This is a genomic window from Budvicia aquatica DSM 5075 = ATCC 35567 (genome assembly GCF_000427805.1).
Classification (GTDB): Bacteria; Pseudomonadota; Gammaproteobacteria; order Enterobacterales; family Enterobacteriaceae; genus Budvicia; species Budvicia aquatica.
In genome coordinates, this window is the sequence record NZ_KE386586.1 from 7882 (window position 1) to 61072 (window position 53191).

39 protein-coding genes and 6 pseudogenes are annotated in these 53191 nt (G+C 42.3%); 34 read left to right on the forward strand and 11 right to left on the reverse strand.

Annotated features, from left to right (window positions below):
* From YWE_RS0123420 to hha, 3 genes are all read left to right on the forward strand, one after another.
* Positions 1 to 564 (forward strand): autotransporter outer membrane beta-barrel domain-containing protein (locus YWE_RS0123420; RefSeq protein WP_029096635.1); only part of this gene is annotated, 564 nt, incomplete at its 5' end.
* Between the two features lie 284 nt (positions 565 to 848).
* Positions 849 to 1184, forward strand: coding sequence for a TrfB-related DNA-binding protein (locus YWE_RS28520; RefSeq protein WP_051323543.1), 336 nt, complete (start codon positions 849 to 851; stop codon positions 1182 to 1184).
* A 36-nt stretch (positions 1185 to 1220) separates the two neighbouring features.
* Complete coding sequence (gene hha / locus YWE_RS0123430) at positions 1221 to 1424, forward strand: hemolysin expression modulator Hha (RefSeq protein ID WP_029096125.1); 204 nt, start codon at positions 1221 to 1223, stop codon at positions 1422 to 1424.
* Positions 1425 to 1488: 64 nt separating this feature from the next.
* Here hha and YWE_RS31780 read toward each other — a convergent pair.
* The 6 genes and pseudogenes from YWE_RS31780 to tnpB all read right to left on the reverse strand — a co-directional run.
* A pseudogene (locus YWE_RS31780) lies at positions 1489 to 1638 on the reverse strand (IS256 family transposase); the annotation flags it as partial.
* A gap of 64 nt (positions 1639 to 1702) precedes the next feature.
* Positions 1703 to 1957, reverse strand: a complete 255-nt coding sequence (locus YWE_RS30825; protein ID WP_029096636.1) for a hypothetical protein — start codon at positions 1955 to 1957, stop codon at positions 1703 to 1705.
* Complete coding sequence (locus YWE_RS32190) at positions 1890 to 2054, reverse strand: IS66 family transposase (protein WP_368658445.1); 165 nt, start codon at positions 2052 to 2054, stop codon at positions 1890 to 1892. The genes YWE_RS30825 and YWE_RS32190 overlap by 68 nt, the downstream gene beginning before the upstream one ends.
* 121 nt (positions 2055 to 2175) lie before the next feature.
* Complete coding sequence (locus YWE_RS30835; RefSeq protein WP_099044159.1) at positions 2176 to 2367, reverse strand: IS66 family transposase; 192 nt, start codon at positions 2365 to 2367, stop codon at positions 2176 to 2178.
* Positions 2368 to 2386: 19 nt separating this feature from the next.
* Positions 2387 to 2863, reverse strand: coding sequence for an IS66 family transposase (locus YWE_RS30840; RefSeq protein ID WP_099044160.1), 477 nt, complete (start codon positions 2861 to 2863; stop codon positions 2387 to 2389).
* 30 nt (positions 2864 to 2893) lie between these two features.
* A pseudogene (gene tnpB, locus YWE_RS29965) lies at positions 2894 to 3241 on the reverse strand (IS66 family insertion sequence element accessory protein TnpB).
* Between the two features lie 332 nt (positions 3242 to 3573).
* Here tnpB and YWE_RS28530 point away from each other — a divergent pair.
* From YWE_RS28530 to YWE_RS0123470, 6 genes and pseudogenes are all read left to right on the forward strand, one after another.
* Complete coding sequence (locus tag YWE_RS28530; RefSeq protein ID WP_227659938.1) at positions 3574 to 6264, forward strand: ZirU family protein; 2691 nt, start codon at positions 3574 to 3576, stop codon at positions 6262 to 6264.
* Positions 6265 to 6346: 82 nt separating this feature from the next.
* Complete coding sequence (locus YWE_RS0123450; protein ID WP_029096637.1) at positions 6347 to 7033, forward strand: ZirU family protein; 687 nt, start codon at positions 6347 to 6349, stop codon at positions 7031 to 7033.
* Between the two features lie 94 nt (positions 7034 to 7127).
* Entirely contained in the window at positions 7128 to 8741 is a 1614-nt protein-coding gene (locus YWE_RS0123455) for an Ig-like domain-containing protein (RefSeq protein WP_029096638.1), read from the forward strand.
* A gap of 391 nt (positions 8742 to 9132) precedes the next feature.
* The gene (locus tag YWE_RS31600) at positions 9133 to 9381 is read left to right on the forward strand and encodes a nuclear transport factor 2 family protein (protein ID WP_227659939.1); all 249 of its coding nucleotides are present in this window, start codon (positions 9133 to 9135) and stop codon (positions 9379 to 9381) included.
* Between the two features lie 188 nt (positions 9382 to 9569).
* Positions 9570 to 9902: pseudogene (locus YWE_RS28540) on the forward strand (SDR family NAD(P)-dependent oxidoreductase); the annotation flags it as partial.
* Between the two features lie 507 nt (positions 9903 to 10409).
* On the forward strand, positions 10410 to 10775 hold the full coding sequence (locus YWE_RS0123470) for a hypothetical protein (RefSeq protein ID WP_029096639.1): 366 nt from the start codon (positions 10410 to 10412) through the stop codon (positions 10773 to 10775).
* 325 nt (positions 10776 to 11100) lie between these two features.
* Here YWE_RS0123470 and YWE_RS30845 read toward each other — a convergent pair whose 3' ends face one another.
* Together YWE_RS30845 and YWE_RS0123485 are read right to left on the reverse strand one after the other, a co-directional pair.
* Positions 11101 to 11310, reverse strand: coding sequence for a DUF2913 family protein (locus tag YWE_RS30845; RefSeq protein ID WP_029096641.1), 210 nt, complete (start codon positions 11308 to 11310; stop codon positions 11101 to 11103).
* 165 nt (positions 11311 to 11475) lie between these two features.
* A pseudogene (locus YWE_RS0123485) lies at positions 11476 to 11868 on the reverse strand (transposase); the annotation flags it as partial.
* A 7-nt stretch (positions 11869 to 11875) separates the two neighbouring features.
* Here YWE_RS0123485 and YWE_RS0123490 point away from each other — a divergent pair.
* A pseudogene (locus YWE_RS0123490) lies at positions 11876 to 12241 on the forward strand (autotransporter outer membrane beta-barrel domain-containing protein); the annotation flags it as partial.
* A gap of 252 nt (positions 12242 to 12493) precedes the next feature.
* A pseudogene (locus tag YWE_RS28545) lies at positions 12494 to 12740 on the forward strand (IS66 family transposase); the annotation flags it as partial.
* Positions 12741 to 13321: 581 nt separating this feature from the next.
* Here the strand turns inward: YWE_RS28545 and YWE_RS29285 are convergent.
* Complete coding sequence (locus tag YWE_RS29285) at positions 13322 to 14389, reverse strand: GGDEF domain-containing protein (RefSeq protein WP_051323544.1); 1068 nt, start codon at positions 14387 to 14389, stop codon at positions 13322 to 13324.
* Between the two features lie 598 nt (positions 14390 to 14987).
* Between YWE_RS29285 and lpxA the strand changes: the two genes are divergently transcribed.
* From lpxA to YWE_RS0123585, 17 genes are all read left to right on the forward strand, one after another.
* Positions 14988 to 15779, forward strand: coding sequence for an acyl-ACP--UDP-N-acetylglucosamine O-acyltransferase (lpxA, locus tag YWE_RS0123505; RefSeq protein ID WP_029096644.1), 792 nt, complete (start codon positions 14988 to 14990; stop codon positions 15777 to 15779).
* Positions 15780 to 16407: 628 nt separating this feature from the next.
* The gene (locus tag YWE_RS0123510) at positions 16408 to 16701 is read left to right on the forward strand and encodes a DUF1883 domain-containing protein (protein ID WP_029096645.1); all 294 of its coding nucleotides are present in this window, start codon (positions 16408 to 16410) and stop codon (positions 16699 to 16701) included.
* Between the two features lie 1088 nt (positions 16702 to 17789).
* Positions 17790 to 18944 (forward strand): OpgC domain-containing protein, encoded by a 1155-nt coding sequence (gene opgC / locus YWE_RS0123515; protein ID WP_036017040.1) that lies wholly within the window; start codon positions 17790 to 17792, stop codon positions 18942 to 18944.
* Positions 18945 to 18984: 40 nt separating this feature from the next.
* Entirely contained in the window at positions 18985 to 21435 is a 2451-nt protein-coding gene (locus YWE_RS0123520) for a glycogen/starch/alpha-glucan phosphorylase (RefSeq protein ID WP_029096647.1), read from the forward strand.
* A gap of 20 nt (positions 21436 to 21455) precedes the next feature.
* A complete protein-coding gene (locus tag YWE_RS0123525; RefSeq protein WP_084167188.1) occupies positions 21456 to 22313 on the forward strand; it encodes a hypothetical protein in 858 nt (285 codons plus the stop codon).
* 162 nt (positions 22314 to 22475) lie between these two features.
* The gene (locus YWE_RS0123530; protein WP_051323545.1) at positions 22476 to 23753 is read left to right on the forward strand and encodes a PP2C family protein-serine/threonine phosphatase; all 1278 of its coding nucleotides are present in this window, start codon (positions 22476 to 22478) and stop codon (positions 23751 to 23753) included.
* 23 nt (positions 23754 to 23776) lie between these two features.
* Positions 23777 to 24124, forward strand: a complete 348-nt coding sequence (locus tag YWE_RS0123535) for an STAS domain-containing protein (RefSeq protein WP_029096650.1) — start codon at positions 23777 to 23779, stop codon at positions 24122 to 24124.
* 20 nt (positions 24125 to 24144) lie between these two features.
* Entirely contained in the window at positions 24145 to 25308 is a 1164-nt protein-coding gene (locus tag YWE_RS0123540; RefSeq protein WP_029096651.1) for a nucleotidyltransferase family protein, read from the forward strand.
* On the forward strand, positions 25305 to 25772 hold the full coding sequence (locus tag YWE_RS0123545) for an ATP-binding protein (protein ID WP_051323546.1): 468 nt from the start codon (positions 25305 to 25307) through the stop codon (positions 25770 to 25772). Before YWE_RS0123540 ends, YWE_RS0123545 begins: the two co-directional genes overlap by 4 nt.
* Before the next feature lie 71 nt (positions 25773 to 25843).
* On the forward strand, positions 25844 to 27670 hold the full coding sequence (locus YWE_RS0123550; RefSeq protein WP_029096653.1) for a glycosyltransferase: 1827 nt from the start codon (positions 25844 to 25846) through the stop codon (positions 27668 to 27670).
* Complete coding sequence (locus YWE_RS0123555) at positions 27670 to 29022, forward strand: DUF3131 domain-containing protein (RefSeq protein ID WP_029096654.1); 1353 nt, start codon at positions 27670 to 27672, stop codon at positions 29020 to 29022. Before YWE_RS0123550 ends, YWE_RS0123555 begins: the two co-directional genes overlap by 1 nt.
* An 84-nt stretch (positions 29023 to 29106) precedes the next feature.
* The gene (locus YWE_RS0123560) at positions 29107 to 30630 is read left to right on the forward strand and encodes a DUF3131 domain-containing protein (protein ID WP_051323551.1); all 1524 of its coding nucleotides are present in this window, start codon (positions 29107 to 29109) and stop codon (positions 30628 to 30630) included.
* Entirely contained in the window at positions 30630 to 32000 is a 1371-nt protein-coding gene (locus YWE_RS28555; RefSeq protein ID WP_227659918.1) for a DUF3131 domain-containing protein, read from the forward strand. The genes YWE_RS0123560 and YWE_RS28555 overlap by 1 nt, the downstream gene beginning before the upstream one ends.
* Complete coding sequence (locus tag YWE_RS0123570; RefSeq protein ID WP_051323547.1) at positions 31990 to 34212, forward strand: glycoside hydrolase family 2 protein; 2223 nt, start codon at positions 31990 to 31992, stop codon at positions 34210 to 34212. Before YWE_RS28555 ends, YWE_RS0123570 begins: the two co-directional genes overlap by 11 nt.
* Before the next feature lie 134 nt (positions 34213 to 34346).
* The gene (locus tag YWE_RS0123575) at positions 34347 to 38912 is read left to right on the forward strand and encodes a response regulator (RefSeq protein WP_029096657.1); all 4566 of its coding nucleotides are present in this window, start codon (positions 34347 to 34349) and stop codon (positions 38910 to 38912) included.
* Positions 38909 to 39877 (forward strand): diguanylate cyclase, encoded by a 969-nt coding sequence (locus YWE_RS28560; protein WP_036017029.1) that lies wholly within the window; start codon positions 38909 to 38911, stop codon positions 39875 to 39877. The genes YWE_RS0123575 and YWE_RS28560 overlap by 4 nt, the downstream gene beginning before the upstream one ends.
* Positions 39878 to 39969: 92 nt before the next feature.
* Positions 39970 to 40512, forward strand: a complete 543-nt coding sequence (locus tag YWE_RS0123585; RefSeq protein ID WP_211231057.1) for a TspO/MBR family protein — start codon at positions 39970 to 39972, stop codon at positions 40510 to 40512.
* A gap of 491 nt (positions 40513 to 41003) precedes the next feature.
* Here the strand turns inward: YWE_RS0123585 and YWE_RS0123590 are convergent, their stop codons facing one another.
* A complete protein-coding gene (locus YWE_RS0123590; protein ID WP_051323548.1) occupies positions 41004 to 42344 on the reverse strand; it encodes an MFS transporter in 1341 nt (446 codons plus the stop codon).
* A gap of 978 nt (positions 42345 to 43322) precedes the next feature.
* Between YWE_RS0123590 and YWE_RS28565 the strand changes: the two genes are divergently transcribed.
* From YWE_RS28565 to YWE_RS0123605, 3 genes are all read left to right on the forward strand, one after another.
* Entirely contained in the window at positions 43323 to 46019 is a 2697-nt protein-coding gene (locus YWE_RS28565) for a ZirU family protein (RefSeq protein WP_127526403.1), read from the forward strand.
* A gap of 81 nt (positions 46020 to 46100) precedes the next feature.
* Positions 46101 to 46796 carry a ZirU family protein gene (locus YWE_RS0123600; protein WP_071605928.1) on the forward strand — a complete coding sequence of 232 codons (696 nt, stop codon included), beginning with the start codon at positions 46101 to 46103 and terminating at the stop codon, positions 46794 to 46796.
* Positions 46797 to 46881: 85 nt separating this feature from the next.
* The gene (locus tag YWE_RS0123605; RefSeq protein ID WP_029096661.1) at positions 46882 to 48498 is read left to right on the forward strand and encodes an Ig-like domain-containing protein; all 1617 of its coding nucleotides are present in this window, start codon (positions 46882 to 46884) and stop codon (positions 48496 to 48498) included.
* A gap of 352 nt (positions 48499 to 48850) precedes the next feature.
* Here YWE_RS0123605 and YWE_RS0123610 read toward each other — a convergent pair whose 3' ends face one another.
* A complete protein-coding gene (locus YWE_RS0123610) occupies positions 48851 to 49891 on the reverse strand; it encodes an IS630 family transposase (RefSeq protein ID WP_029096662.1) in 1041 nt (346 codons plus the stop codon).
* A gap of 167 nt (positions 49892 to 50058) precedes the next feature.
* Here YWE_RS0123610 and YWE_RS29290 point away from each other — a divergent pair, with 167 nt between their 5' ends.
* From YWE_RS29290 to YWE_RS32195, 3 genes are all read left to right on the forward strand, one after another.
* A complete protein-coding gene (locus YWE_RS29290) occupies positions 50059 to 50808 on the forward strand; it encodes a winged helix-turn-helix domain-containing protein (protein WP_051323549.1) in 750 nt (249 codons plus the stop codon).
* Positions 50805 to 51293: a hypothetical protein gene (locus YWE_RS0123620; protein ID WP_029096663.1), complete on the forward strand. Its 489-nt coding sequence runs from the start codon at positions 50805 to 50807 to the stop codon at positions 51291 to 51293. Before YWE_RS29290 ends, YWE_RS0123620 begins: the two co-directional genes overlap by 4 nt.
* A gap of 1591 nt (positions 51294 to 52884) precedes the next feature.
* Positions 52885 to 53076 (forward strand): IS1/IS1595 family N-terminal zinc-binding domain-containing protein, encoded by a 192-nt coding sequence (locus YWE_RS32195; RefSeq protein ID WP_428829306.1) that lies wholly within the window; start codon positions 52885 to 52887, stop codon positions 53074 to 53076.
* Positions 53077 to 53191: the final 115 nt, after the last annotated feature.

The window sequence follows — 53191 nt, forward strand, 5'->3', positions numbered from 1 at the left end:
TATCTTGATGGTCAGTTACAGACAATGTGGTTTGACAGTGGCCTGAGCTCTGACACGCTGGGTCAGAGTTTGGTGTCGGATAATCACGGTCGGGGATATGCCTCGTCAATAGAGACGGGTAAGCGTTATGCGTTAGGNGCGGGGCTGTCATTGACACCGCAGACNCAGCTTACCTATTCGCGGGTAGACTTCGATGATTTCCGTGACCCTTTTGGTAGTGAAGTCTCCCTGCAAGAGGGCGATAGCCTACGAGGCCGGTTGGGCGTGTCATTGGATAAGGACATTGTCTGGCGAGCTGAAGATGGCACNACNCGCCGGTCACATGTTTACGGTAATGTCGATGTGTACAACGAGTTTATGAACGGGACTAAAACTCACGTTTCCGGTGTGGATTTTAGTAGCCGAGATAAACGCCAGTCGGTCGGCGTGGGCGTTGGTGGGACCCATGAATGGCAGAACGGGCGCTATGCGGTATACGGCAATGTTAACTTAATCAGTGCAACCCATAACGTCAGCGATAACTATTCGATTGGCGGCACGGTGAGGGTGCGTGTCGGTTGGTAATCATGATGAAAATAGCGACAATATCACAGCACGGGCATTAGACACAAAACCGCTCAAAACAGCGGTATTCAGAAGATAGCCTCACCATCATGCAGTGGATGGAATAGGGGGCAACAGACCTGTTACTGATGGACATAAGGTTGCTTACCTCTCCGCTGTTGGGTCATTTGGAAAAATTCCGCCTGATCCCTGATTGGGGTTAAACGATTACTCAGGAATATTCGTGAATTTTACATTATAATAACATCTCTGAATCTATTCCGATTTTTTGAGGGATTAACATCATGACTCAGGATGAATTTAATGTGATGAAAACAAAGTTAAGCCAGTTTTCCTTGCGTACGGTAGCGATAGCGGAAGCCGTACTGGTGGAGGGACTGACGCAATCAGAAGCGGCAATAAAGTATCAAGCGTCAAAACAGAGCGTGTGCGGGATAATGAAACGGGTAGCCTCAGCGATAGAGGATGTCCCGAATGACTGGAAAAAAGTGGAAGTCTGGTTGCCCGCAGCACTTGCGGTACATGTACTGGCTCTGGCTGACGAGGCTAAGCGATTACATTTAGAGATAAAGACCGATACGATGTCCCTAATCAGCCATTGTGGGTCTGACATTACGTAGCGGCAGTTTATTACCCTTATTTTGGAGAAGTTCCCTATGAACAAGCAGGATTGGCTGATGTGTTTACGCCGTTGTACATCAATTGAAACCCTCGAACGTATTATCGATAAGAATAGATACTCACTGAATGAGCACAACATGGAAAGTTTTAATTCGGCCGCCGACCACCGATTGGCTGAGTTAATTATGGGAAAACTGTATGATAAAGTGCCTGCTTCAGTTTGGCAGTATGTGAAATAAAGCGATTATTGTTAAGGTAGTAAGTACTATTAATCAAAGATAGGGTTCAGTATTCAGTGTCACGTTAAAAAATCATTACAACGTTATCATTACGACCTTCAAAATGAATTGCTAACTGGGACAATGTCAAATTCTAACTTTAAACTGGCATCGCGCATTTTTCTTGAACATTGATTAATCCCAAACAGAGCAGCTTCAATAAGCTGTTTTCATTAGTAAGCGGCTCGTGTGAACTGTATTGACTATTTTACTGGGAGTTTGAGATTCCAGTGCAGCCGTTACCGCAGTAAAGGTCCAGCGCCGACCAGTGATTCACTAAGTAGCCGAACGCCTTTGCTGTATCTGACTAACGTGACAGCGTCTGAAGTTTCTTCTGCATCCACGACCATAACGCATCCATCAGCGGCACTGAGCGCTCCTGCCGTTCGGTGCGCTGCTGGACTGTGGAGAATTTCCGATTCGATGTCATACAGCTCGCCGATGAGCTCCAACGCACCTTGTGTTGTGAGTGAAGGGGAGCGAACGATGCACATCGTAGATTTTACGCCGTGCATGTGCCATACAGGCTGCCTCTTCGATTACACCATTTTCGTTTAAAATATTGAACCCGGCATTGCGGCCATCACGCACATAGACTCACAACCGCGCTGTGCGGGTTACCGCTCCCTGGAGGGAGTGTCATCAGAATGAAGTTTACCTGGCATCACCACATAACGGTTTATTTCATCGTACAACGGACGTACCCGATTGCTCACTGCACCAACCCAACGACCAACGTCGCCCGGCTAAACTCTACGCCCTGACGTGCATAGATTTCAGACTGACGATACAATGGCGAGTGCTCACCGTACTTCGCCATTACGACACGTGCCAGCAACCCGGCTCCGGCATAACTGCATTCGATGGGTTTAGAGGGAATCTGCGGCTGAACAATTCCGGTCACAGCGGCAGCAGGCTTTTTTCTAGCGTTTAGTTTGGATGACTTTGAACGCAGTATTAATAAGTTCCAGTTGCTCGAAGATATCTTCGTCTAGGTGTTTCAGTCCACCACCACATTCAGGGCAGACGCTTTTTGCGGGTTCGAGAGTATGAACTTCACGGGGCAGTGACGCCGGTAAGGGTTTTCGGGCACACGACTGGCGTAACGCTGGAGGCACATACGGATCAGTCACTGCCGCAGCCTGCACAGTGGCCTCTGACTGTAACTCCTGGAGACGTTTTTCCACTTTCTGGATTTTGCGATTGACCTTTTCAGTGCTTTGGCCGAACGTCAGCCGTTTGAGCTTATCCAACAGCGCAGTCAGGCGGGCGATTTCAGTGGTATAGTCAGCATTCAGTACGGCGAGTTGTTTATTCTGGATTTCTAACTGTGCGAGAGTCTTGTTCTGCTCGAACAATAATGCCTTAAGTTGGTTAATATCATTGGGGAGAGTATCCATTTCATTGATAATAAAATGGATTTAATTTAGTTACAATACGGTTGTTGCTCTATTTATTCGTTTTGGATGACGCCAATCTATTCCCTCAAGCAGCATAGATAACTGCGCATGGCTTAAGTGAACACGCCCGTCCCAGGCAACTGGCCAGATAAATGCCCCGGTTCTAAGCGCTTTGATAACAGACACAAGCCGTCACCAGTGGACCAGAGTACCTTGAGCATATTGCCGCGCTTACCCCGAAATACGAAGATGTGGCCAGAATAAGGGGCATCTTTGATGCGTTGATTCTATTTTGGCTCCCAGTCCCTGGAATCCATTACGCATGTCCGTATGTCCAGCAACCAACCAGACTCGGGTACCGGCGGGAAGTCCGATCATCCTCGGCCTCCCTTCATTTTCTGAAGTAGAACGCGTAAAAGCGTGGGTGAAAGTTTACCGGCTAACCGTAATGTTGCACCTGATAAAGTAAGTTCGCAGCATATCCCATCATTTACAACTGCAGCGATACTGGTCTTATTGTGTAGTCAAAATCAAATATGTAACCACGCGATTAATGCGATGTCTGTGAGGAAAACATCCGGACAAATTCACAATATGCGCACCCACGTTAGAATACGTCTTTGAAACCCTAGGGCCATGGTATTAAAGATAATTTGAGTAAACCACAATACACGGCTACTCTGATTAATATTCAGATGGAGTTATTATCAATGGCATCTAAATCTATTGTCGTGTGGATAACTATAGCCTTTCAACTGTTATTGCCGTTGACGCTATCCTTTTACCCCGCAATAGCCAAAATGGTCTCTCCTATTCCGCAGACTATTTCGGGCACGTTGTATGAAACTGTACCGTACACATTAGCACCGAGTGAAACAGTTTATGTGATTGCTAAAAAACATCATATTACGTTAGGTGAACTGGAAAAATTAAACCAGTTTCGCCTATTTTCAAAACCCTTCACTCAACTTGGCGTTGGTGATGAGATTGATATTCCACGCGCCGTACCACAACCTTTTAAAAGTGACAATAATGTGACACCCCAAACAACACAGCCTTCTCAATATAAAGAAAGGCTGGCTCATAGTTTGATAAAGGGAGGCACCGTACTGTCTAGCGATGATACATCGCTCTCTGCCGCTAATATGGCGCGATCTGCCGTGGTGGGCGAAGTTAACGATTCAGTGCAGCATTGGTTGAGTCAGTTCGGTACGGCGCGCTTTAAATTAGGGGTTAATAACGATCTTGGTCTGGATGGGAGCTCAGCCGACCTATTGCTGCCACTCTACGACGATCAAGGATCCCTGCTATTTAGTCAGTTAGGTATACGTAATAAAGACGGCCGCAATACTGTCAACATTGGTGCGGGTGTGCGTATGCTGCAGGATAACTGGATGTACGGCGCCAATACTTTTTTTGATCACGATATGACCGGTAAGAACAACCGTATGGGTTTGGGTGTTGAAGCTTGGTCAGATTACCTGAAGTTATCAGCTAACAGCTATTTGGGTATCACCGACTGGCATCAGTCACGTGATTTTCCTGATTACAATGAGCGCCCAGCCAACGGTTATGACCTTCGTGTCGAAGCCTATTTACCCGCTTATCCCCAGTTGGGCGGTAAGTTGATGTATGAACACTATCAGGGTGATGAAGTGGCGTTATTTGGTAAAGATAATAGGCAGAAGGATCCCTACTCCGTGACAGCCGGGATAAACTATACACCCATGCCATTGATAACTATTGCAGCAGACCAACGCTCTGGTAAAGGTGGTAATAATGAAACCACGCTGAGTATGCAACTGAATTATCGACTGGGGGCCTCATGGCAATCTCATATTGATCCATCGGCTGTGGCAGCAAGCCGGACACTGGCAGGTAGCCGCTATGATCTAGTTGAGCGTAACAACAATATTATATTAGATTACCAAAAGAAGGAGTTGATTCAACTGTCATTGCCAGAGCAAGTGACGGGAAGCGCGTTTGAAATCATCAAAGTGGACGCACAGGTAAAGGCTAAGTACGGGCTTAGACGAATAGACTGGGACACAACATCACTCGTTGCTGCAGGAGGAGAGGTAATACAGGTCTCCTCACAAACCCTCTCGATAAAACTGCCACCTTATAAGGTCAACGGTAATGTTTATATGTTAGGTGCCGTGGCGTTCGATAATCAGGAAAATGCTTCAAAGCGAAGCACGACCCAAGTCATCGTTACACCGCAGGAAGTTAACACGATTAATTCTACAATACAGGCCTTACCCGCTGAAATACCAGCAAATGGTGTTGCTACCAGCCTTATTACTCTTCATCTAAAAGATAATAACAACTTACCTATCCCTGGCATGGGGGAGCAACTGACCTTGAATTTACATTTTACGCCAGCCGAAACGGCTGTTCTGTCTTCGATCAATCCGCAGTTGAGTCCCGTCACTGAGACAGCTCCGGGTGTTTATAGCTATCAGGTGACGGCGGGTTTTACTCAAGGTGACGTTATTATTGTTCCAGAGATTAATGATCTATTTCTAGGATCAGCTAAAGTTATATTAACGCAGAGCAGCGATGTACTGAGTCCAGAGCAATCTCTTTTCAACGTAGTCCCTGCAATGATTATTGCTGATGGAATAGAGACCAGTACGCTTAGTTTTACCGCCTTGGATATCAACGGCCAACCCATCCATGAATTAACGGTGGGATTTGAAGTTACCGGTGTATCCGGTGTTACCGTGAGTGCGGTAACGCAAGAGAATGGTATTTACCGTGCAAAGCTGAGTGGGATATCGGCAGGAACCGCGACGGTAATACCCACGGTGAATGGCTCTGCCGTAGAGGGGAAATCAGACGACATTATACTCACCGCAGATAGCAGCACGGCGGCTATTGAAATGACGGTGATGACTGACGATTCATTTGCCAATGGTGTTGACCACAATGAAGTACAGGTTAAGGTGACTGACAAAAACGGTAATCCCATTGTCGATATTTTGGTGGAGTTCGAAGCGAATAATGACGCGGCCATTATTCCCTCCGCCATTACAGACGAAAATGGTGAGGTGACGGCGACATTGGCCAATATTAATGCGGGTATCACAACAGTGACGGCCAGTATCAATGGGGCTAATCAAAGTATCGAGACCTCCTTTATAGCGGAAGGACCTGTTAAATTGATGATATACCGCAACGGAGTTGAATTAACTGAACATCCCGTCGTTGACGACACCCTTGTGGCGGTTGCTATGTGTTCAATTGCGTTGTGTAACGGCGTTCCAGTGAATTATCAGTGGGAAATTGAGTCTTTTGTGGGGTCAGGCGTGTTTATGGCTATACCTGGCGCAACGTCAGAGTCATTGACAGTCACGGCGGACTTACAGAAACGAGCTATTCGAGTGGTTTCTCATTGAAAATAGGCATATATCATTATTACGAGCGGCAATCACATGTGACGAAGGCATTAGTTTTTAGTACACAAGAGGAAAGAAAATAATGAAAAACAATATGGGCTTACGAAAAGGGCTAGGGTCTCTGGTTGCGGGGCTAATGTTGAGCTTGCTCGTAGCAGGGTCCGCGTGGGCGATTGTCACATCCAGCCCGACAACCACCGTAAAAGGGCGTGCTCCTGTCGTCACTCAAAGTACTATTGTCTCAGATAATGCCAACGGTAATGGTCTGATCGATGCCGGAGATACGTTAAGTATCAGTACGTCTGGAACTTTCAGCGATGCGGATGGTGATACGGCAATACCCGAAACGTATCAATGGCGGGCAGATGGTGCCGATATCCTGGGAGCAACCAGCAGCACCTACATGATTACTGCCAGTGATTTAGGAAAACTCATTACCGTGCAGGTTACGCCGCACACCGACCCCGATATTACCGATCCTGCGGTGGGTCTGGATGTAGCCTCTAATGCCTTGACTGTTATTGCGGGTGGCACGGTCACTAGCGTGACGGTGTCCGGTGAAGTTGGCGGCTATCCACAGGTTGATTCTGCCCTGACGGCGACAGCGACGTGTGCTGGCGGTGCATGTACTACAGTCACTTACCAATGGCAGATTGAAACGGGACAAGGAACAAATACATTCACCGACATTAGCGGAGCAACGGGTAATACCTATACACCGGTTCGTACAGACCAGAAATTGAGGATTCAGGTTGTTGTTAGTAACTAACTGAATAAGCAATAAAAGAATAAACCCAGGCATGTTTGGAATACTAAGCGTGCTTGGGGTAATTAACGCTATCTCAACATGATGGAAACACTGGATGCTGCACCACAATTTTATCTTCAATGATTTTTTATTCAGGATATTACTGGCTTTGGTGATCATCATGAGCCCGGTGGTGCAGAGTGCCCAACAATCCACAACCCCAGTTCACGGGCGAGCACCGACTTCAGTTCTCTCAGTCAACAACATAAAGCCACGTGTTGGGGATGTTATTGCAGTGACATCCGTCTTTAATGATGCAGATGGTGACACTGAGTTTGGAACAACCTATCAGTGGATGTTGAACGGTACTGAGATTAGTGGTGCGACGAGTCCAAGTTATACGCTGAATATCAATGAGATTATCACAGGTAGTGAGCTAAACGTAGTCGTAACACCGCAGACTGATCCGAGCATTACGGAACCCAGTATAGGGTTGCCAGTTCAGCTACCCAGTCCGATCAATATTAAGTGGCAGCGAGTTATCTCCAGTCTGGTATGGAACGAATCGCCGTTGGGTGTTGTTGCCAATGGGCAGGCGGTGAATACCGTACGTGCAACCGTTGAATATCTGGATGGGACTCCAGCGGTGAATGCAATCGTAAATTTTACGGCTGACAATATGGGTGTGATTGCAACAAGTGAGACGAGCGGAGCAGAGGGCATAGCAACCGCTTACGTGACGAATTTTATCACCGGACCCACTCAGGTAATCGCCAGTATTGATGACGATCGCCAAGCTATCAATACGCTTTTCATTGCAGGGCCGGCTGACGTTGTCAATGCGGAAGTGACTCAAAACAACGCTGAGGCTAATGGTTTGGACGATAACAGGGTGTTGGTCAGAGTGATGGACAGTCATGGCAATGATGTTTCGGGTGAAATCGTCAATTTCACTGCAACAAACGCTGTCAACCTGCTTAATGTCAGCGGTGAAACTGACAGCAATGGCGAAGTGGAAATATCCCTGACCAGTAACTCGGCTGTCAGTAGTGAGGTAACAGCAACGACGACCAACGGCGTTTCAGCGACAGTCACTGTCGAGTTTTTTAATGAAACACAGATGACGCATATTTTAGTCAACGGCGCCTCTTTTTCTGTTAGTGATGGGTTCCCCAAAACAGGATTTACTGGGGCAGTATTCCAGTTAATCGTAGGAGAAGATGCTTCTGAGAATGCAGAGTTTAACTGGCAGGCCGATCAGGGCTGGGTCAGTGTGGATGGGGGCGGCAATGTAAGATTCAGTCAGGAACCCGCTTCTGGCAATAATACAGTGACTATCACGGCTGAACATAAAACCAAGGGTTCATCATTAACTTACCGCTTTACCGTAGGTCATTGGTTTAGAAATAACAGCTTCAACATTATGGGATACAGTGATGCTCAAGCGTGGTGCGATTCCCAAGGGGGCTACGCCATACCAAGTTATAGCCAGTTGACTGACAGAACGCCGACTATGCAGACGGGTTCCAACCGGGATGCGAACGGTAGATTGTGGAATGAATGGGGCAGTATGGGCAGTTACACTAACGGTTGGTTCTCGGGTAACTATTGGGTGAGGGAACTCACCAGCACAGGAAATGAGCAGCATTATGTCTATTTGGGGAATGGTAATTTATTCAGTTTCCCTCTAGATGGCAAAACCTATGTGACTTGTTCTGTGTCGCTTTAAGGGAACTGAATGATGGTCAGGGTCGTATGGGGTGACCATGGGAAACATTGAGCCTAAGTGACGCGCTGAGTTAGCCGGTTGTCGATAGAAATGGCAATTCATAGCCAGCAGGAGGAGTAGGGGGGGAAATTGTAGTTGTGATTGTGCACTATTTATAATCTTTATCTCATAGCTGCTTTTAACTTCAAGTCTATGTTGAGGTTTAGAAATTTCTGGTCAAGAGTCATTTTTGTACTATCGTTAATTAAGGTAGATCAAAGTCAAACACGTTTACTTTATCTGTACCGAAGGCCTGCTCAACAACAGTTATTGGTTGTCTGGAACGATGCGGGATGAGACATCACGCTTATTGAGCATAATGCTTTGTTAATTATTCCCATGGAGCACAGTAATGGATAGTCGTGAAATACTGTTGGCTCGCTTTTCGCACCTCTATGCTTCGCTAGACGAATCAAGCCTTACCTTGCTCCCAGAGGTATACCATCGAGAGATCCATTTTATCGATCCGGTTGGCGAACATCGTGGGCTTAGTGCGCTGGATACCTATTTCCGTAAACTACTTGGTAATCTGAACTCATGCTGTTTCATCTTAACCGAAGTTCAACATACTACTCACCAAGAGGCATCAATATGTTGGTAGATGAACTATTCTCATCCGCGCCTTCACCGTGGACGTGTACTTAATATCCAGGGTATCAGCCAGTTGCGCTTTGCCGAACAGCGGATCATTTATCAACGCGACTATCATGATCTGGGTGCCATGCTTTATGAGCACTTGCCGCTGCTTGGCAATGTGATCCTCAGGATTAAACGGAGACTACAATCATGATGAAACGGGTGCTAATCACCGGAGCCAGTTCCGGGATAGGTAAACAATTGGCGCTCGATTATTTTGCTGAGGGCTGGCAAGTGATCGCCTGTGGGCGTGATGAAACTCGCCTAGTACAGCTCAGCACGCAATGCCCGTCAATTGAAATACGTCGTTTCGATATGACCGATCTGGCTGCTACGCGTGAGGCGTTAGCACAATGTCAGGCTGATCTGGTGATCCTGTGTGCCGGAACGTGTGAATACTTAGATAACGGCGTGGTTGATGCAGAACGCGTTGCACGTGTACTGAATACCAATCTGCTGGGGCCGGTCAACTGCCTTGACGCGATATTTAACAGTCATGGGCATCAAACAGTCTAGACAATGGCTGTTAATGTTACCTAAGCAAGGTCACCGTGACAACGTTAATTGCCAGCCTTAATGCGGGTTGACCTATTGGCTGCTCTTCATCAGCGGCCAGATATTTAGCCGTTATCACTTATCGGTCAGCCGATAACTATTGCTGTGATGCATGACCTCTTGGGGAACAGTGCCAGCGGTACTTAGCCCGGCGGTTATCAATCGCCGAGTCATGGACGAGTGGACTATTTTTTGATTAATCCTCTTTTATTGTCATCTTTCTCCCTTTATTTCCCTGCTAATACAGTCTTCTCCAGTGATAACACGAGATTGATCTGCGCGGACGATCGGTTTGTGAGAATTCATAGTGACAAACGATCAATGACTTATCCGGTATCCGGTAACATTCTCCTATTCGGAATGTATGGATAATTATCACCTACAGCTTGCGTGATAATTATTGTTATTTATTTTTTATAGAGTTACATGGAGTTGTTCATGAGAAAAAATTTGGTTACGTTATGTTTTTCTATTTTATTTTTGTTTGGATGTGGACAGAATGCAGAGACATCACCAATAAAAGTTGAACTATTTGAAACACCTAATCCCTATTGGTCTGGGAGTACAATCTCCAAAGTTAGAGTTACGGCTATATCAGAAACTGCAGATGTCTCAATTAATAGCGTTACTGTGAATAAAGGTAACTGCGTTCGTCCGCATAATAACCCTTTTGTTTCTAAAACACTTGGGTACGGTCAATCTATGGAAGGAATGTATTTCGCTAACAAAAAGGAAGGGGGGGATTGTAAGGTACTCCTCGTTGAGGTGGATACTAGCAAAGGGATCTGGTCATTTAACTTTTAAAATTTTGTCATAGTGACATCGGTAAATGTTATCGTGAATTTTAGAAAGAATAAATTAACCGTTACTTTGAAGAGATTAATGCCAATTTTCAGAATTATTGTCGTTCGCGAGTTCAGATAATTCCGGCTGGCTGTTGGCTTCTCGTGGGTGAATGAAGACCAGAGCGTTCCTCGGTGTTTTTTAAACAGTGCCCCAGCGCCGTGTTGACTACCTTTACCCGTCATACTTCAAGCTGCCTCTTTGTTGGCTTCGCTCGCTCACCCGAATCAGTTACCTGAGTAAGCTCATTGGGGCTTGCTCCCTTGCTTTCGCAATGCAACTCGAATTATTTTGGGTATTTATCTAGCAATAGTGGAATGTCGATTGCCAAATGGCGCGCAAAGCGCGCCTGTTTTTGGGCTGTAGCCAGCCAACGAATTAAAAACAGATGTTCTGCGATTGGCGATGTCACTATGCCATCCTGAGCAAAGGCATGTAATGCCATCAGCGTCAAAACGTCTTTCCAACGGAGTAGAGCATCACCCAACACAGGCATCTAGCGAACTAGGCCGACCACAGCAACAATAAAGTCGGTGATGGTTATAGCACCGTTGAGTTTAAATATACGTTCTAATCATGATTGAATAAAAGGCCAGTAATAGATTATTACTGGCCTCAGACTGATGATGAACCCCATGTTTTTATGTGGGGTTCGTTCTTTCTAGCGACCGAAGGTCGCGATCGCGATATTTTTTTGCCTACATTCATTTTGTCTGTGTAGAGCCCTTGATAGCTTCATTATCAGCTGTAGCCTAATCCAGTACTGCTTATAAAGCCAAAAAAGCGCCACCATCAGCGCTATCTTCTTCATATTCTGCGCTGCAGCCGCCAGAAGACACTGCATCTGCACTTTCATTAGTCCACGGAATCGAGCATAACGGTGACCATGATGTTGTTTTGCATCCGCGAAGCTGCGTTCTACTGTTTCCTTGCGCCGTTCATATATCTTTTTGCCCCATTTGGTTAGCCGTAACTCATTCGCCGTTTCCTTCGACTCTTCCCACACATGTCGGGTGATGGTTTTTTGAGCTTTTCTATTTTGGGTGCATGAACTTNATGATTTCCGTGACCCTTTTGGTAGTGAAGTCTCCCTGCAAGAGGGCGATAGCCTACGAGGCCGGTTGGGCGTGTCATTGGATAAGGACATTGTCTGGCGAGCTGAAGATGGCACTACACGCCGGTCACATGTTTACGGTAATGTCGATGTGTACAACGAGTTTATGAACGGGACTAAAACTCACGTTTCCGGTGTGGATTTTAGTAGCCGAGATAAACGCCAGTCGGTCGGCGTGGGCGTTGGTGGGACCCATGAATGGCAGAACGGGCGCTATGCGGTGTACGGTAATGTTAACTTAATCAGTGCAACCCATAACGTCAGCGATAACTATTCGATTGGCGGCACGGTGGGGGTGCGTGTCGGTTGGTAAACATGATGAAAATAGCGGCAATATCACAGCACGGACATTAGACGGAAACCGCTCAAAACAGCGGTATTCAGAAGATAGCCTCACCATCAGGCAGTGGATGGAGTGCTTATGACTTTGGGTACTGATTGATACAAGGATACTCACCTTTCCCCAATCGGATCATGTGGAAAAACTCTGCCTGATTGGGATGAACGTTCACAATGGAGCATGCCTGAGTAGCCATAGCTGAGCCCCTACTTTTGTGTGGGGGATTACCCTCTGAACCAGTGGTCGGCACTGAGGTACTACACAGAAGATGGCTGGGTGGAAGCGGATAACAACATCGCCGAGAATGCGTTTGGATGGGGCAGCTTAGGTCGCAAAAACTTCTTGTTCTTCGGTTCCGATTATGGAGGTGAACGCGGTGCATTGCTTTATGGGTTGATTGACACATGTCGACTGGCCAGTAAACCGAGTGAGAGAATTCAAACCGTGGCGAGTAAACCTACCAACAAAATAGTTTACCCGACCATTGTCAATACGGTCTTCGCTGTGCGCTTACTGATGAACTGACTCAATGGCATTTGTTGTGTAAGTAATTTTACATATCACCTCAGGATACCTGAAGTATCCTGAAAGATTTGTCTACTTTTTTGTCAATACCAATTGAATTCTGAGGCTTACGCAACTTGGTGGAGTTGATCATGCAAGATGACTCATCACTCGCCGTCTCAACAGCTCTAACCCAGCACGAACATACATCTAGCGTTTCAACATCTTGAGGCGGTTTACATGCCCCTCAACAACTCCGTTACTGCACCTGTTACAGATAGCTGCAACTATTGTGTTGGCTCCCATTCCTGGCAGTAACTTGCTGAAGAACAACTAGTCCGCTTTAGTTTACATTGATTAATCACGGGTTTAATAATGTTTCATTTTTAGTTTTCAACATCACGTAGAAGTTGAGAGCCAGCAACTGTCCCATGCATGCTGAATTGGGCAGGGCGCTCCATTTGACCTATTCCTGATGCTGTACTCACCAATGAATTTATGTCAACAGATGCAATATGTTATATGGCAATACCACGCTCGCGTGTTTACCTATTCATCTTGATATAAAACAACATTGTTCCTCCCCTGAGATTTTGCTGTATAGAGCGCCTTGTCGGCATACTGTAATACTGTATTTATACTCTTATCTCCAGATGGATTATATTTTGCCACGCCGCCAGATAGGGTCAGTTTGATAGGTCGACTGTCTGTTGAATAAAATGTATTGCCTTCAATCATTATCCTGATTTGGTCTAAGACTTCTTTCGATTTATTAAGATTGTCATTATACAAAATGACTAAAAATTCCTCACCGCCGTAGCGGCCTGCAAAGTCATTACTTCGGATGTTTCCTTTGATAATTTTGGCGATATTAGACAGGACGATATCCCCAGACGGGTGCCCGTAGGTATCATTGACCTTTTTAAAAAAATCGACATCAAGAAAAGCAATACAACAATGCGTCTTGGATATTTCTATCAACTTGAGATTGATATCAATCCCTCTTTTATTAATGAACTGAGTTAATGCATCGGTTTCTGATTGGTGTTGCAATAAATTCACTCTACCCGATAGAGAGAAAAGAAAATTAAATGTAACATGCAAAAAAAAGAGACTAAGAAAACTTAACGTCATCCTTGTTGTCAATTCAGTCGGTGTGACTTTTAATAAGATGACGTTATAGTTAACATAGAGATTAATGAGTTGTGCCATCAGCATCGCTATTATCAAATACGAGAACCTTATTTGTCTGAAAAAGGATAAAACAATCATTATCGTAAAGAAAATGAATGAAAAAACACTGAAGGATAATGAATGACCAACGGTTAATAAAATCGCTGTCAGACAACCCAAAATAAGCGCTCTTTTACCAAAGACGAAATAAGAGACAATAATCGGACTGACAATAATGCCATAGAGTCGTGTAGATTGTTCTCCGTCAAAATTGACCAGATAACCCACCAGTACGCCCGCGATTATCCCCATGGCAATAGTGGATTTTTGGAGATCGAGTTTACCGGATATAAAGTAGATATAGGGAATGGACAGAAAGGTATAAATCACACAGCTGGCTTCAATAGAACTTTCAATCAATATATAAATTAAGTGACTATCCATGAGGATTATCTTAAGTTAGTGTTCATGTTTCTGTATAACAATTATATGTTATTTTTTCAACTGTTATGGGATTATGGCGAGTAAGCTCGGTCAATGAGGTGCAGCGGCAGGCGCCAGCGTATTTTCTGAGTGGGGACTTGAGTATCGGTCTACGTGAGCTATTGGTGCGTCATATCTATTATGGAGATAGACCGGTTTGCCAGATGTACACATGGACAGTTAAATATAACGAGCAATGAACTTATTTTGGTGTTCAGTGTGATGTCACTGAACGTCCCGCAGTGGTATTGATTGCGTCGTTGACCGGACGTGCGCTGATATTTTGCTTACCATTATTTCGCACGATTGCTCTGGTTGCTGGTCTCATTCTGTGCCATATTTCGTTTTCTATTCGGTTTACCAATGTACTTAACGGTATGGCTTGTNNGGCTTTTTTTGCCGCGTATGCGACATCATGGTTGTTTTTCATTATGGTTATAACAACTTCGCTAAATATGGGGTGTGTTTGATTGGTAGACCTCATTTTCAGTGGACTATAGGTCGCCCTCTCGTAGAGTACTCATGCTTTGTTGTCCCTACGCTATAACAGGATAATTCGATGTCCATTTCGTCCTCAGCCCAAATCGGCCGTCACTGTGTGATTGAATCTGGTGTAAATATTGGCGCACGTGTACGTATTGGACCTTTCTGTACGATTGCGGCCGGTGTTGATATTGGGGATGGAACGATGGTGGGGTCTCATTCGGTGATTAACGGCTTGACACGCCTAGGTCGTGACAACATGATTGGGCCGTACTCATCCATCGGCGAAGTGAATCAGGACTTGAAATATGCCAACGAAGCGACCGGTGTGGTGATTGGCGACAGAAACCGCATCGAAAAACATGTCACTATCCATCGAGGAACCCTTCAGGGCAATGGTCATACAGTTATTGGCCACGATAACCATTTTTTGAATGATGTTCATATCGGTCATGATTGTCGGATAGGTGATGCTACTGTCATAGGGGACCATAGCGGACTGGCAGGGCATGTGAACATCAGCGATGGGGCAAAGCTCGGCTTGATGTGTGCAGTGCATCAGTTTTGTATTGTGGGGGCTCACTCACTGATAGCAGATCAATCTTGCGTCGTTCAGGATGTTCCCCCGTTTGTATGTGCCGTTGGAAACCGCGCTTTTCCCATTGGTCTTAATAGCTTATCGCCAGTTTTTTTAGCCGCAGATATTCACCAGCAAGAGGTTATTCGGACCCTATACGATAGGATATATCACCAAGGTATACCTATAGAAGATGTGAAAAAAGACGTCAGACGACTGACAAGCGAATTTATGTTAGTTGCTTTTTTCCACGCTTTCTTCTCAGGTTCAACCCGTGGCATTATTCGCTGAGTGATGTCGAGCACGGGCTCATTGACATTTATCGGGTCTTCTTAGTTTAAAGCGTATATTTTGCTTTGACTTCACACCTATTTGATATTTTACGATTTTCACATCAAATCAATATCATTTAATTGTGTGCATATTTATTGGTCACTATAGCCATCTCTGTTGATGTGTAACCGCGTGAAGTGTCCATGCCAATAGAGGGGGGAGACTCGAGACTAAATGGTTGAGCCATGAATAGAGTGGACTATTAATTGACTAATCTTCTTTTATTGTAATATTTATCCTTTATTTTCCCTTGATAGTTCAGTGCTCTTCAGTGATAGCTCGAAATTGACCTTCGCGGACGAGCGGTTTGTGAAAATCTATAATTATAAACAGTCAATGCAGTATTTCGTATCTGCGACGTCGTTAGAACACCAACCGTTTCTACCAGGTATTGTCATTGATCTGGCCAAGCCTGTATCGGGGCGAAGCAATGCCCGCTGTGTCATAATGATATTTATTGTTAGTTAGCCCAATCTTAATCCTGAGTTCACATAAGGATAATGAGTCATACTTAGTTCTGTTTACTTGCCTATAAAGGGTTATGTACTAAAGTTTGAGGACACACTAAAACAGGACAGGAGTTATTATGACTCATTTGCACAAACGAATTCATCTTTACAAAGGTGATAATGTTGAAGTTAGCTGCACGCATGAATGTACGGTTTTATTAGTTGATGATGTAAATTACGGTAGATACAGAAAGGATTTGAAATTCAATCATGTCGGTGGTGGAGGCTTTTTCAAAGAATTACCTGTCACACTTATTACACCTCGCGATGGCCAATGGAATGTCGTTCTTTTTTTAAGTGATATTCACCGTAGTAGCGGACACAATGAGTCTATCACTGTTACGCCTGCCGGTACCCCAACGCCCACCTAATATGGTCAAATAGAGAGCCGGAGTTGATTGTTATCGCTGATGATATAATCATTACGGTCGTTGTAAGTGTTGGGAGCCACCTCGAAACATGTTCATTGTATTGAAAAAAGTGAATCAAACAGAGTTTATTGGGGGGATTACCACCCGAACTCTGTTGAGTGCGGTAATTGGGACCAAACAGTCTAATAAGTGACGGCTAATGGTCCCTAAGTTGGGTGACTACGATAATGTTAATTATAATTTTGAGGGGGCTTGTAAGCCTACTACTAGGCATTAGGTTTTTATCATCTATAAGTGTGCCCCCATTTTGTCTCGTATTAAATCCATGAACGTCTGAGATATCACAGGGCTTAGCACTGAGGTTGTAGAGGGCGGCGATGAACGGAATGGAGTATTTTTTGATTAATCTTATTTTATTGTCATTTGCCGCGTTATTCCCCTGCTAATTCGATATTATTCAGTGATAGCGCGAGATTGTTCTGCGAGGAAGACTGGAGTCTTAATATTTATAGTCACACACGTTCAATGAATAGACTTAGGCTTCCTAGTTACTTTTGATTGGCATTAGTTAATAATATCCACTCATATTCCATTTTGGTCATAGTGATCTCTATCTATTTTTTGAAATAAAAGCTCATTTAATAAATAAAAGTAAGCAGAATATACTAAATTAAATTGATAATCATTCTGAAGAAAGAGGTTGGAAGTTAATGGTACTATCTACTGTTATTTATACCAGCTAGACGCCTATCTTTTATTCTGGTGTTATAGCCTATAATTTACTCCTGATTTTATTTTGGCTTTGTATTTCATTAGTTAATATTTTTCAATCTAATCGTTGTGCTATACAGTTTATAAAAATTAATCAATTTCAATTTTTAACTATCATTGTAGAATCACTTATGTTGTTCTAGGCTTAAAAAGCGCTAATAATTTTAAGGGGATTAGTATTAGTATGCAGCTTGATAGAAGCTATCCTTCTTTATTGATAGATAGCTGTTGAATAGGGGGGGGGGATGATTCAGGCATTTTTTATATCCGAAGAAAAATGTAGAGCGATATCAGCGTGGATCAAGCAGCTTTGCTATATGTCATCAGATAAGCGTGACTTAAGAATTGATCTGTTACGCGGCGTGGCCTTAGTAATGATGATTGTAGCTCATATTGAAGTAATGTCATTATTTAATATTTTAACATGGGAGCGCTTTGGCCTAACAACAGGCGCTGAGGGATTTGTTATTCTTTCGGGATTTATGCTAGGTGTAATTAATCGCAAACGTTTACGAAAGGAAGCATTATTAACAGTGAGTTATTCACTTTATTGCCGAGCCTTTAAGATCTACGTTGTTAACGTGGTTATCATTCTTAGTATCTTGTTAATGACGAAAATGTCATTCATAAAAACTTTCGAAGTAACGCATTTCACAGATCGCTTTGCAGAATATAGCTTTACATTATATCCAGTTTTGGAGCAAATAAAGGAATCTTGGTTCAATATGGTTCTCTATTTACAAATTGGACCACACCAAAGTCAAATTTTAGGATTATATTTCTATTTGCTGCTTGCAACACCCATATCCCTCTATTTGTTGATGTCTAGGCGGGTAGGATGGTTGCTATTGTCCTCTCTTTTTTTCTATGTAACCTACTATTTTAGCAAGATAAGATTGACATCAGCAGAGTTTGAATTTGCGTTTCCCTTTTTGGCATGGCAACTCATTTATATATTGGGTATGACTATTGGTTGGTATAAAGACGAGCTGCTTTCCTTAGCGCGTACTCAGGCCGGTTTTTGGTGTTTATCAATTATAGTTTTATTTACATTGGTAATGATGTTTATTGCACAAAACCACACAAATCCATTTATGCCTAGTTGGGCGATGCTTCATGTCATAAATACAAAGCATTTTAATTGGATCTATCATAACCTGGCAGAAAAAAATGCGTTAGGCCCATTGCGTGTTATCAATGATTTTTTCCTATTAATAACCTGTTATCTGGTACTAACTTACTTTTGGGTGCCGATAAATAAACTCTTCGGATGGTTTTTGATCACGTTAGGTCAACATTCTTTGTATGTTTTTATTGTCCATGTATATGTGGTTTTATTGGTTAATCAGATAGTGGAGTTTGGGTTGTGGCATCAAGCATGGTTGCTCAATACATTGATTCATATCAGTGCGTTACTGATGTTATGGCTATTAGCAAAATATAATATTGGCCGGCGATTTATTCCTAACTGATATTCTATTTTTTGACTCAAAAATAATCACGAGGCTAGCGATGAAAAATATTCCATCGACTCAAGAGAAAAATAAGATTAACGAACTCCGTAATTGCATACTTTATGAGTTGAAATACTCTCTTGGGATGACACTATCAAATGCATCATCCAGTGATATCTTTAGTGCATTAGCATTGGTCGTTAGACGAAATCAAATGGATGATTATTTTAGTACTCAAGAACGACATTATCAGGCTAGAAAAAAACGTATTTACTATATTTCGATGGAGTTTTTAATAGGTCAATCTTTGCGCAACAACCTAATAAACCAAGGGATGATGGAAATAACAAAAGCGGCATTAGAGTCTCTAGGCCTAGATTTTGAAATTATAGCTAAAAGCGAAGAAGATGCTGCTCTGGGTAATGGTGGATTAGGGCGTTTAGCTGCGTGTTTCATTGATTCAATGGCGACGTTAGATATTGCTGGTTCTGGTCATGGTATAAAGTATGAATATGGCCTTTTTCATCAACAAATTCAAGATGGAAAGCAAATAGAAAAACCTGATGATTGGCACGCCAGCCATTCTCCTTGGCTTATTGAACATCAAAGTCAGGCGATGATAATTCCACTCTATGGACGTATTGTAAAAGTACAAGACCAGCAAGGCGATTACAATCCGATGTGGATGGATTGGAAAATAATTATTGGTATACCCCATGACTATCTGGTCTCTGGCTATAATAATAATACTGTAAATTCACTACGCCTATATAGTGCTTGTGCCTCAGATTCATTTGATATTCATATCTTTAATCATGGTGATTATCTGAATGCTGTTAATCAAAAAATAGCCTCAGAAAATATTTCTAAAGTTCTTTACCCCTCAGATGAGGTGCTTGCAGGTAAAGAATTGCGTTTGACACAAGAGTACTTTCTGGTGGCTTGTACATTACGCGATGTCATGCATGATTTCTTCTTACACTCCACGGATCTCAACCAGTTGCCAGAATTTGTGGCTATACAGCTTAATGATACCCACCCAGCACTCGCAATTGTTGAACTGATGAGAATACTGGTCGATGAATATGCTGTTGACTGGGACATAGCTTGGGATTTAACGCAGCGAGTTTGTGCCTATACCAATCACACGTTAATGCCAGAAGCACTAGAGAAGTGGTCGGTGACTCTATTTGAGTTATTATTGCCTCGGCATCTCCAAATTATTTATGAAATAAATAAGCGTTTCTTACTGGAAGTAGAAAGATGGCAGCCTGGTCGTATAGATTTATTAGCCTCAATGTCTCTTATCGAAGAAATACCTGAAAAGAAAGTGCGTATGGCCTACCTTGCTATTGTAGGAAGCCATAAAGTTAATGGTGTGGCTAAACTGCATTCAGAATTAATTAAGTCAAATCTTGTGCCTGACTTTTATCATTTAATGCCAGAGAAGTTTACCAATCAAACAAATGGTGTCACACCGCGGCGCTGGATCCAGCAGGCCAATCCTCGCTTATCTTCATTTTTAGATCGGCACCTAGGTAATAAATGGGTTACTAACCTCAATCTTCTAACAAAGTTGAAAGCATTAACCGATGATAGGAATATTATTGATGAACTTGTTGAAATAAAAAAATACAATAAAATTAAATTAAGTCATATAGTTAGCCAGCAACAAGGGATAGTCATTAATCCAGATGCTATGTTTGACTGCCAAATTAAGCGTATTCATGAATATAAGAGACAATTACTGAATATTCTTTATGTCATTCGTGTTTATCAGAAAATTATTGATGGAGCGGCGCCGATACTTCCTAAAGTTCATATCTTCTCGGGTAAAGCAGCTCCGGGGTATGCGATGGCTAAATTGATCATACAGTTGATTAATCAAGTTGCTCTTAAAGTGAATAATGACCCGAAAGTCAATGGACAACTAAAAGTGGTATTTTTAGAGGATTATAAAGTCTCATTAGCTGAGCATGTTATTCCTGCCGCAGATTTATCAGAGCAAATATCTACGGCAGGTACTGAAGCATCGGGTACTAGTAATATGAAGCTTGCCATGAATGGTGCTTTAACTATTGGAACGTTGGATGGCGCTAATATTGAAATAAGAGATGCGGTTGGCCATGAAAACTTCTATTCCTTTGGTTTGTCAGCGCACCAAATTGCTGAACAAAGAGCTGCGGGACGGTCATCGTATGACGAATACTTATCTCATGCAGAACTTAAAGCGACCATTGATTCGCTTATTTCGGGGACTTTTCATTCCGATAAGAATCTGTTTTCTCCAATATTCCATATGTTGGTAAGTCATGGCGATCACTATTTTCATTTAGCTGATTTTGATAGTTATTATCATGCACAGTCTCAAGCATTGGCAGATTACAGTGATACTTATAGCTGGCACCAACGAGCGTTGAGAACGATAAGTGGTATGGNTGAGTTTTCAAGTGATAGGACGATTCGTGGTTATAGCGCGGATATTTGGGGGATAGATAGTCTGAAATGAGATATTACATATTACTCACAATGTTACTTAGCGGACTATTTTTCTGTCCGTTAGTAGTTGTGGCGGATACGGCTAATACGCAAGCAGTGAAATTATTCACTAACCCTTGGTCACGTCTTTTTTCTGGCGATGAGGCGGAATTTTCAACGGCATTAACCTATAGTTCACCGCTTAAAAAAAAATCAGTTCATGTACCTACAGGAAAAAACACTTCAGAAGAAGTATATAAACTGAATCAACGGGGACTCTTTAGTATGCAGTATTCCCCAATAAGTTATTTTTTTACCAATATGACCGTTCGTGTTCCATTACAAAACACGAGTAAATACAGCACTGATTTTGTTTATAGTTTTGGTTATGACGATTGGCATCCCGGTACTTTTAGTCTAGTTTATGGCAATTATAATGATAACAATAGATTTTTCCCTGAGACGGGAGCCCAAAAAACACGATTTGAACAAGGCTCCTGGACTTTTGGCTACAAATTCACTCTACCCAAGACCGTAGAGTCTGCATTATTGATTAACAACGATGACGCTCTGGTTTGCCAAGTTGGTTATAGCTATGTTCCCCGTTATTACTCTGATGCCTCATCAACAATCAAAGACAATAAGAACAGTTTATTAGGAAGTTGCGGCTATACGCTACAACAACACTATTTTTTGCGCTTATCTGCTTTTTACTATCCTGACAAGAACCAGCAGCAGCCGTGGAATTATGATTATACTTACAGTTTTGGCTATACGTCAGGCTACGCTGGCGGATCTTGGTCTATTTATTATGGTAATTACACGGGGACTCGCTATCCGTGGAGGCAGAATGCAAATGCAAACTTTAGCAGTGGGACAATAAACCTTAGTTGGAATTTACCCTTGTAAGTTGAAAGGATAAAACTCTGTGCTACGCTTAATGATGTTATTGATAACTCTATTTAGTTATCACCATGTTTTATCGGTGCATGAAATGGTAGATATGTCAGACATTCTCCGCTGAAGATTATGCCTGATTTATTTTGTTTACACGAAGTACTTGGATAATTTATGCAATTTCATGCTTCCGTTACTGGTGTGACATCTATCCTTGTTGTTGATGATTCCGCGAGCTATCGTTTTCTACTTGTTAACCTACTAAAAAAATGGAATTTTTCTGTTTTTGAAGCAGAGAATGGTGAGGAGGCGTTGGACATTCTTGCTGATAATTCCATCAATATGGTGATTAGTGACTGGGAAATGCCGGTCATGGATGGGTTGAAACTTTGTTCCACTATCCGAAAAAACTACTCTGACCGGTATATTTATTTGGTATTGATAACGGTGAGGCAATCCGTTGAGGATTTAATCACCGGATTAGATGTGGGGGCTGATGATTTTCTGTCAAAACCCATAAATCAAAGTGAGTTGCGTGCCCGGTTGCATGCAGGTGAAAGGATACTAAAGTTGGAGGCAACTCTCGATGCTCGTAATCAAAAGTTGTCGCAAGCCTATCAACAAATAGAAGCTGATTTACAGGCAGCAGCTAAACTGCAACGTAGCGTTTTGCCAGCGGAGAAACTGATAGTTTGTGGGTTTCAGGCTGAATGGATGTTTATGCCATCAGCTTATGTTTCCGGTGACTTATTGAGTTTTTTTCAACTAGGAAATCAGCACATTGGTTTCTATAGCATTGACGTTGCAGGACATGGTGTCGCTGCTGCGATGCTATCACTGTCTGTTGCACGCCAATTTCTTAATGGACGTACAGTGGATAATCTGCTTATTTCGCCTTCAGATGATCCTTCTGACTATAGCATTACTTCACCAAATAAAGTGGTTAGTGAACTTAATCGCCGATTTTGTATCGAAAATGATGATGTAACCAGTTATTTCACCCTTGTTTATGGTGTCATTGATGTGCAAACAGGCATAGGGGCGCTTTGTCAGGCAGGTCACCCAACTCCCTTCATTGTCAGTGGCTCTGGTCGAGTTACTTCTATTGGCGACGGCGGTACACCCGTCGGTTTGATCGATTCCGCTGATTATGAGGACACCATTTTTGCATTGGCGCCAGGTGACCGACTTTATTTATTTACCGACGGCATTGTTGAGTGTGAAAGCACTGAGCAAGAGCTTTTTGGCGAAAGACGTTTACAAGACCTACTGGCCAGTAGTTCTCAAGACAGTATGCCGGCCGTTTTTCAGCGAGTACAACAGACGTTGATTGATTGGCATCCTGCACCAACAGATGAATATCAAAGTGACATTCATAATGGGCGTTCAGTATTTAGTGATGATATATCTTTACTAGTAATCGAGCGCAATAACGATTCACTTATTCAATAAATAGCTACTGTAAGGAATAATTAATGAACTTTGAAACTCAGACGATTGGGCATGTATTGGTAATCACCCCCTTGGTCAGGCGACTAGATGCATCAGTTGCCTTGAAATTTAAGGAGAATATACAAGAAATGATTTCGCAAGGTGCCATAAATATTTTACTGGATTTCAGTCGGGTAGACTTCATCGATAGTAGTTGTTTAGGTGCATTGGTTTCGCTATTGAAAGCCTTAAATGGTAAAGGTGAACTGGCTATTTGTTCATTAAACAACAATATTCATGGAATGTTCAAATTAACTCGGATGGATAGAATTTTTACTATTGGTGTTGATCAAACTGTGACATTGCAACAAATGCGCTCAGTAACCCCTTAATTTTTAAGGAATGCATATTTATGAAAGCGATGATCCTTGCAGCAGGGAAAGGAACTAGAGCCAGGCCACTAACCACCATATTACCTAAGCCGATGATCCCATTAATTCGTAAACCTATTATGGAATCAATAATTGAGCACTTGAAAAAGTATAGCTTTAATCAGTTGATGGTAAATACCAGCTACTTGTCTGGGGATATAGAGAGTTATTTTCGTGATGGTCATGCTTGGGGCGTCGAAATAGGTTACTCCTACGAAGGACTTATGGAAGGAAATAGCTTTGTTGATACCGTACTAGGATCTGCTGGCGGTATGAAACACATCCAAAACTTCTCGGGCTTTTTTGATGATACCTTTGTTGTTGTGTGTGGTGATGCATTAATTGATGTGAATTTTGATGATGTATTAGCTTTTCATCGGGCAAGAAAAAGCGTAGCAACCTTAGTTATGCGCCCAGTAGCAAGCGATCAGGTTAATAAATACGGTATTGTTGTTACTGATGAGCAAGGCCGAGTGAGTAAGTTTCAGGAAAAACCTGATGAAAAAAGTGCATTATCGAATAATGCTAATACCGGTATTTACGTGTTTGAACCCGAGATATTTAATTATATTCCTGATGGTGTTGAATATGATATTGGAAGCCAGTTGTTTCCTAAACTTGCTGAATTAGGCGTTCCTTTTTATGGTATTGCTCTGCCATTCCAATGGGTTGATATTGGCTCCCTGCAGGATTTCTGGCAAGTAAACCGCATGATACTTAATCAGGAACTCCCTGATTATGTTATGCCTGGAATTAAAGTTGCACCCCACATTTGGTGTGGACTTAATGTCAAAGCTGATTTTTCAACCTTAGATATTGAAGGACCGGTTTATATTGGCAGTAGTACAGAAATACAACCTGGTGTGACGATTAAAGGTCCAGCGATTATTGGTGCTGGATGTTTATTAGAGCAAGGTGCTGTCATCGATCAAAGTTTTATTTCTGATTACACCCGAGTGGGCGGGATTGCACACCTTTATCAACAAATGATTTTCGCCGGAAAAGTCATCTCGCCGGAGGGGACGTCCATTGATTTATCTGAAGCAGGTTTGAATTGGCTTATTGATGATAAACGGCGCGCAGACATCATTACGGCGGAAAAGTCTTTATTTAATGAATTTCTCCAAAAAGATATGTTGATATGAGAGATCACCAAGGTGAAGTGCCAGCCCAGCTATCCCACATAACTCTACCTGCATCATTGTCGAGTCTGCGTGCTTTGCATGAAAAATTGGTACAATTTATTGAACCTTTACCGATTGATTCAGACATCGGTTATGCCATAGACCTCGCATTAAATGAAGCATTTATTAATGTTGTAAAGCACGGCGTCAATTATGATGCCAGTCAGAATATTGTTATTGAAATGCGTTATGACAATAATCAGTTAGTCCTCATGTTGCAAGATCAAGGGAAGCCTATACCCTCTGAGCTTTTGAATAATAAAAGTGCCTTATCTCATTACCCTGAGCTATTAACCCCAGACTCCTGGCCAGAGAGTGGTATGGGATTAATGATGATGTTTAATTCCGTCGATGAAATTAATTATGAAGTAAAAGATGGTGTCAATTATTTGTCGTTGATAATTAACACTGAAATTCAGGCGTGAATTTTACGAACTGATCGTTAACTGGTTGGATTTAGCTCATTTATCTTCATGGATTGACTGAGGTTGTGATAATGGCTTTTTATTTCTCTTCATTTGAAAACAGAAAACCGCCATCCCCACTGAAAACTCATTGGGTTATTCAGTTTTTATGGCAAAGTCTGGCGATTGCGGCTCTTATTTTGGGGGCTAATTATATCCGTTGGCGTTGGATGAATTCACTTAATTACGATGCCCTTTGGTACTCAGTCCCCTTGGTAATTGCTGAAACTCTGGCATATATTGGCTCTGTGTTATTCACTATCAATCTCTGGAAGATCAGCGATATTCCTCAACGTCCGGCACCCGCAACAATCAATGATTGTTTAACCCCTGAAGAGGGACAAGGGGATCGTTGGATTAAAGTTGATCTATTTATTGCTACCTATAATGAAGATGTTGAATTAGTGCGTTTATCTATTCGTGATGCATTAGCAGTCACTTATCCCTTCCCTTTAGATTATCGTATCCATGTATTAGATGATGGCAAACGAAGCGACATGCAGATTGTTGCACAAGAGGAGGGTGTTAATTACTTAAGTCGCGACAATAATATTGGTTATAAGGCCGGTAATCTGCGCCACGGTATGGAGATGACTGATGGTGATTTTATTATTATCTGTGATGCCGACACCCGTGTTTTTCCAACAATATTAACCCATACTTTAGGGTATTTCCGCGATGCTGATGTTGCCTGGGTTCAAACACCCCAGTGGTTTTATGATTTACCACTGGGCAAGACGTTACCTGAATGGGCAAAGCAAAAACTGGGATCAACAGGTTATATCATTGGAAGAGGGATTGAGAAACTGGTTGGTCCTCTGACTGTAGGTCACGACCCTTTTTTTAATGATCCGCAAATGTTTTATGATGTCATTTTGCGCAGACGAAATGGGGATAATGCTGCTTTTTGTTGTGGTGCAGCGTCAATTCATCGTCGTGAAGCTGTTATGCAAGCCGCACTACGGCGCTATGTTGATAATATAGAAGATGAGATACAACAATACACTAATGATTTAACAGACAGCGAGACCAAAGCGGATTTGGCGCAGGCCATGCTGCCTCATGTAGTGCATGATACGGAGCTGATGCCTTATAAATTTCATGTATCAGAAGATATCTATACTTCTATCGTTTTGCATGGTGACCCTGGTCGTAAATGGCGTTCTGTTATGCATCCACAAATAGAATCAAAGATGTTATCTCCACAGGACTTACTGACCTGGATGATCCAGAGATTTAAATATGCTGCTGGTTCAATGGATATCGCTTTACATGAAAGGTTGTTTACCAGTAAGCATATTAAGCTCACTGCGATGCAAAAGTTAATGTATGGGACTACTTTCTGGTCCTATTTTGCCTGTATTTGGAATACCGTGTTCTTGATTGCTCCGTTAATCTATCTCTTTACCGGTATTCCACCGGTTTCGACCTACTCGTCGCCTTTTTATCTGCACTTTCTGCCTTTTATGATTGTCTCTGAACTGGCCTTTATGTTTGGTACTTGGGGAATTTCGGCTTGGGATGGAAAATCATCGTTCTTAGCTTTATTTTCCATGAACCTACGGGCCCTTGATACTGCTCTTCGAGGCGAGAAAATCAAGTTTCATGTGACCCCGAAAGAAAGACAGTCGGGAAATTTTTTATCACTAGTTAAACCGCAATTAGCCATTATCGGTTTGACTTTGCTGGGGCTAGCTTGGGGCGCGATTCAGATAGCTCAAGGGAGTATCAAAGATCCCTCTGGCTTTGTTATCAATATCTTTTGGGGGGCGGCAAATATTGCCGCCATGATGCCAATGGTTTTAGCTGCACTCTGGCGACCTGATAATACGGAATTTACTGAGCAGGAGGGTTCCTGATGTCATTCAAATATAATCTCCTTCGGGCTAGAAGTTATCTGGCAATGGTGATTGGTATGTTAATCGCTTTTGCTGTGGTGTTGTATGTCGAGGGGCATGCCAAAGATAAGGAAGATCTCCGTGCACATATAGCTCCTAGCGTCGAGCGACCATTAATACCAGCACACAGGCCATTGAGTGCGGAAGAAATGATTTGGGCCAAAGCAGCATGGCAATATTTTGTTAACAACACTCAGCCTAGCGGTTTAGTTAATTCCGTGGATAAATTCCCGTCATCTACTATGTGGGATACTGGTAGTTACTTTATGGCACTTATTTCAGCTCAACGGATTGGCCTTATTCAGCAAGATGAGTTTGACCAGCGCATTAGTAACGCATTGACTGCATTGGCTAAACTGCCTTTGTTTGATAATAAACTACCGAATAAGGCATACAACACACAAACATTGGACATGGTTAATTATATTAATCAGTCCAGTACTAAAGGGATTGGTTGGTCGGCGATTGATATTAGCCGAATGATGGTCCCATTAAATATATTAGTCTGGAATTATCCTCAACATGCTGTTGAGGTTAATAAGGTTATTTCGCGTTGGCAGTTAGATAAATTAGTCGTTGATAACCAATTACAAGGTTCAATGATTGATGATAAAACCCAGCTTATTTCTTTGCATCAAGAAGGTCGTATTGGTTATGAACAATATGCTGCGCGAACACTGCAACTGGTCGGAGTTAATGCCAGTAAAGCGCTGGATTACACTGCACATTTACGATTTGTCAACGTAGAAGGGATACAGGTACCTGATGATGATCGTGTCTCGCAAAAAGAAGGGGCTAATACCTTTATTGTCAGTGAACCTTATATTCTGACGGGTTTAGAACTCGGTTTTGATCACTATTCCTCTGAATTAGCCTGGCGAGTTTTTAAAGCTCAGGAAAACCGCTTTCATCGAACTGGCATTTATACTTCAGTCAGTGAAGATCACGTGGATCAAGCCCCCTATTTTATTTATAGCACCTTGCATTATTCTGGTGAAGATTGGGCCGTGATTACGGATAAAGGGATAAGGGTTGATAAATTGCGGCAGTTATCAACCAAATCAGCTTTTAGCTGGTATGCATTGTGGCGTACGCCTTATAGTCAACAAACACGGGCTCAATTAAATCAATTGATGGACCCATCAAAGGGGTGGTACTCCGGGACTTATGAAATAAACAATAAAATAAATACCTCATTAAATGCCAATACAAATGGAGTGGTGTTGGAAAGTCTGGCTTTTATCAATGGCGGAAAACTGCTTTGTGCTGCTTGTCTTCAGGTGGAACAGTCAGTCAGTACAATAGATAAATAATTAAAGTAGGAAGGTTTCATTATGAAGCGTCAGTCATTTTTAATAAAATTAAGCCTCATAGTTAAAGTTGTGAGCTTGACATTAATGCTCCTACCAATACTGTCTTTTAATGTGTATGCCGTATTATCTACTGATAAATTAGCCGCTGAAAATTATCCAGTCCGCCATGGGGAATTAACAACCAGAGAGATGGCTATTGCTGTTAATGCTTGGCAATATTTTGTGCATAACTTACAACCTACAACAGGGCTTGTGAATGCGGTCAATAATTATCCCTCAACAACAATGTGGGACAGTGCATCATATTTGGCAGCACTGGTTTCCGCTCGAGAATTAGGTATTATTACTAAAGACGAATTCGACCATCGCATGTTGCCGTTTTTGAAAACTTTGAATAACTTATCGTTATTTCAAGGGCAATTACCCAATAAAGTCTATAATACAATCACAGCAGAAAAAGTTAATTATGTAAATAAACCCGGTGAAATTGGTTTTTCTGCCATTGATTCTGGTCGCATGTTAATTTGGTTGAAAATTGTTAAGGAACGTTATCCTGAATATGCTAATAGTATTGATAACGTTGTATTGAGGTGGGACTTTTCACATGTTATTCAAGGGTGTGGTACGTTATATGGTGCCATGTTAGATAAAAATAATGCCCCGATATACGTGCAGGAAGGTCGGCTGGGTTATGAAGAATATGCTGCCAGTGGTTTCCAGTTATGGGGTTTTTCAACCTGCCAGGCATCACGGCCTGAACCTTATGATTTAGCAAAAATTTATTGTGTATTAGTTCCTTATGATGCACGAGACCCACGCACTACTAGTCAACATAATTATGTAGTGACCGAATCGTATATTTTGCATGGCTTTGAGTTGGGATGGGATCGTAGTGATGATCGGGCCAATAAGGCCGGGAGCTATAGCCATCCATGGATGAAAAATTTTGCCAATCGGGTTTACCAAGCCCAGGAGAATCGTTATCGCGAAACTGGAATTCTCACTGCCCGCTCAGAGCATCAATTGGATCGCGCCCCTTATTTTGTTTATGACACCGTTTTTGCCGATGGCTATAACTGGAATACCATTACTGACCAAGGTTCATTTGTCCCTGAATATGCGGCTGTATCATTGAAAGCGGCGTTAGGTATGTGGGTATTTTGGGATTCACCGTATACCGACAGATTATTTGATGCCATCGAGAATGCCAATGTTAAAGAACTTGGCTTCAACGAGGGCTTATACGAAAATGGTAAAGGGCCGATCAACGAATTCACGGCAAATAATAATGGTATTATGTTAGAAGCCTTATTATTTAAGAAAGAAGGGAAAATACTTCGTTTCACTAGCGGTGACCCTAGTCATGTCGACTATATTCCCTCATTGTGGGAACGCCAGCTAATTAACGCTTTTGATGATAATAACAATAAAAGAAATCGACCGTTTATTGATGCAACACCAAGTCTTACTGCATTTTGTGATAAAACGGGTATCGCAATACGTAAAGCCCCAAATTGTAATAGCTGCCAGTGTGCTGATTGTCAGGATGGAAGTAGCAGTAATAGTTTATTTAAATTACCCCCAGTGACTTCATCATGTGCAAAATAGTGAAGTCCATCGCTGTTACTTGGGCTATTAGTGGCAGTTTATTCATCGCAGTATTTATTGGCTGTATGTATGTTATTACCGGTGCGACTGATGGTTCGGGTACCCATTCTGACCGCCGAGGTGTGCTATCGGCTAACGAACAATTATGGGCTAAGGTGAGTTGGCGTTATTTTATTAATAATACGCAAGAAGCAACAGGATTGGTTAACTCTCTGGATAGCTACCCTGTGGTTAACTTATGGCAAATAGGCGACACACTGATTAGTTTGACTGCTGCTGCACAATTAGGGGTGATTAGTCGGCAGGAATTTGATCAGCGGTTATCATTATTATTAGCAACACTTAGCCATTTGCCCTTAGTAGCCGGAAAAACGCCTAATTTACTTTACAATACCGTGACCGGACAGATGACTGATTATGCTAATCAACCCAAACCACTGGGATGGTCAGCACAAGATATTGGTCGCTTCATGGTTAGCTTAAAAGTTGTTGCACGTTTTTATCCTGAATATAGCGAGTATTTAGATAAGATCATGTTGCGATGGAGCTTTTGCCAGGTAATTGATAACAATGGTGGATTGCTAAAATCAACGATAGTGAATGGCCGGTTTGTTGTGAAATCGGAAGGGCGCTTAGGTTACAGCGATTATATTGCGGGCGCTTTTGGCCTATGGGGGTTTCCGATCGGAACCTCAACCAATCTGCCTTATAACACAACCTTTATTTATGGTATTCCCATCGATTTTGATATTAGAGATGCGCGAACAACTCATACACCATCAATTATCGTTAGCTTACCTTATTTACTTATTGCGATGGAGTTAAAGAATACGCATATATTTAAACAGCAAAAAGAGCGCATTGAGAATGTCTATCGGGTACAGGAAAAACGCTGGTATAAGGAACATATATTGACTGCTCGAAGTGATTATTTTACCTCGGTTTCGCCTTATCATGTTTACGATACGGTATTCGCTAACGGTTACCACTGGAATACTATCAGCCAAGATGGACAGTTCTATCCTGATCTGGCTCAGGTATCAACGAAGGCAGTTTTTGGCTTATGGGCCTTATGGAATAGCCCTTATACCGATGCGTTGATGCAGTTAACTCAAATGCAGTACGATGAACAACGTGGTTGGTATGAAGGCCGTTATGAAAGTAATGGAGCGTATAATAAGACTATTAGTTTGACCACTAACGCCATAGTACTAGAGTCTTTGCTTTACAAAACTTCGGGTCGACTAATCAATACCGAGTCTGCTGTCGGATATCTAGACGTACGTATGAATGATGTTTTTTCACGACCACAATCATGTCTGCCACAGGAAAGAATGACGAGTATGGTGGGCTATAGAAATGAATATTAATTCTCGGTGCCAACAATCTACCCTAATTTGGGGTTTTTTCTTGCTAATTGTCCCGTCGTTAGTTATTGCCCAGTTGCCATCAACGAAAAATTTGGCGGGTGAATGGCAGATACGAAATGGTAATCCACCTTCAACTGAAGCTTGGAGTGACACTCTGGATGACAGCCAGTGGCAAAGCATAAAAGTCCCGGCTAATTGGTATAGTGAGGGTGTCGATCATCAAGGCGTATTGTGGTATCGCACGCGTTTTACGTTGCCAGTATTAGCTGCGGATGATATGGCAACATTAGTATTCGATGGAGTTGATTATCAAGCCGATATTTGGCTCAACAATCAAAAAGTAGGGCAGCATAAGGGGTATTTCCAGAGATTTAGCGCCGATATTACTGATGTATCGCGTATTGATAATGTATTGGCCGTACGGGTGGATAGCCCTTACGAAATACCGGGTGAAATCTGGTCGTTTCATAAACAACTGATTAAGGGGGTATTCAACCATCATGATACTCGCCCCGGCGGAGCATGGTCCGAACGTGGACAAGATGCTAATTCAGGAGGAATTTGGGCGCCAGTTGTATCACATATCAGCCGTGGTGCTGTTATCGATAATGTATTGGCCGTGCCTGATTGGCAACGGGGATTACAACATCCTATTTTGAAAGTGAGTTTGGATTATCGTGCGAATCGCAATCGGTCGGCTGTGATGTTGTTACGGTTGGTTCCCTATAATTTTATTGGACCATCATATCAATTAAGGAAAAATGTTTCATTGGTTGCCAGCCCGCACAATAAACAAAATCTTACAGCTAATTTCCTCCTCGATAATCCCGAACTATGGTGGCCAACTGGACATGGGAAGCAAAATCTTTATCGCTTTGAGATCAGTTTTTCCGATGATATGGGCATCATGGATACCGCCTATTTACGTACTGGCTTACGGAAAATAACTATAGACCCAAAAGAAAATAGTTGGTCAATCAATGGTAAGCGCCTATTTATTCGTGGGACTAATTATATTGGCAGCCCTTGGCTGGGAAGTTTGACTTCAGCCGATTATCGTCGCGACTTATCGATGATGCAGCAGGCAAATATCAATGCTATCAGGATACACGCCCATGTTTCTGGCCGGGCGTTGTACGATTTAGCTGATGAGATGGGCATGCTGCTCTGGCAAGACTTCCCGCTGCAATGGGGTTATGACAATTCAACAACTTTTGCCCAAGAAGCCGCTGAACAAGCCGCTGAGATGACTCGGCAATTCGGTAGCCACCCAGCCATCGTGTTGTGGTCTGGACACAATGAACCGCCTTGGGATGCTACTTGGATGCAATACCGTTACTCTGACTGGCAACCGGATGTTAACCGCTTTTTAACCGCCAGCGTTGCTAATGTACTCAGACAAGATCGTAGCCGCATCACCCATGCTTATTCATCAACAGCTGAACATTACTGGCAGGGTTGGTATTCTGGGGAGAAAAGTGATCATCTTAAACCGGCAAATAGCTCGATAATCAGTGAGTTTGGTGCCCAAGCTCTACCTGATTTAGTTACGTTAAAAACGATTATTCCACTGGCTGATCTGTGGCCGAAGACCACGGATAAAAATGATGAGGGCTGGCAGATTTGGTCATACCATAATTTTCAGCCTCATGAGACATTTGAATTAGCTAAGGTTACTCGTGGGGGGGGGATTGATACTTTCATTATAAATAGCCAAGAGTATCAGGCAAGCTTAATTCAGCTAGCGGCAGAAAGTTATCGGCGCCAGCGTTATCAACCAGTAGCGGCCTTATTTCATTTTATGTTTACTGAAACTTGGCCATCAATTAATTGGGGGATCGTTGACTATCAACGTCACCCGAAACCAGGTTATTTAGCTTTACAGCGTGCTTATCAACCGGTTTTACCCTCTATTGAGCCTAAAGCCGAGTCTTGGGTTCAGGGGGAAACCGGGCATATTGGTTTATGGGCAATTAACGATCATTGGCGCAATTACTTTCATGCATCACTACATTGGAAAATCGTCCAAGATGATAAGACGTTATCCGAAGGTGAGCAGGCGATAAATTTGATGGCTGACAGCGGACAGAAAGTGATTGAATTACCAATCACACCGCGTAGTAATCGAACGATAACGGTGGAGAGTGACATTCTCAGTAGCGGGGGCGAAGTATTAGGTCACAATGAATTACAACTTCTAGTTCAACCATAGCCATAGCCTATGTTGTACCTACAGACAAATAGCATTATCAGTCTGGCTATAACATTTAGAGTAGCCTAAACGGTCTTGAATCACATAGCAGTTCTATACTGAGTAAATGATAATTATAAAGGTACAAATTTTATATGAACTCTTCCCGGCTAAAGGCTTATTCACATAGGGGGAAAACCTACTTCTCTTGGAGCCCTCGAAAGCTGCAACGTGCTATCTTGCTACCGTTGATGCTATTTGTTGTTGGTACGATTATCTCTGGAACTGGAGCATGGTGGCTTTATAATGAAATTGAAGCCAATGCTAAAGTCGATTTTCAACGTAATGTTGATCGAGTTTCCGGTGAGATTACTCGCCGTTTTTCTCAGCCTATTTATGGTTTAAATGGTGCAAGAGGTGTTTATGCAGCTAACGGTCATTTAACCCGTAAGCAATTTTATGCTTATGTGGCATCGCGTAATTTGCCGGTCGAGTTTCCAGGAGTTCGCGGGTTTGGCTTTATTCAGCGGGTGGCTCGTAGTCAGTTGAGTGCATTTATTGCTGAAGCTAAGATTGATGGTGCGCCGACATTTTCTCTTCGTCGACTTGGGGATATCCAATATGATGATTTATTTATTATCAAATATATTGCGCCAATAGAAAACAATGAAGGTGTCGAAGGACTGGATATTGGCTCCGAATCAGTGAGACGGGATGCCGCACTCTTAGCTATAAATAGTGGTAAACCCACGCTATCAGGCACCCTTCAACTGGCTCAATCTAATACCAAAACCCCCGGTGTCTTGCTTTTTGTCCCTGTCTATAAATCGGGGGCCAATCCTACTACACCAACTGAGCGACAGGCATTATTAGTTGGTCTTCTCTATTCACCTATAGTGATTGCCGAGCTATTGCGTGACATTCCTGAGTTTATGAATGGGCGAGTGGATATTGAGTTGTTTGACAGTCTGCAAGATTTATCGAATAAAAACTTGGTTTTCGATGCCGATGACAGCAAAAGTGCCAACTTCATTTCAAATAAAAAGCACGATGATGAAGTAATAGCGACTAGAGTATTTAATAGCATCAATGTGTTGCCTCTGCCTGGTCACAATATGACACTACGAGTCAGTAGTACTCCTGCATTTGAAGAGTTAACTCAACGCTACACACCTTGGTTATTGTTTCTTTTTGGTCTGTTGCTAACTTCAGCTTTGGTCCTACTTATTCGCCAGCAAGTTAGTGGACGTAATCGGGCAGAGAAACTGGCTCGCAATATGACCGCCGACCTTGAACGTCTTGCGTTGGTGGCGAAAAATACTTCCAATGCGGTGGTGATTACCGATATAAATCGTAAGATAGTTTGGGTTAACGAGGGGTTTGAACGTATTACCGGTTATTGTCAAGATGAGGTACTTGGTCTGTCACCGGGTAAATTGCTTCAATGCCCAAGCACCGACCAACATGTAGTTAAAGCAATCAAGGCCGCGTTAAATGCTGGTGAACCATTTAATGGTGAAATATTAAATTGTTCTAAATCAGGTCAAGAATACTGGATAGAGTTGGAAATTCAGCCTCGTTATAACGATCAGAATCAACCTGTCGGTTTTATGGCTATAGAGTCGGATATTAGTGAGCGTAAAACAACGTATCAGCGTCTTGAAACTGCCTTACGTGAAAACGATGCCTTACTCAGCACCCTTAATTTACACGGTATTATTTCTACTGCCGACAGCGCTGGGTTAATTATTGATGTGAATGATGCTTTTTGTAATATCAGTGGCTATAGTCGAGCAGAACTTATCGGGCAGAACTACCACTTAATTGATTCTCTTACTCACTCGAGCACTTTTTGGCAGTCTATGTGGAATGATATTGCTAATGGTATCTCTTGGCGTGGGGAGATCTGCAATAAGGCGAAGGATGGATGTTTATATTGGGTTGATACCACTATTGCGCCATTTAAAAATAGTTCTGGCGAAATTGAACGATTTATTTCCATCCAAATTGATATTACCGCCAATAAAAATCAACAAACCAACCTGATCATTGCTCGCAATCAATTAGTCAGAGCGGCAGATGTTGCCGAGTTAGGTATCTGGACTTGGAACATTCCAGAAGGCACGTTTACTTTCGACGATCGTATGAGTGATATTTATGAGCTGTCAGCGGAGCTACGTAATACATCTCTTCCCCTAAATTATTGGTATAGCGTTATACATCCAGATGACCGTGCTGATGTTGAGCGTGCAATCAAGGTCGCGTTGAATAATGGAAGTGTTTATCGCCAAATTTTCCGTATTAATGTACACAAACAAGTTCGTTTTATTCAATCAACTGGTGCGGTTGAACGTGATGAAAAGGGGACCGCTGTTTTAATGATGGGGATAAATCGCGATATTACTCAGCAACGAGAAGCCGAAAATATATTACAAGCGGCAAAGAAAACAGCAGAAGAAGCCAATAAGGCCAAGTCTGAATTTTTAGCTAATATGAGTCATGAACTGCGTACTCCAATGAATGCTATTTTGGGGATGCTGACATTATTACGTAAAACGGGGCTTAATAATAAGCAAGCCGACTATGCCGTGAAAAGTGAAGCAGCTACACGTACCTTACTGAGATTGCTGAACGATATACTGGACTTTTCTAAAATTGAATCCGGTAAAATGACGCTAGAGTCTATCCCGTTTGATATTCATGTGATGTTGCGCGATCTGGCTGTTATTTTGTCGAGTAATCTGAAGATTAAGAACGTGGAAGTTTTGTTTGATATTGATCCTGAATTACCACAGTTTGTTGAGGGCGATAGTATGCGGCTTCAGCAAATTTTAACCAATTTAGGGGGGAATGCGCTCAAATTCACTGAACAAGGCGAAGTGGTACTGTTTATCAAGGTGCTAAAACATGATAGTCATCAGGTCACCCTTCATTTTGGCGTACGCGATACTGGAATTGGTATCGCACCAGAGCAGCAGGAACGTATTTTCAGTGGTTTTACCCAAGCAGAAGCGTCTACTACTCGTCGTTTTGGTGGTACTGGATTAGGCTTAGTGATAAGTCAACGTTTTGTTGCATTAATGGGGGGAGCGCTAACGTTAGAAAGTCAATTAAAGCAGGGGAGCTTATTTCATTTTACGATAACTCTACCGCTATCTTCTTCGAGTTTGGTTTTTGATAATGAATTACCAAATACACTGGCGGCCAGAGCTCAGGTATTAAATCATTTACATGTATTAGTTGTTGATGATAATCCGACTGCTTGTGATCTGATTAAACGGATGGGGGAGTCATTAAAATGGAAAGTCGATGTCGCCATTAGTGGCAATCAGGCTCTGGAACTGATGAGGCAACAACGTGATAACGGTGTATCCTATGGTGCATTATTTATTGACTGGCAAATGCCAGGGTTAGATGGTTGGCAGACCAGTAAATATGTTCGTGAATTAATGCCAACTGACAGTGTCCCGGTGATTGTCATGATAACGGCTCATGATCGTGAAATGTTGTTACAGCGCAGTGAAGAAGATCAGGCATTACTGGATGGATATCTGGTAAAACCTATTACTGCATCAATGTTGTTGGATTCCGTCATTGATGCAGTAAGTGAGCGCATTCAACCGAACCTTTCGCAACCAAAAATGGTTATATCTGCGCATCAACTCTCGGGTTTAAAACTGTTAATCGTAGAAGATAACCTGAATAACCAGCAAATAGCTCGTGAATTACTGGAAGGTGAAGGGGCTACGGTTACTATTGCTAATCATGGTAAAGAAGCTATCGAGATATTAGGTGCGATGCCGACCTCATTTGACCTCGTCTTAATGGATTTACAGATGCCTGTGATGGATGGGTTTAATGCTACGCAATATATTCGCGAAACTATCGGACTGAAGGCCTTGCCAATTATTGCCATGACTGCCAATGCGATGGATTCTGATCGTGAGGCCTGCCTTGCTGCTGGCATGAATGATCATATTGGTAAACCTTTTGACTTAAATCATCTGATACATGTCATCCGTAAATACTGTGGGCATAAAGAGAACAGTACTACTGTTAGCCATGCAAGCCTTGTATCATTTTCTATTGAACGGGAAAGCATTGTGGAGAGCACTGGAATTGAAGCGAAAGCAGCTCTTCATCGGTTAGGTGGAGATACTGCCCTATATCAAAAAATGTTATCGTTGTTTGCTGCCGATTTAGCAACTTTCCCTGCACAATTAGAGATCGAGATAGCTAAGGGGGACAATTTGTCAGCATCTCGTCTGCTACATACCATCAAAGGTCTTGCTGCACAATTAGGCGCTACGGAACTGTCCTTGTGTGCCGGGCAGGGAGAGATATTACTTAATAATGGCTCTACTGCCGAGATGACTAGTCAACTATTGGTTAAAATACAAAATACAGTACTTACTGTACAGCGCGATATCGTGACCTTAATTCAATTTTTATCCGCAGAAAGTAAAGGGGGAATCTCAGTAGATACGCTGAGTATGCAATCCTTTGAACTTGAAATTAACAATTTGACTTTATTATTAAAAAATTCAGATATGGCTGCGCTGGGGGCCATGAACCAGTTACAGTTAAACTTTGGTCAGCAGCTTGATGGACAGTTACTGTCACTCCATGAGGCCATTAATCAATTAGATTTTGCGAAGGCGATTCAACTATGTGAAAGATTGATGGAAAACTTGTTTAACCAGAGGGCTAAAAAGCTATGACTATCGGTCAGCTTTTTCCTCAGAAGGTTGCCTTTAACTTACCTGGCGGCAAGAAGTCTAAAATCCTTATTGTTGACGACCATCCGATAAATATTCAGGTGTTGTATCAAGCATTTTCCGCTGATTATGATGTCTGTATGGCGATTAGTGGCAAGCAGGCACTCGATGTCAGCCATAGTCAGCATCCTGATCTGATTTTACTTGATGTTGAAATGCCTGATATGAATGGTTTTGAGGTCTGTGAAAAACTCAAAGCCTCTGCGGACACTTGGGATATTCCTATTATCTTTGTTACCGCTCATATTGATGAAGAGACGGAAACTCGTTGTTTTAACGAGGGAGCTGTTGATTTCATCAGCAAGCCAATTAATCGTAATACAGTACGAGCCAGAGTGAAAACCCATTTGTTACTCAAAAGCCAATCGGACTTGTTACGTCAATTAGTTTATTTAGATGGATTAACCAAGGTACATAACCGGCGTTATTTTGATGAAAGATTGGAGATCGAATGGAAGCTAGCGAATCGTAATCAGACACCACTCAGCCTGATTATGATTGATGTGGATTTTTTCAAAAAATATAATGATTTATACGGACATCAAGCCGGTGATAATTGTTTGCAGCAGGTGGCGAAAATCATTAGTGATACTCTCAAGCGTCCTACTGATTTGGTTGCTCGGTATGGTGGAGAAGAGTTTGTTTGCCTGCTCCCCGACACCTTGTTAACAGGTGCTATGAGTATTGCTGAGGATATTAGAGTACGAATTCTTGCACAGAACATTCCTCATGTTGGTTCTACAATCTACCCTTTTGTCAGTATCAGTCTTGGTGTTTGTTGTAAAGACGCTCCAAGTGTTGGTATGGCTGCCACTTTTTTGCACCAAGCAGATACACAATTGTATCTGGCAAAAGATAAGGGGCGAAATCAAACTAGCGGAAGGTCTTATCAATTGGGTGAGTTGTAAAGTACGAGCCGAACATATTGTTATGGCTAGTTACAGGCGATGTGGCTTGGCAGTGATATAAATTCCGACACGCGCTCGATCAGAATATGGTATTGAGTAATAACGGTGGGGATATACCTCATCGACTTACCTTCTATGGGCTGGGTTTGATGAGTAATGTGGTGCTTAATGCCAAGAAACGTTTCGTTGATTTTCTCTCGTTGCTTTGCTTTCTGACCCTTGTGCTAGGAGTTGGATTTACACTGGGCTTTTTAACTGGGCCAGATGCTTGGTATGCAAATCTGGTGAAGCCATCCTTCAATCCACCTAATGTCGTTTTCCCACTGGTTTGGACTATCCTCTATACCATGATTGCGGTTGCTGGTTGGCGGATTTGGCGAGTAGCATGTAAGAGTATTCCAATGGGGTTATGGGCGATGCAAATGGGGTTGAACTGGTTATGGTCCCCCGCATTTTTTGTAGCACATCAACCGGAAATGGCTATGATAATTATCATATTGATGTTGATGACGATCTTGCTCTTTATTATCCGAGCAAAGAAATACGATAAGATAGCCTCTGTGTTGTTTATTCCCTATGCTGTATGGGTTGGCGTTGCCTCGAGTCTGAATATTGCAATCTATTGGCTTAACTAGGATAGGTGAAGATTCAAGCCTAACCCTTGCCACTAATGGAGGAATTCAAGCCAATCACATATTAGCGGTTTGTCTAAAACGAGGTTTTTGTCGGTATATAATCCACATCTCTAATTTGGTTCCTCACCAAGTGAGTTAGCTATCCGTGAAGTTACAAACCGGGTAGATGATTACCAGCGTGGTTATATTGCTTAAATTTGGAGAAATCCGACATAAGGGTAGCACCTACACCGAGTTTCTGACCATATAGATAATTTTAACTAACCAGAGATTCAGTCAGATATCCGGCGATAGACCGTTTATCCAGCAGTAGCCATCTTCAGTGGCTTCATTATTTTTCACTGCACGCTTACTTTTACTCTGTTGATATATAGACATAATGCCCATTGTCAAAAATGAAATGGGCATTATTAGTCGTAAAAAATAGGCTTAAAAACATGCCGCGAAAGTGGGGCGATTATTCATCATTACGGATTATTGTAATAATCTAATTACTCTTTAAGTTCCATGCGCTTAATTGGCCCAACAATAAATAAATAACTAAATGCGGCGATAAGTGCATGAATTGCAACAAAGACCAATGCCCACTCAAATTTACCTGTTGCCTGAACAATATAACCAATAGCAACAGGTGAGATAATACTTGAGGCATTCCCACACATATTGAACAAGCCACCCGCGAGCCCACTGATTTGTTTTGGTGCAGTATCTGCCATAACAGCCCAACCTAATGCTCCAACACCTTTACCGAAGAATGCCATCCCCATGAAAATGATAATCATCGTGATTGAATCAACGTAGTTACAGAACACCATGGTCATGGAGAATAGCATACCCAGAACGATGGGGGTTTTACGAGCGATCGAGAGTGAATTGGTTTTTCTCATTAAGAAATCAGAGAATACACCACCAGAAATCCCCCCAACGAAACCACATATTGCTGGGATAGCCGCTAAGAAGCCAACGGTTTTGATGTCAATACCACGTTCGGTCGCTAGGTAAATAGGGAACCAAGTAATGAAAAAGAATGTTAATACGTTAATACAATATTGACCAAGATAAACACCTAATAACATTCTATTGGTTAATAATTGCCCTAAGTAAGACATTTTGGGGCCATTACTTTCGCCAGCAGATTTTGTCTGATCCATGTCAACCAGACCACCACCTTCAGTGATATAATCAACTTCGGTTTGATTAGCCATTGGATGATGTCTTGGATTGCGTAACATAAATAGCGCAAAGAAACTCACAAAAATGCCAAGTCCCCCCATGAAAAAGAATACTGACTGCCATCCATATTCATAGGTTAGCCAACCCATGATGGGGGCAAAAATGACGGTGGCAAAGTATTGTGCAGAGTTAAAAATAGATACTGCAGTGGCTCGCTCTTTGGCAGGGAACCAAGCTGCCGTAATTCGGCTATTACCTGGGAATGAAGGCGCCTCTGCTAACCCCATTAAGAAACGAAAGGTAAACAGCATAATTAATGCCCATGCACCAATAAAGAAATGGACCGTACCTTGTAGTAGGGTAAATATTGACCAGAAAAAGATACTTAGGAAGTAAACCTTTTTAGAACCGAATCGGTCAAGTAGCCATCCTCCTGGTAATTGCCCGATGACATAAGCAATACTAAATGAAGACATCACCCAACCCATATCAACGGCATTAAATCCAAGCTCACCTGACATGCTTTTACCTGCAATACCGAGTGTTGCACGATCACCATAATTAATAGCCGTCACAATGAAGAGAAATATCACCATCATCCAGCGAGCATTTGTCCGTTTTTCTTTCACACCCACGGGACGCTTTGTCTCTATACTCATATTATAAACTCCATTATTAATAATTATTTTGAGTTGATTGTCGTTGTTGGCCGTCCTACTTTTTAATCAAGAACGTTGGTGTGGAATAACTCGCAAGAATAGCCAGCATTAGTATAGAGGCGGATGGTTTTTATCCTATTAGGCAAATGTCCAACAATCGCATAGAGAACAAATATTTATCAGTGCGGTTGCACAAGATCGTGCTCGGTAGCCCACAAAATAGGTACCCAGAGTTTGATAATGTGTTTGATTACCAGAGCTTATCATCCTGCAGATATCTATCATTGGTACTGTAAGTACACTCGTTGTATATAAAAGTACGAGAAAGGTGAAAAATGAGTTAGACGACTATAGGTTCTTTCAATTATTGCCGATACGACGGCCTAATACGGTATTAATATTTGTAGACAAGATTTCTAAACGTGTTGGTCCATGTCGGAGTATCATTCCCTATTCAATGCGTCGGTTCAATCCAGAGGTAAATGAATTGTCGTGGTTCGTTTATTACGAGTACCAATAAACTTAATCTCTCAAAATGCTGAAATTGACAATGTTAAATATAAATTTGTAATAGCCGATATATTGAACCAGCAAAATGATGAGGGTGTTATTTTTCATAGGCCTTAACTTAAATCCAAAACTGGGTTGATATTCAGAAAATCTTTAATGAATACTGATTAACTTAAGATTGTGTACTATAGTTAGGGCAGTAATACTGCTTTGATTATTGTTATCCCTTCTATTGTTGTTCAGGGCAAGGTGAGGGATAGCCGCAGGTGTGATATCGTCGGATGGCGGGCTGAACGCGTAGCGATTGGACATAACTCGCTGATATGTGCTGTCAACTCATGGTGCATTCTCATCGATGACAATGAATTGAATGTCCGATATGACTGTCAAATTATTTTATTCGCTTAATCTAGTGAATAAAATTGAGGCAGACCTACTATAAAGTCTATTCCATTGGAGTACTCCATCATGAAATTGAGAGTGGGTGCCGTATGGATGAGTATCGGACTTCAACTGCTCCTGCCGTTGAACCTCTATTTTTCTCCGGCAATCGCAAAGGTACTATCTTCTTCCGTGATGGCGCCAAGTAAAATATCTGACACGGTCCCTTATATTCTTAAAACCGGTGAATCTGTTGATAGTATCGCTAAAATAAATAATCTTACCCTGGATGAACTCACACAATTAAATCAATTTCGCTCGTTTTCAAAACCATTCAAGTCTCTAAGTGTGGGCGATGAAATTGATATTCCGCGCAGAATTTCGTTACCGCTAATGGGTAGTGGTAACGAGGTTTCCGATACAATACCCCCATCCCCTCAGGAAGAACTTTTGGCTCGGGGAATGATGACGGGGGGGGCGTTATTATCGGGTAATGACACTCGGGGGGCCGTGGTTAATATGGCGCACTCGGCAGTGGTTAATGACGTCAACAACTCAACGCAACAATGGCTAAATCAATTCGGTACAGCGCGTGTCCAACTGAATATGGATGATAACTTCCGTCTGGAGGGGAGTGCGGTTGATATACTTATCCCGATTCAGGATAACAAAACCTCTCTGTTGTTCAGCCAATTAGGTGTTCGACAAAAAGATAACCGGAATACGGTAAATATCGGCGCTGGCGTGCGGGTGAATCATCATGACTGGATGTACGGTGCGAATACGTTTTTTGACCATGATATGACGGGCAATAATCGTCGAGTTGGAGCGGGGGTTGAGGCCTGGACCGATTACCTGAAGTTGTCTGCTAATCGTTATGTCGGACTTACTGGTTGGCACCCGTCTCGTGACATTGTTGATTATAATGAACGCCCTGCGAACGGGTATGACTTCCGTGCCGAAGCTTATTTGCCCGCTTATCCTCAGTTAGGGGGACGACTGATGTATGAAAAATACCGAGGGAATGAGGTGGCATTATTTGGCAAAGACAATCGGCAGAAAAATCCTTATGCGATGACCTCGGGTATTAATTACACGCCCATTCCCTTATTTACCGTTGGGGCTGAACGTCGTACGGGGAAAGGCGATAATCGTGATACTCGCATTCATTCCCAACTGAACTATCGATTGGGTGAGTCATGGCAGTCACATATCACTCCATCCGACGTTATTACTCGCCGGGCACTGACGGGTAGCCGATATGATTTGGTTGAGCGTAATAATAATATTGTTCTGGATTATAAGAAAATCGAGTTGATACAACTGTCGCTACCAGAGCAAATGACGGGAAGCGCTTTTGAAACGACCAAAATAAATGCACAAGTAACTGTTAAGCACGGGCTTAAACGGATCGACTGGGATGTCGTACCGTTAGTTTCCGCAGGTGCTGTGGTTACGCAAACCTCTCTGCAAGCTATCTCAATACGATTACCTCCCTATCAGTTAACGGGCGATAATCGTAATATTTACATGCTGGGTGCTGTCGCTTACGACAATCAGGGCAATGCATCTAAACGAAGTACAACCCAGATTGTTGTCACGCAACAGCGTATTAGCGAATTGAACTCGATAACCGCCTTATCACATCCGTCAATACCCGCGGATGGTATGTCAACCAGTCTAGTTACGGTTCGTCTAAATGATGAAAATAACCAACCCGTTCAAGGGATGGGGACACAATTAACATTGGATGTCCATTTTACGCCAGATAGTGGGGTGGTTTTACCCTCATCCATTCCAGCGTTGAGTGTCATTACTGAGACCGCCCCAGGTGTTTATACCTCGCAGTTGACAGCCGGTTTAGTCTTAGGGGAAGCCATTATTGTTCCTGCCATCGGTCAACAGCGTCTCGCATCGGCTAGCATTATATTAACTGAAGATACGTCGGCAATGAGTCCGGATAACACGCTTTTTAGCCTTATTCCTGACACTATTATTGCTGATGGCATTGAGCGTAGCACCCTGAGTTTGACTGCTCGAGATATCCATAATAATCCGGTTAAGGGATTAGCTGTGGTGTTTAATGTCACTGGTGTCGGTGGGATGACTCTAACATCGATAACAGAAAATAATGGTGTATACAGTGCGAAATTAGGTGGAGTATTGGCAGGAACTGCAACGGTGATACCGTCAGTGAACGGCATACCGATAGTTAACCTGTCGTCAAGCGTTGTACTCGTCGCCGATAACAGCTCGGCGATACTTAGCTTGACGGTAATGACTGATGGTGTATTCGCGAATGGTGTGGCAACAAATGCCGTTCAGGCGAGCGTGAACGACAGGCAGGGAAATCCCGTTCAGGCTCACCGGGTGGCCTTCACGGCGAATAATGGTGCAATTATGGTTGCCTCTGCGCTGACCGATGTTAATGGCGTGGCTTTGGTGACATTGACTAACACTCATTCAGGTATTACAACCGTGACCGCGGATATCAATGGATATAGTCAGCGTGTTGATACGTCCTTTATCGTCGAGCCGCCGGTCAGTGTGTTGGTTTATCGTAATGGCGTGGCACTGACTGACAATCCGGTCGTCGATGAAACGCTTGTTGCTGTTCCTATGTGTTCAACGGCGTTATGTAATGCAACTGCCATAAATGTTCAGTGGGAAATGGAGTCTTTTGCGGGGTCGGGGGTATTCATCGCTATTTCAGGTGCTACATCAGAGACATTAACGGTGACAAAAAATTTACAGAAAAGAGCAATTCGCGTGGTCTCGTATTAGGGCCCGGTTTTTATCATCATTCGGCGCAATGTTGAATGGCATTCCACTCATTGATACTGAGTACAAAAGAGGAAGACAATAATGAAAAGCAAGCGAGTCTCACGAACAATGCTCGGGTTACTGATATCTGGCGTGCTGCTGAGCATGCTGATAACCGGTTCTGCTTCAGCCGCTGTTACATCCAGCCCGACGCTTACTGTAAAAGGACGCGCCCCGGTAGTGGCGCAAAGCACGATTGTTTCTGATAATGCCAACGGCAATGGTTTGCTTGATGCCGGTGATACCTTAAGTGTCAGTACTGTTGGCGGATTTAGTGATGCCGATGGTGATGCGGCAACACCCGAAACCTATCAGTGGCAGGCCGATGGTGTTGATATCTCAGGTGCCACCAGTCAGACCTACGGTATCGTTGTTGGTGACTTAGGCAAAACGCTCACGCTGTTAGTAACACCAAATACCGACCCAGCGATCACCGATCCGTCCGTCGGTTCACCCGTTGCCTCGAATGGTTTGACGGTTATTGCGGGGGGTACAGTGACTGACGTGGCCATTACTGGTGACGTAGGCGGTTATCCTCAAGTTGATTCTATCCTGACAGCAACAGCAACCTGTGCGGGCGGTACCTGCAATGGTGTGACCTATCAGTGGGAAATTGAAACGGGATTAGGAAGCAATACTTACAGCACGATTAGTGGCGCAACGAGTAATACTTATACGCCAGTCAGGACAGATCAGAAGTTGAAGGTTCAGGTTACCGTTAGCAACGCCCTGAGATAGCCATAAAGGGTCACCCGAACAGGCTGAGTGATTTAAGCCTGTCCGGGCCCATGAATTCAACGGTTCAGTATGATGGATACACGCGATGCGGCACTGTTCTTGTCTTTTTAATGGTTTGTTATTCAACCTGTTAGTGACGTTGCTCGCCACGGCGAGTTTGTCGGTGCACGCGGTACAGCAATCAACGATGCCCGTGCAGGGGCGAGCCCCTACATCAACGCTTTCGGTGAATACAATAAAACCGCAGGTCGGGGATGTTATCACCGTGACCCCCAGTTTCAATGATGCCGATGGTGATGCTGAACTTGGAACAACCTATCAGTGGATGTTAGACGGTGTCATCATTGATGGTGAGACAACGCCAAATTACACTCTGCATCTCAGTGATATCTTTGCGGGTCGTGAGTTGAACGTCATCGTTATACCACAGACGGACCCCAACATCACTGAACCCAGTGTCGGGTTGCCTGTTCAATTACCCGGTCCAATAAATATCAAATGGCAACGGGGTCTCTTGAGTCTGGAATGGGTCGAGGCACCACTCGGGGCTGTTGCCGATGGACAGGCAGTGAACACCGTACGTGCAACGGTTCAGTATTTGGATGGCACGCCGGCCGTGGGCTCGGCAGTTTTATTTGAGGCAGATAATCTGGGCACCATTGTGACAAGTTTGCCTAGTGGGGGGGATGGCGTTGCGATTGCGCGTGTCACGAATGTTATTGCCGGGACCACTCAGGTCACCGCGCGGGTTGATGAGGACTCTAAGTCGATCAATACCGTGTTTATGGCTGGTCCCGTCGAGTCGGTTCACGCAGAAGTGACACAAAACAACGCGGTAGCAAATGGTTCAGACGATAATCGGGTACAGGTCAATGTGAAGGACAGCCATAGTAATAATATTGTGGGTGAAACGGTTAATTTCACGGCAACGAATGGTGTGACGTTGCTTTCTACGCAGGGGCAGTCTGACGCTCAGGGAGAGGTGACCGTCGCGCTGACCAGTAATGCGGCTGTGACCAGTGACGTCACAGCCACGACGAGTAATGGCATGGCGGATACGGTCACCGTTGGATTTTTCAATGAAATACAACTGACACATATTCTAGTTAATGGTGTGTCTTTCTCGGTGAATGATAGCTTCCCTGAAACCGGATTTACTGGTGCGGAATTTCAGTTAGTTATCGGTGAGAACCCGGCGGAGAATACTGATTATCATTGGGAGTCTGATCAGAACTGGGTCAGCGTGGACAACAGGGGTAATGTCAGATTGAATCAAGAGCCCAACTCGGCCAATAATACAGTCACTATTACCGCAAAGCATATCGAGAGCAATTCATTACTCAGTTACCGGTTTACCACAAGGCGTTGGTTTAGAAATAACGGCTCCGTGATTATGAACATCATGAGTGCTGAAGCATGGTGTGGATCTCAAGAGAATGGCTACACCATTCCGGATGCGAGTCAAATGACAGACCGAGTTCCTGATCTTCCTACTGGGTCGCATCGTGACGCGAACGGTAAATTATGGAATGAATGGGGCGCGATGAACCGGTACGCGAATGGTTGGTTCTCGGGTAATTACTGGGTGAACGAACTGACCAGTGATGGTAGCGCTCGGCATTATGTTTATTTAGGGAACGGCAGTTTATTCAGTTTTCCATTGGATGGTTCAACGTATGTCACCTGTTCGGTTGCTCTTTAAGGCTTGAAAGGAAAAACAGAACGATTTGGTGGGATGGGTTGCGATTGCTATCAGTCTTAGCGGTAGAGAAGTCTCACTATTGGCGCTGGTTTAACTGGACTATGTTAAGTGAAATTAGGTTGCTTCAAGACCAATTTGCTAAAAGGTGGTCTAAATAGAATAGCTAACACGAGAGGGTACCAAACGCAATACTGGAGTAGGCGTCGGGCCAAATTGGCCACTCTCATGAATAACCGAGAAATTCTTCTAAAGCGTTTGTCTCGTTAGTTAACTTAAACTAAGTACAATTAAATTAGTAGTATAATGGTTTTAGCTTATTTCTATAATTATGCAAATACCTAAATAACTGCGCCTAATACCGCTCCACTTTTGTTAATCCATGTTTACTGCCTGGGAAAGGTGAAGCGGCTTTCATAAACTGTCTGATATTTTCCAGTAATTGCCACATCGTTCGGCACCGATGGTTCCGCGTAACTGTCTCGTGCAACGCTAACCACAATAGTTCTATTTTATTTATCCATGGCGAATAAACCGGTTGATAAATAACAATAAACTTTGGGTTTTCCTTCAACCATTTCAACGTCTTTTTACTCTTATGGATGATGTAATTATCAACGATCAGCGTTATCGTTTTTGCGCTGCGATAAGTCTTTCTCAGCCTGGCTAATATATTGATAAATAATACTGAGTTCTTACTCGTTCCGCTAACGTAATCCACTCGTCCTGTTCCTGCATGCAGGGCTCCGGCAAGGTAATGTTTTTCATTTTTTCCCGGTGTTGGGATACGCTTCTGTTGACCCTTTTTCTGCCAGTCTGACCCTATTTTAGGGTTGAGATCGATATCCACTTCATCTTCATAAAATACAGGATGTTCTGAACTGTTCTTTTTTAATGCTTCGTCTATGGCAGCCAGCTTTTCTTCTTTATGAGGATCCCTGATATGTAATGTCGGAGCAGCTCTACGCCAGACAATACCGGCACTCGGTAACCAACGACGGAGCGAGCCTGGATGTAATGTTGAGTTAAATAACTTATTAATTTCAATCGTTAACATCTCAGTACTCCAGCGAGAACGTAAATAGCCGAAACCCTGAGGGGAACGCTGGACAAGTAAATCCAGCATGTGCAACATTTCCTCGACAGGCCACTTTCTTTGCCGTCCGGAAGGAAGGCTTTTTAGACCTTCAACACCAAATAATGTGAACCAGTTAATCCAGCGCCCGATGGATGAACGAGCCGCACATAATGTTTTAGCGACATAAGTTAATGATTCGCCACGATGTAGCATAAGCATGGCGATAAGACGTCTGGAATGATTTTTGTCCTTTGTTTTCTGAACAATTTTTTCCATATGTAGACGTTCATTTCGAGGGATAGCTGCTATGATCGGCATAACTCGGTCCGGTTTTGAGGATTTGTGATGTTTGGCGATTGATCAGATCGCTCAAACCGGATTGAGTTCCCTTCAGTGATCTACTATTAAGCGCAGTTATTTAGACTAAAGCGGTGTGATATATTATATTTAATATCAATTATTTAAAATAATGGATTAAGATTTTTGTGAAATATATTATCAATAATACCGTTATTTTTGTAGAGAATGAGGGGCTTTATTTTGTTCATTCAACTGAAGTTGAAATAAAATTATCTTCGTTATCATCACGTATTCTGTGTCTTTTGATTAAAAATAAAGGACAACCTGTTTCAAGAGATGTGATTTATGCATTTGTGTGGGAGGATTGTGGGTTAGTTCCCTCCAATACCAGTCTGAATAATCATTTAAGTTTTCTGCGAAAAGCATTCAGAGATTGTGGTATCGAGGAGTTTATTGTTACCGTACCCAAGGTAGGTATTTCAATTCATAGTGATATCACTATAGAACTGATTTTTGACGAAGAACAACCAATAAAAGCAAATGAAAAAACAAGTAAACGTAAGAATATCCCTTATTTTTTTATCTTACTTTCAGTCATATCTCTTTCTCTGCTTTCACTTTCTTATAAAATTTATAATCAAGAACCGTTCTCAAGGCTTAATGATGTGGGCATTATTCATGGATGTCATACCTACTCATCGAAAAAATCATCACCGAATGACGTTGCTAATCTTACAATTGCAGCGAATCAGTACATTACTGAAAAAAACATTACGTGTTTAGATACCCATATTTTTATCATTGATTTGCAAGACGATGGTTTAAGCAATCAATCTAACTTAAGAAATAGTCGCGCCTTCTATGCTTTATGTGAAATTGATAATGGGACAGTATACTCATGCGATAATTATTATTATTTGAAGGGTATGAAATGAGAATGATTAATGTTTTGTTATTGATGGCTATTGTATTGCCATGGACTATTTTTTGTTTCTATATTCTAAATTCTAATGAGAATAAAGTTGATGGGCTGAAATGTTCGGCAAATATCAATTTACATTTATCGGATGGTTTTTCTGAAGGGCCCATTATACAGGGTGTAATTGAGGTTAATTTGAACAAAAATGATGAGAATGGCTTTTTTTCGCTCTCTGGAGTGGTTGAATGGCAAGGTGTTAAGTATCCAGTATCAAAACTAATCAATGTTAAATATAAAAATAACGATGATGATTATGTTTCTTTTTATACGGTGAACAGTATTTCCTTGGAGCATGATAAATCACCTCATAATGTTATTGAGACATTTGTTATGGGTAATACATCACAACCACTCCGTATTTTTAAACTTAAAAAAATATATGACAATGCTTATATCGTGAGTAACCTTAATTCTCCAGTGACGATTTGTATAGAGAGATGATGAGGTTATTTATCATTGTGGGGTGAATAAAATAGTTTCAATGAAATGCGATGCATAGGCGGCTATCCCGTAGGTCTTGTGTTTTCTCACGTAGAACCTAACGCTAGGATATATCGGCTCCAAGCATCAAGGGGTATTGATAACGTCCAGTGAATGGTTTTGTGGCGCTGACTGTTTAGTTAACGTTATTCACAATAAAGAACAGAGGATTCCTGATAATGTTCAATTGCAATGACCGTGAGTAGTTCCGAATCTTGTGTATTTGGATTGACTTTATCACCCACGAAAACAGGATTGACGAACGTATGAAGGTAGTTCGCGTTCATCGTTGGTGAGACATTGATTCTGACAATTTCATACCTATATACAGTGCTCATTAGATGACCTTTTATTCATAGTGATGGACAGTTGCATTATTTCTTGTTGTTCTGAGTATGACGATAAGTCGTTTCAAGAACGCTATCATTTAAATTATTGTAATTTGATGCCTAAGCTAGCTATCATAATAATCTAACTGTACGAGTTTATATATAAAAATAAAAATATTTTCAAGCTCAGTATTAATGATGAACATATCATTAATACTATCGGATTTAATCAGGTGTCACTCAGTTAAGGCTGATTTACATGAAGATGCTGATTGCTTCTTTGTAGAGGGAATATAACTAGTTTATTCGTGATTTGTTGATGCGCATCAATTTATTTGATATTAATGGCATGCTTTTATATTCCTTAATGGAAAGCGACTTAATTAAAACTTTACTATTATATGTCGTTATCATTCTTTCTGAAAGTGCAATATAACAGACTTGCAGTTCAGTCATTGACTTTATTTGCTTATCTTTTGTTAATGCCATACGTTATGTAAGGTGTTTTCTCATGATAAGAAAACTGGCTCCTCATCTGGAGGGCCATACAGTAGTTAACAATAACGGGTCACATTTCTCAATCCGAGGTGGTCCGTTCTCGTCGATGCACGGGGGAACTCACATCATCAATCGTATGCTTTATCATCTCTAATGCCACTTGTTGCATTTTATAAAATAAAAAAATAATGTCATTAAGTATTAAGGCATTTAATTCTATTTTTTAAAGCATTATCACTATTTGACTTTAAAAAAATAATTTATCGGTATAATTGTTGTCAAGGTAAATCGGGCTGTTTTGAACTGTACCTAATATTGACGATACCAAAGACAACACTAGCGCCGCTAACGATAAATCAGTGAGCAGTTGAGCCATCTCGGTAACGATTGACTTCAGAGTGTGGACCGGTCTGACTACGTGGGTTTTGGTTGACAATATCAGGTTCAGTAAGAATATTAAGTTTGCCACCCGGAAGTCTTACACCGATATTATCGATAAAATTTTCTGAGACCAGTATTCATCTCGGCGCCTATACGTATTAACGACCTGAATCATTGATTGCCAATAATTAATTTGAGTAAGGCGATTTAGTTCTAACCGTACTGTGACTGAGCAAAATATAAAGGCTAAATAATTTCTGTTGCCAAATGTTTAAGTGAAAAAGCTAATTAACCTTTTTATAGGACTGGTATTAATGAATGATTTTAATCTCATGGGGATATCAATGTCTAAAAATCAGGTGTTATGCCGTTTTTGTAAAAAGTCAGAGACAATTAGGAAGCACGGTAAAGGTCGGTCAGGCTACCCCCGCTATTTTTGTACTACCTGCAACAAAACGTTTCAATTGGACTTTATCTATAAAGCATATAAAGAAAGAGATACACAAATGTTATCAAATAATCTATTTTTTCAGTAAGTTTCATTTTTAATTGATTAAGTCAGCTATGTTTATTAGTCTTTGGCGTTATCAGTATTTAACGATGCCTTTTAGATAGCTATTATGATATTGTTAGCAGCCTATTATAGTGATA

What these genes read in the sequence shown, in the direction of transcription:
- YWE_RS28520 (WP_051323543.1), top strand. Translation starts at nt 849, where the DNA reads ATGACTCAGGATGAATTTAATGTGATGAAAACAAAGTTAAGCCAGTTT.
- hha (WP_029096125.1), top strand. Translation starts at nt 1,221, where the DNA reads ATGAACAAGCAGGATTGGCTGATGTGTTTACGCCGTTGTACATCAATT.
- YWE_RS30825 (WP_029096636.1), bottom strand. Translation starts at nt 1,957, where the DNA reads ATGTGCATCGTTCGCTCCCCTTCACTCACAACACAAGGTGCGTTGGAG.
- YWE_RS30840 (WP_099044160.1), bottom strand. Translation starts at nt 2,863, where the DNA reads ATGGATACTCTCCCCAATGATATTAACCAACTTAAGGCATTATTGTTC.
- YWE_RS28530 (WP_227659938.1), top strand. Translation starts at nt 3,574, where the DNA reads ATGGCATCTAAATCTATTGTCGTGTGGATAACTATAGCCTTTCAACTG.
- YWE_RS0123450 (WP_029096637.1), top strand. Translation starts at nt 6,347, where the DNA reads ATGAAAAACAATATGGGCTTACGAAAAGGGCTAGGGTCTCTGGTTGCG.
- YWE_RS0123455 (WP_029096638.1), top strand. Translation starts at nt 7,128, where the DNA reads ATGCTGCACCACAATTTTATCTTCAATGATTTTTTATTCAGGATATTA.
- YWE_RS31600 (WP_227659939.1), top strand. Translation starts at nt 9,133, where the DNA reads ATGGATAGTCGTGAAATACTGTTGGCTCGCTTTTCGCACCTCTATGCT.
- YWE_RS0123470 (WP_029096639.1), top strand. Translation starts at nt 10,410, where the DNA reads ATGAGAAAAAATTTGGTTACGTTATGTTTTTCTATTTTATTTTTGTTT.
- YWE_RS30845 (WP_029096641.1), bottom strand. Translation starts at nt 11,310, where the DNA reads ATGCCTGTGTTGGGTGATGCTCTACTCCGTTGGAAAGACGTTTTGACG.
- YWE_RS29285 (WP_051323544.1), bottom strand. Translation starts at nt 14,389, where the DNA reads ATGGATAGTCACTTAATTTATATATTGATTGAAAGTTCTATTGAAGCC.
- lpxA (WP_029096644.1), top strand. Translation starts at nt 14,988, where the DNA reads ATGTCCATTTCGTCCTCAGCCCAAATCGGCCGTCACTGTGTGATTGAA.
- YWE_RS0123510 (WP_029096645.1), top strand. Translation starts at nt 16,408, where the DNA reads ATGACTCATTTGCACAAACGAATTCATCTTTACAAAGGTGATAATGTT.
- opgC (WP_036017040.1), top strand. Translation starts at nt 17,790, where the DNA reads ATGTCATCAGATAAGCGTGACTTAAGAATTGATCTGTTACGCGGCGTG.
- YWE_RS0123525 (WP_084167188.1), top strand. Translation starts at nt 21,456, where the DNA reads ATGTTACTTAGCGGACTATTTTTCTGTCCGTTAGTAGTTGTGGCGGAT.
- YWE_RS0123530 (WP_051323545.1), top strand. Translation starts at nt 22,476, where the DNA reads ATGCAATTTCATGCTTCCGTTACTGGTGTGACATCTATCCTTGTTGTT.
- YWE_RS0123535 (WP_029096650.1), top strand. Translation starts at nt 23,777, where the DNA reads ATGAACTTTGAAACTCAGACGATTGGGCATGTATTGGTAATCACCCCC.
- YWE_RS0123540 (WP_029096651.1), top strand. Translation starts at nt 24,145, where the DNA reads ATGAAAGCGATGATCCTTGCAGCAGGGAAAGGAACTAGAGCCAGGCCA.
- YWE_RS0123545 (WP_051323546.1), top strand. Translation starts at nt 25,305, where the DNA reads ATGAGAGATCACCAAGGTGAAGTGCCAGCCCAGCTATCCCACATAACT.
- YWE_RS0123550 (WP_029096653.1), top strand. Translation starts at nt 25,844, where the DNA reads ATGGCTTTTTATTTCTCTTCATTTGAAAACAGAAAACCGCCATCCCCA.
- YWE_RS0123555 (WP_029096654.1), top strand. Translation starts at nt 27,670, where the DNA reads ATGTCATTCAAATATAATCTCCTTCGGGCTAGAAGTTATCTGGCAATG.
- YWE_RS0123560 (WP_051323551.1), top strand. Translation starts at nt 29,107, where the DNA reads ATGCTCCTACCAATACTGTCTTTTAATGTGTATGCCGTATTATCTACT.
- YWE_RS0123570 (WP_051323547.1), top strand. Translation starts at nt 31,990, where the DNA reads ATGAATATTAATTCTCGGTGCCAACAATCTACCCTAATTTGGGGTTTT.
- YWE_RS0123575 (WP_029096657.1), top strand. Translation starts at nt 34,347, where the DNA reads ATGAACTCTTCCCGGCTAAAGGCTTATTCACATAGGGGGAAAACCTAC.
- YWE_RS28560 (WP_036017029.1), top strand. Translation starts at nt 38,909, where the DNA reads ATGACTATCGGTCAGCTTTTTCCTCAGAAGGTTGCCTTTAACTTACCT.
- YWE_RS0123590 (WP_051323548.1), bottom strand. Translation starts at nt 42,344, where the DNA reads ATGAGTATAGAGACAAAGCGTCCCGTGGGTGTGAAAGAAAAACGGACA.
- YWE_RS28565 (WP_127526403.1), top strand. Translation starts at nt 43,323, where the DNA reads ATGAAATTGAGAGTGGGTGCCGTATGGATGAGTATCGGACTTCAACTG.
- YWE_RS0123600 (WP_071605928.1), top strand. Translation starts at nt 46,101, where the DNA reads ATGAAAAGCAAGCGAGTCTCACGAACAATGCTCGGGTTACTGATATCT.
- YWE_RS0123605 (WP_029096661.1), top strand. Translation starts at nt 46,882, where the DNA reads ATGCGGCACTGTTCTTGTCTTTTTAATGGTTTGTTATTCAACCTGTTA.
- YWE_RS0123610 (WP_029096662.1), bottom strand. Translation starts at nt 49,891, where the DNA reads ATGCCGATCATAGCAGCTATCCCTCGAAATGAACGTCTACATATGGAA.
- YWE_RS0123620 (WP_029096663.1), top strand. Translation starts at nt 50,805, where the DNA reads ATGAGAATGATTAATGTTTTGTTATTGATGGCTATTGTATTGCCATGG.
- YWE_RS32195 (WP_428829306.1), top strand. Translation starts at nt 52,885, where the DNA reads ATGTCTAAAAATCAGGTGTTATGCCGTTTTTGTAAAAAGTCAGAGACA.